This is a genomic window from Kitasatospora sp. NPDC036993 (assembly GCF_055607525.1).
On record NZ_JBVJRP010000002.1, the window covers coordinates 56984 to 114536 of the forward strand.

General features: G+C 73.1%; 46 protein-coding genes, 1 tRNA gene and 2 riboswitches (2 of these 49 cut by a window edge). Of the genes, 20 read left to right on the forward strand and 27 right to left on the reverse strand.

The window, feature by feature from the left end; genetic code table 11:
- The 15 genes from ACZ7C5_RS03700 to ACZ7C5_RS03770 all read right to left on the reverse strand — a co-directional run.
- On the reverse strand, positions 1-1043 hold the 5' portion of the coding sequence (locus ACZ7C5_RS03700) for an aspartate aminotransferase family protein (RefSeq protein WP_401087838.1). The gene continues 358 nt to the left of window position 1, outside the view; 1043 of the gene's 1401 nt are visible here — the first part of the coding sequence; it begins with the start codon at positions 1041-1043; the stop codon falls past the left edge of the window.
- Positions 1033-2943, reverse strand: coding sequence for a 1-deoxy-D-xylulose-5-phosphate synthase (gene dxs / locus ACZ7C5_RS03705; protein WP_401087839.1), 1911 nt, complete (start codon positions 2941-2943; stop codon positions 1033-1035). The genes ACZ7C5_RS03700 and dxs overlap by 11 nt, the downstream gene beginning before the upstream one ends.
- Positions 2944-3091: 148 nt before the next feature.
- Positions 3092-4120: an adenosyl-hopene transferase HpnH gene (gene hpnH / locus ACZ7C5_RS03710; RefSeq protein ID WP_401087841.1), complete on the reverse strand. Its 1029-nt coding sequence runs from the start codon at positions 4118-4120 to the stop codon at positions 3092-3094.
- Between the two features lie 2 nt (positions 4121-4122).
- Positions 4123-4803, reverse strand: a complete 681-nt coding sequence (locus ACZ7C5_RS03715) for a 5'-methylthioadenosine/S-adenosylhomocysteine nucleosidase family protein (RefSeq protein ID WP_401087843.1) — start codon at positions 4801-4803, stop codon at positions 4123-4125.
- Complete coding sequence (gene shc / locus ACZ7C5_RS03720; protein ID WP_470321893.1) at positions 4800-6881, reverse strand: squalene--hopene cyclase; 2082 nt, start codon at positions 6879-6881, stop codon at positions 4800-4802. Before shc ends, ACZ7C5_RS03715 begins: the two co-directional genes overlap by 4 nt.
- 7 nt (positions 6882-6888) lie before the next feature.
- The gene (locus tag ACZ7C5_RS03725; RefSeq protein WP_188297522.1) at positions 6889-7977 is read right to left on the reverse strand and encodes a polyprenyl synthetase family protein; all 1089 of its coding nucleotides are present in this window, start codon (positions 7975-7977) and stop codon (positions 6889-6891) included.
- 194 nt (positions 7978-8171) lie between these two features.
- On the reverse strand, positions 8172-9605 hold the full coding sequence (hpnE, locus tag ACZ7C5_RS03730; RefSeq protein WP_401087848.1) for a hydroxysqualene dehydroxylase HpnE: 1434 nt from the start codon (positions 9603-9605) through the stop codon (positions 8172-8174).
- A gap of 127 nt (positions 9606-9732) precedes the next feature.
- Entirely contained in the window at positions 9733-10590 is an 858-nt protein-coding gene (hpnD, locus tag ACZ7C5_RS03735; RefSeq protein ID WP_470322092.1) for a presqualene diphosphate synthase HpnD, read from the reverse strand.
- A gap of 41 nt (positions 10591-10631) precedes the next feature.
- Positions 10632-11594: a squalene synthase HpnC gene (gene hpnC, locus ACZ7C5_RS03740; protein ID WP_470321894.1), complete on the reverse strand. Its 963-nt coding sequence runs from the start codon at positions 11592-11594 to the stop codon at positions 10632-10634.
- A gap of 281 nt (positions 11595-11875) precedes the next feature.
- Positions 11876-12685 (reverse strand): ABC transporter ATP-binding protein, encoded by an 810-nt coding sequence (locus ACZ7C5_RS03745; RefSeq protein WP_401087851.1) that lies wholly within the window; start codon positions 12683-12685, stop codon positions 11876-11878.
- On the reverse strand, positions 12678-13619 hold the full coding sequence (locus ACZ7C5_RS03750; RefSeq protein WP_401087852.1) for an ABC transporter permease: 942 nt from the start codon (positions 13617-13619) through the stop codon (positions 12678-12680). The genes ACZ7C5_RS03745 and ACZ7C5_RS03750 overlap by 8 nt, the downstream gene beginning before the upstream one ends.
- Before the next feature lie 145 nt (positions 13620-13764).
- Positions 13765-14664 (reverse strand): glycosyltransferase family 2 protein, encoded by a 900-nt coding sequence (locus ACZ7C5_RS03755; RefSeq protein WP_401087854.1) that lies wholly within the window; start codon positions 14662-14664, stop codon positions 13765-13767.
- Positions 14665-14737: 73 nt separating this feature from the next.
- Complete coding sequence (locus ACZ7C5_RS03760) at positions 14738-15475, reverse strand: CDP-alcohol phosphatidyltransferase family protein (RefSeq protein ID WP_401088180.1); 738 nt, start codon at positions 15473-15475, stop codon at positions 14738-14740.
- A gap of 91 nt (positions 15476-15566) precedes the next feature.
- On the reverse strand, positions 15567-16628 hold the full coding sequence (locus ACZ7C5_RS03765; protein ID WP_401087856.1) for an iron-containing alcohol dehydrogenase family protein: 1062 nt from the start codon (positions 16626-16628) through the stop codon (positions 15567-15569).
- Complete coding sequence (locus ACZ7C5_RS03770; protein ID WP_401087858.1) at positions 16616-17371, reverse strand: phosphocholine cytidylyltransferase family protein; 756 nt, start codon at positions 17369-17371, stop codon at positions 16616-16618. Before ACZ7C5_RS03770 ends, ACZ7C5_RS03765 begins: the two co-directional genes overlap by 13 nt.
- 576 nt (positions 17372-17947) lie before the next feature.
- On the opposite strand from ACZ7C5_RS03770, the gene idi reads away from it, so the two are divergent.
- Positions 17948-18601, forward strand: coding sequence for an isopentenyl-diphosphate Delta-isomerase (gene idi / locus ACZ7C5_RS03775; RefSeq protein WP_401087860.1), 654 nt, complete (start codon positions 17948-17950; stop codon positions 18599-18601).
- 69 nt (positions 18602-18670) lie between these two features.
- Here the strand turns inward: idi and ACZ7C5_RS03780 are convergent, their stop codons facing one another.
- A complete protein-coding gene (locus ACZ7C5_RS03780; protein ID WP_401088181.1) occupies positions 18671-19180 on the reverse strand; it encodes an ATP-binding protein in 510 nt (169 codons plus the stop codon).
- A 413-nt stretch (positions 19181-19593) separates the two neighbouring features.
- On the opposite strand from ACZ7C5_RS03780, the gene ACZ7C5_RS03785 reads away from it, so the two are divergent.
- From ACZ7C5_RS03785 to ACZ7C5_RS03800, 4 genes are all read left to right on the forward strand, one after another.
- Positions 19594-19678, forward strand: a tRNA-Leu gene (locus ACZ7C5_RS03785).
- Positions 19679-20026: 348 nt separating this feature from the next.
- Positions 20027-21670, forward strand: a complete 1644-nt coding sequence (locus ACZ7C5_RS03790) for an APC family permease (RefSeq protein WP_401087862.1) — start codon at positions 20027-20029, stop codon at positions 21668-21670.
- A 228-nt stretch (positions 21671-21898) separates the two neighbouring features.
- The gene (locus ACZ7C5_RS03795) at positions 21899-22429 is read left to right on the forward strand and encodes a DUF6624 domain-containing protein (protein ID WP_401087864.1); all 531 of its coding nucleotides are present in this window, start codon (positions 21899-21901) and stop codon (positions 22427-22429) included.
- Between the two features lie 99 nt (positions 22430-22528).
- On the forward strand, positions 22529-23971 hold the full coding sequence (locus ACZ7C5_RS03800; protein ID WP_401087866.1) for an aldehyde dehydrogenase family protein: 1443 nt from the start codon (positions 22529-22531) through the stop codon (positions 23969-23971).
- Positions 23972-24155: 184 nt separating this feature from the next.
- On the opposite strand, the gene ACZ7C5_RS03805 is transcribed toward ACZ7C5_RS03800, so the two are convergent.
- Positions 24156-25616, reverse strand: a complete 1461-nt coding sequence (locus ACZ7C5_RS03805; RefSeq protein WP_470321895.1) for a glycine hydroxymethyltransferase — start codon at positions 25614-25616, stop codon at positions 24156-24158.
- Positions 25617-25635: 19 nt separating this feature from the next.
- Positions 25636-25733, reverse strand: a riboswitch (ZMP/ZTP riboswitch).
- Positions 25734-26037: 304 nt separating this feature from the next.
- Here ACZ7C5_RS03805 and ACZ7C5_RS03810 point away from each other — a divergent pair.
- From ACZ7C5_RS03810 to ACZ7C5_RS03830, 5 genes are all read left to right on the forward strand, one after another.
- Positions 26038-27012, forward strand: coding sequence for an ABC transporter permease (locus tag ACZ7C5_RS03810; protein WP_401087870.1), 975 nt, complete (start codon positions 26038-26040; stop codon positions 27010-27012).
- A 155-nt stretch (positions 27013-27167) separates the two neighbouring features.
- Positions 27168-28925, forward strand: coding sequence for an ABC transporter substrate-binding protein (locus ACZ7C5_RS03815; RefSeq protein ID WP_401087872.1), 1758 nt, complete (start codon positions 27168-27170; stop codon positions 28923-28925).
- Positions 28926-29042: 117 nt separating this feature from the next.
- Positions 29043-30035: an ABC transporter permease gene (locus tag ACZ7C5_RS03820; RefSeq protein WP_401087873.1), complete on the forward strand. Its 993-nt coding sequence runs from the start codon at positions 29043-29045 to the stop codon at positions 30033-30035.
- A 14-nt stretch (positions 30036-30049) separates the two neighbouring features.
- On the forward strand, positions 30050-31759 hold the full coding sequence (locus ACZ7C5_RS03825; protein WP_401087874.1) for a dipeptide ABC transporter ATP-binding protein: 1710 nt from the start codon (positions 30050-30052) through the stop codon (positions 31757-31759).
- A gap of 161 nt (positions 31760-31920) precedes the next feature.
- On the forward strand, positions 31921-32484 hold the full coding sequence (locus ACZ7C5_RS03830; protein WP_401087876.1) for an EF-hand domain-containing protein: 564 nt from the start codon (positions 31921-31923) through the stop codon (positions 32482-32484).
- A gap of 310 nt (positions 32485-32794) precedes the next feature.
- On the opposite strand, the gene ACZ7C5_RS03835 is transcribed toward ACZ7C5_RS03830, so the two are convergent.
- A complete protein-coding gene (locus tag ACZ7C5_RS03835) occupies positions 32795-33370 on the reverse strand; it encodes a TetR/AcrR family transcriptional regulator (RefSeq protein ID WP_401087877.1) in 576 nt (191 codons plus the stop codon).
- 146 nt (positions 33371-33516) lie between these two features.
- On the opposite strand from ACZ7C5_RS03835, the gene ACZ7C5_RS03840 reads away from it, so the two are divergent.
- Complete coding sequence (locus ACZ7C5_RS03840) at positions 33517-34122, forward strand: dihydrofolate reductase family protein (protein ID WP_401087879.1); 606 nt, start codon at positions 33517-33519, stop codon at positions 34120-34122.
- On the opposite strand, the gene ACZ7C5_RS03845 is transcribed toward ACZ7C5_RS03840, so the two are convergent.
- Positions 34076-35230 (reverse strand): EamA family transporter, encoded by a 1155-nt coding sequence (locus ACZ7C5_RS03845; protein ID WP_470321896.1) that lies wholly within the window; start codon positions 35228-35230, stop codon positions 34076-34078. The genes ACZ7C5_RS03840 and ACZ7C5_RS03845 overlap by 47 nt on opposite strands.
- A gap of 132 nt (positions 35231-35362) precedes the next feature.
- Here ACZ7C5_RS03845 and ACZ7C5_RS03850 point away from each other — a divergent pair, with 132 nt between their 5' ends.
- The 5 genes from ACZ7C5_RS03850 (at position 35363) to ACZ7C5_RS03870 (ending at position 39426) form a co-directional block, all read left to right on the forward strand.
- Positions 35363-35788, forward strand: a complete 426-nt coding sequence (locus ACZ7C5_RS03850) for a gamma-glutamylcyclotransferase family protein (protein WP_470321897.1) — start codon at positions 35363-35365, stop codon at positions 35786-35788.
- 276 nt (positions 35789-36064) lie between these two features.
- Positions 36065-37348 (forward strand): precorrin-6y C5,15-methyltransferase (decarboxylating) subunit CbiE, encoded by a 1284-nt coding sequence (gene cbiE / locus ACZ7C5_RS03855; RefSeq protein WP_470321898.1) that lies wholly within the window; start codon positions 36065-36067, stop codon positions 37346-37348.
- On the forward strand, positions 37345-38106 hold the full coding sequence (gene cobM / locus ACZ7C5_RS03860; protein ID WP_380692874.1) for a precorrin-4 C(11)-methyltransferase: 762 nt from the start codon (positions 37345-37347) through the stop codon (positions 38104-38106). Before cbiE ends, cobM begins: the two co-directional genes overlap by 4 nt.
- Positions 38106-38843 carry a cobalt-precorrin-6A reductase gene (locus ACZ7C5_RS03865; RefSeq protein ID WP_401087888.1) on the forward strand — a complete coding sequence of 246 codons (738 nt, stop codon included), beginning with the start codon at positions 38106-38108 and terminating at the stop codon, positions 38841-38843. Before cobM ends, ACZ7C5_RS03865 begins: the two co-directional genes overlap by 1 nt.
- Before the next feature lie 79 nt (positions 38844-38922).
- On the forward strand, positions 38923-39426 hold the full coding sequence (locus ACZ7C5_RS03870) for a DinB family protein (RefSeq protein WP_401087890.1): 504 nt from the start codon (positions 38923-38925) through the stop codon (positions 39424-39426).
- Between the two features lie 161 nt (positions 39427-39587).
- Here the strand turns inward: ACZ7C5_RS03870 and ACZ7C5_RS03875 are convergent, their stop codons facing one another.
- Positions 39588-41117 carry a UDP-N-acetylglucosamine 1-carboxyvinyltransferase gene (locus ACZ7C5_RS03875; protein WP_188297505.1) on the reverse strand — a complete coding sequence of 510 codons (1530 nt, stop codon included), beginning with the start codon at positions 41115-41117 and terminating at the stop codon, positions 39588-39590.
- 146 nt (positions 41118-41263) lie between these two features.
- Positions 41264-42523 carry a cobalt-precorrin-5B (C(1))-methyltransferase gene (locus ACZ7C5_RS03880; protein WP_470321899.1) on the reverse strand — a complete coding sequence of 420 codons (1260 nt, stop codon included), beginning with the start codon at positions 42521-42523 and terminating at the stop codon, positions 41264-41266.
- Positions 42524-42909: 386 nt separating this feature from the next.
- Between ACZ7C5_RS03880 and ACZ7C5_RS03885 the strand changes: the two genes are divergently transcribed.
- Positions 42910-44649 carry a TIGR03767 family metallophosphoesterase gene (locus ACZ7C5_RS03885; protein ID WP_470321900.1) on the forward strand — a complete coding sequence of 580 codons (1740 nt, stop codon included), beginning with the start codon at positions 42910-42912 and terminating at the stop codon, positions 44647-44649.
- Between the two features lie 135 nt (positions 44650-44784).
- Here ACZ7C5_RS03885 and ACZ7C5_RS03890 read toward each other — a convergent pair whose 3' ends face one another.
- Genes ACZ7C5_RS03890 through ACZ7C5_RS03900 form a run of 3 tightly spaced genes read right to left on the reverse strand, consistent with a single transcriptional unit; the run spans position 44785 to position 48376 of the window.
- Complete coding sequence (locus ACZ7C5_RS03890) at positions 44785-46302, reverse strand: precorrin-2 C(20)-methyltransferase (RefSeq protein WP_470321901.1); 1518 nt, start codon at positions 46300-46302, stop codon at positions 44785-44787.
- Positions 46299-46925: a precorrin-8X methylmutase gene (locus ACZ7C5_RS03895; protein WP_470321902.1), complete on the reverse strand. Its 627-nt coding sequence runs from the start codon at positions 46923-46925 to the stop codon at positions 46299-46301. The genes ACZ7C5_RS03890 and ACZ7C5_RS03895 overlap by 4 nt, the downstream gene beginning before the upstream one ends.
- Positions 46922-48376 (reverse strand): hypothetical protein, encoded by a 1455-nt coding sequence (locus tag ACZ7C5_RS03900; protein ID WP_470321903.1) that lies wholly within the window; start codon positions 48374-48376, stop codon positions 46922-46924. The genes ACZ7C5_RS03895 and ACZ7C5_RS03900 overlap by 4 nt, the downstream gene beginning before the upstream one ends.
- Before the next feature lie 179 nt (positions 48377-48555).
- Positions 48556-48642: riboswitch (cobalamin riboswitch) on the forward strand.
- Between the two features lie 48 nt (positions 48643-48690).
- On the opposite strand from ACZ7C5_RS03900, the gene ACZ7C5_RS03905 reads away from it, so the two are divergent.
- The 3 genes from ACZ7C5_RS03905 (at position 48691) to lnt (ending at position 54335) form a co-directional block, all read left to right on the forward strand.
- Positions 48691-48867 (forward strand): hypothetical protein, encoded by a 177-nt coding sequence (locus tag ACZ7C5_RS03905; protein WP_401087902.1) that lies wholly within the window; start codon positions 48691-48693, stop codon positions 48865-48867.
- On the forward strand, positions 48864-52496 hold the full coding sequence (cobN, locus tag ACZ7C5_RS03910) for a cobaltochelatase subunit CobN (protein WP_470321904.1): 3633 nt from the start codon (positions 48864-48866) through the stop codon (positions 52494-52496). Before ACZ7C5_RS03905 ends, cobN begins: the two co-directional genes overlap by 4 nt.
- 222 nt (positions 52497-52718) lie before the next feature.
- On the forward strand, positions 52719-54335 hold the full coding sequence (lnt, locus tag ACZ7C5_RS03915) for an apolipoprotein N-acyltransferase (protein WP_470321905.1): 1617 nt from the start codon (positions 52719-52721) through the stop codon (positions 54333-54335).
- A 17-nt stretch (positions 54336-54352) separates the two neighbouring features.
- On the opposite strand, the gene ACZ7C5_RS03920 is transcribed toward lnt, so the two are convergent.
- The 3 genes from ACZ7C5_RS03920 to gdhA all read right to left on the reverse strand — a co-directional run.
- Entirely contained in the window at positions 54353-55117 is a 765-nt protein-coding gene (locus tag ACZ7C5_RS03920; protein WP_470321906.1) for a VOC family protein, read from the reverse strand.
- A gap of 297 nt (positions 55118-55414) precedes the next feature.
- Complete coding sequence (locus ACZ7C5_RS03925) at positions 55415-56290, reverse strand: AraC family transcriptional regulator (RefSeq protein ID WP_401087909.1); 876 nt, start codon at positions 56288-56290, stop codon at positions 55415-55417.
- A 117-nt stretch (positions 56291-56407) separates the two neighbouring features.
- Positions 56408-57553 carry the 3' portion of an NADP-specific glutamate dehydrogenase gene (gene gdhA, locus ACZ7C5_RS03930; RefSeq protein WP_401087911.1) on the reverse strand. It continues 246 nt past the right edge of the window, so the window shows 1146 of its 1392 coding nt (coding positions 247-1392); its start codon lies beyond the right edge, outside the window; its stop codon occupies positions 56408-56410.

A 57553-nucleotide genomic window follows, 5' to 3' on the forward strand; every position in this document is an offset into this window, starting at 1 on the left:
ACCAGCGCGGCCAGCCGCTCGCGGAGGTGATCGCCCACCTTGCGCGCGTTCTCCACCACCTGCTCGTCGTGCATCACCTCCAGGGTCGCCAGCCCGGCCGCCATGGCCTGGGCGTTGGACCCGAAGCTGGCCGAGTGCACCAGCACCCGGTCCATCGAGGAGTACACCTTCTCGAAGATCCAGCTCTTGCCGAGCGTGGCCCCGACCGGCACGTACCCGCCGGACAGCGCCTTGGCCGCACAGACCAGGTCGGGCAGCACTCCGTCCTCGTGCTGGTAGGCGAAGAACTCGCCGGTGCGGCCGAGACCGGTCTGCACCTCGTCGCAGATCAGCAGCGCCCGGTGCTCGTGCAGCAGGGCCTGGGCGGCGCGCAGCCAGCCGGGCGGCGGCGCCTGGACGCCCTTGCCCTGGATCGGCTCGACGATCAGCCCGGCGACGTCGCCGCGCTTCAACTCCTTGGCCAGCGCGCCGATGTCGCCGAGCGGGATGGCGGTGTCCGGCAGCAGCGGGTCGAAGCCCTTGCGGAAGCCGCTCTCCCCGTTGACCGAGAGCGAGCCGGTGGTCAGGCCGTGGAAGGCGTGGTCGGCGTAGAGGATCCGCCGGCGCCCGGTGGCGTACCGGGCGAACTTCAGCGCGGTCTCCACCGCCTCGGTGCCGCTGTTGCCGAAGAACACCCGGTCCAGCCCGGGGGTGCGGGAGAGCAGCCGCTCGGCCAGCAGCCCGGGCAGCGGCGAACAGTCGAAGCGGACCAGGTCCGGCAGGTCGAGGTCCATCACCTGCCGGACCGCCGAGCGCACCACCGGGTGGTGGCGGCCGAGCGCGAAGATCCCGAAGCCGGCCAGCATGTCGAGGTACTCGTTGCCCTCGGCGTCGTAGAAGTACTGGCCCCGGGCGCGCTCGTAGTACTTGTCGAAGCCGATCGTGTGCAGCATCCGCGGCAGCTGCGGGTTGAGGTAGCGACTGTGCAACTCGTAGCGCTCGCCGCCTCGTTCGGCGATCAGCGCGGCGAGGTCGAAGGCGGGGCGGTCTGGGTCAGCCGGCATGGCGCGGGTTCGCTCCTCGGGTCGGTAGCAGGTTCTTGGCGACGACGGCGGTCTGCGCGGCGACCCCGGTCCCGGTCAGCCCGGCCTCCTCCAGGATCTCCCCGCGCGAGGCGTGGCCGAGGAACTCCTGCGGCAGGCCGAGCACCCGCACCGGCACGTCCACGTCGGCGTCGCGCAGCGCCTGGGCGACGGCCGAACCGACGCCTCCGGTACGGCCGTTGTCCTCGACGGTGACCACCAGCCGGTGAGCGGCGGCCAGTTCGGACAGCACCGGGTCGACCGGCTTGACCCAGCGCGGGTCGACCACGGTCGCGGTGAAGCCCTCGGCGAGCAGCAGCCGGGCCGCGTCCAGACAGGCGGAGGCGGTGGTACCGACCGCGACCAGCAGGATCTCCGGTTCCCGCCCGGTGCGCAGCAGCACGTCCACCCCGCCGATCCGCTCGACGGCCGGCACCGCGGGCCCGACGTTGCCCTTCGGGAAGCGCACGACGGTCGGCGCGTCCCCGACCTCGACGGCCTCCCGCAGCTGGGCCCGCAGCTGCTCGGCGTCGCGCGGCGCGGCGAGCCGCAGGCCTGGCACGACCTGGAGGATCGACATGTCCCACATGCCGTTGTGCGAGGCCCCGTCCGGCCCGGTCACCCCGGAGCGGTCGAGCACGAAGGTGACGCCCAGCCGGTGCAGGGCGACGTCCATCAGCACCTGGTCGAAGGCCCGGTTGAGGAAGGTCGCGTACACCGCGACCACCGGGTGCAGCCCGGCGGTGGCCAGGCCCGCCGCGCTGGTGACGGCGTGCTGCTCGGCGATGCCGACGTCGAAGGTGCGGTCCGGGAAGGCCTTGGCGAACGGGGCCAGGCCCACCGGCTGGAGCATCGCCGCGGTGATCGCCACCAGGTCGGGCCGCTCGGCCCCGAGCGTGACCAGCTCGTCCCCGAACACCGACGTCCAGGAGACCCCGCCGCTGGGCGAGATCGGCAGACAGGTGTACGGGTCGATCGGGTTGACGGCGTGGAAGCGGTCGGCCTCGTCCTGCTCGGCCGGGCGGTAGCCGCGCCCCTTGACGGTGAGGCAGTGCACGATCACCGGACCGCCGAAGTTGCGGGCCTGGCGAAGGGCCTGCTCGACCGCGCCCAGGTCGTGGCCGTCGATCGGCCCGAGGTACTTGAGGCCGAGGTCCTCGAACATGCCCTGCGGGGCGAAGGCGTCCTTGAACCCCTTCTTGGCGCCGTGCAGCGCGTCGAAGATCGGCTGGCCGACCAGCGGGGTCCGCTGCAGGGCCTCCTTGCCGAGCGCGAGGAAGCGCTCGTAGCCCTGGGTGGTGCGCAGGGTGGCCAGGTGGTTGGCGAGGCCGCCGACGGTCCTGGCGTAGGAGCGCTCGTTGTCGTTGACGACGATGACCAGCGGCCGGTCGCGGGCCTCGGCGATGTTGTTGAGCGCCTCCCAGGCGAGCCCGCCGGTGAGCGCGCCGTCGCCGATCACCGCGACGGTGTGCCGGTCGTGCTGGCCGAGCAGCCGGGCGGCCTTGGCCAGGCCGTCGGCGTAGGAGAGCGCGGTGGAGGCGTGCGAGTTCTCCACCAGGTCGTGTTCGGACTCGCCCCGCGAGGGGTACCCGGAAAGGCCGCCGCGCATCCGCAGCCGGGTGAAGTCCTGCCGGCCGGTGAGCAGTTTGTGGACGTAGCTCTGGTGGCCGGTGTCGAAGACGATCCGGTCGTACGGCGAGTCGAAGACCCGGTGCAGCGCGATGGTCAGCTCCACCACGCCGAGGTTGGGCCCGAGGTGGCCGCCGGTGCGGGTGACGGCGTCGATCAGGAAGTCGCGGATCTCGTCGGCGAGCAACGGGAGTTCGACCGCCGGGAGCTTGCGCAGCTCGGCCGGGGACGTGACGCGGGAGAGCAGTGACATGGGTACACCTCACGACTCGAAGCGGTGCGGTGATGCCTCCGCCCCGGGGGGGGAGAGACGGGCTTGGTGCCCATCCCCCTCGGGGGCGGAGCCGGCCCGGGCGCGTGGGGCCCGGGCCGGGGTGCCGACCTGGAGGTCAACTCCCGTTTCAGCGGCCGCGGTTGCCGCTTACGGTCTCGGTGATCGCGCGCAGCGACTGCTGCAACGACCCCATGGTCGCGAGGACGGCGGTCGGCTCGTAGCCGCAGTGCGCCATGCAGTTCTCGCAGCGCGGGTCCCTGCCGCGGCCGTACTTGCTCCAGTCGGTCTGTTCGACCAGCTCGCGGTAGGTCGGCACGTAGCCGTCCGCCATCAGGTAGCAGGGCCGCTGCCAGCCGAACAGCGAGTAGTTGGGGATGCCCCAGGGAGTGCACTCGAAGTCGGCCTTGCCCTCCAGGAAGTCCAGGAAGAGCGGGCTGTGGTTGAGCCGCCAGCGCCGGCGGTTGCCGTCGGCGAAGGCCTTGCGGAAGAGCTCCCTGGTCTGCTCCACACCGAGGAAGTGCTCCTGGTCGGGGGCCTTCTCGTAGGCGTAGGCGGGCGAGATCATCATCTCGTCCACCTTGAGCTCGTCGTTGAGGTAGTCCAGGACGTCGATGACGGTCTGCGCGGTGTCGGTGTTGAAGAAGGTGCTGTTGGTGGTGACCCGGAAGCCGCGCCGCTTGGCCTCCTTGATCGCCGCCACCGCCTCGTCGAAGGTGCCCTCCTTGGCCACCGACTCGTCGTGCCGCTCGCGCAGGCCGTCGATGTGCACCGCGAAGGTGAAGTACGGCGAGGGCGTGAACTTGTCCATCTTCTTGCGCATCAGCAGCGCGTTGGTGCAGAGGAACACGTACTTGCGGCGCTCGACCAGCTGCCGGACGATCTCGTCGATCTGCGGGTGCATCAGCGGCTCGCCACCGGCGATCGAGACCATCGGCGCACCCGACTCCAGGACCGCGCCGACCGCCTGGGCCACGGGCATCCGCTGCTTCAGCACGCCCGCCGGGTGCTGGATCTTGCCGCAGCCCTCGCAGGCGAGGTTGCACGCGAAGAGCGGTTCCAGCTCCACGATCAGCGGGAACTTGTCCCGTCGCTTGAGCAGCTTCTGCTGCATGAGGTAGGTGCCGACCCGCAACGTCTGGCGCAACGGCATGGCCATGGCTAGCTCGCCTCCTGAGGGAGCGTCGAGGATGTGGGGTGGTTCAGGTCTGCGGAGCCCGGCGCGCGCTCCTGCCGGTACCAGTCGACCAGGGCGGGCACCGTCGCCCGCAGGGTCCGCCAGGCGCGCACCCCGGCGGGGAGGGTGCCGGGCCGCAGCAGCTCGTGCTCGGGAGTGTCCACCACCACCCGCAGGACGGCCACCGGCAGCGCGGGCCGCACCTCGCGCAGCGCGGCCAGGACGGCGGCGGCCTCCATGTCGACGGCGAGCGCGCCCTGGAGGTGCAGGGCCCGCCGTTCGATGCCGCGCACCACGTGGTCGGCGGTGTGGTGCGCCCCGGTGTGGACGCTCAGGCCGCGCGCCTTCAGCGCCCCGGTCAGCGCCTCCCCGGAGTCCAGCGGATAAAGGTGGCCCTCGGCGTTGCGCACGCCGTCGGCGGCGACCACGTCGCCCGGCAGCACACCGGGGCCGAGCGCGGCGCCGAACCCGGCCACCACCACGGCGCCGTAGCCGTCGGGCGCGGAGCCGAGCAGCCGCCGCACGGCCAGCCCGGCGCGCCGCCGGCCGACCCCGGTGCGCACCAGCACCGGGGACCCTCCGGCGGAGCCGCGCCAGTCACCGCCGCGCAGGGCCCACACCTCGGGGCCCAGGGCGCAGAGCACCAGCAGGGGGGCGGTGGTCACCGCGCCGCCCCGATCTGCGGAGTGCCGTCGGTCCGGATCGTGCCCGGCTCGCCGTTGAGGTAGCGGCCGAGCGCGGTGATCGGGAAGACCAGCCGGTACAGGTGGTAGTTGATGGAGAAGTCCCACGGGAACCCGGTGCCGGTGAACTGCGGTTCGTCCCAGGTGCCCTCGGGTAGCTGGGTGCGCACCAGCCACTCCACGCCGCCTTCCACCGCCGGGTTGGCCCGGCCCCTCGGCCCCTCGCCGGCCGCGAGCAGCGCCATCAGCGCCCACGCGGTCTGCGAGGCGGTGGAGTCGCCGCGCCCGGCCCAGCGCGCCGGGTCGTCGTAGGAGCGCATGTCCTCGCCCCAGCCGCCGTCGGCGTTCTGCCGGTCCTCCAGCCAGCGCACCGCCCGGCGGATCGCCGGGTGCTCGTCCGGGACCCCGGCCGCCACCAGGGCGGGCAGCACCGAGCCGGTGCCGTAGATGTAGTTGGTGCCCCAGCGGCCGAACCAGGAGCCGTCCGCCTCCTGGTTGCGCAGCAGCCACTCGATGCCGCGCCGGGTCCTGGGGTCGCGGGAGCGGCCGGTCTCCGCGAGCATCTCCACCACGTGCGCGGTGACGTCGGCGGACGGCGGGTCGACCACCTCGCCGAAGTCGCAGAACGGCAGCTTGTTGGGCAGCGTGCTGGTGTTGTCCACGTCGAAGGCACCCCAGGCGCCGTTCTTGGACTGCATGCCGAGGTTCCACAGCACGCCCCGGTCCATCGCCGCGTCCACCTTGGCCTGGTCGGGGTGGGCGACCCTGCCTAGCGCCAGCACCACCTCGGCGGTGTCGTCGATGTCGGGGTAGGTCTCGTTCTCGAACTCGAAGGCCCAGCCGCCGGCGGGGAGCCCGGGCCGCTGGACGGCCCAGTCGCCGCGCTTGCGGATCTCCTCGCCGAGCATCCAGTCGACGGAGGAGACCAGGGCCGGGTGGTCGGCCGGCACCCCGCCGTCGACCAGCGCGATGGTGGCCAGGCAGGTGTCCCAGACGGGCGACTGGCAGGCCTCCAGCCAGCGCTTGCCGTCCTCGGTGTGCACGGTGAAGCGGTCGAAGGAGGAGAGGCCGGCCTTCATCACCGGGTGCTCCAGCTCGTAGCCCTCCAGGTGCAGGGCGATCAGCGAGTAGACGGCCGGGGGCTGGATGCCGCCCCAGCAGCCGTCGGCCTCCTGCCGTTCGACGATCCAGCGGCAGGCCTGCGCCACGGCGAGCCGGCGCAGCGGGCGGAAGGCCCGGCGGTGGTAGGCGTGCAGCGCCTTGTCGAGGCGCTCGAAGAGGCCGTCCCAGGTGTTGGCGGGGGCGAGCGGCCGGCGGGGGTACGGGTCGTCCGGGTCGGTGTGCAGCTCGGTGAGCGCGAAGGGGGCCGGACGGACCGGGCGGTGCGCCGAGACGACGGTCAGCGGGACGATGGTCTGGCGGGCCCAGCAGCCGAAGGCGTAGATGTTCAGCGGCAGCCACCTGGGCAGGAAGATGATCTCCGGCGGCATCTCGGGCAGCCGCTCCCAGGGCCACCAGCCGAACAGGGCGAGCCAGATCCGGGTGAACACCCGAGCGGCCGCGATGCCCCCTGCGGAGCGGACGTAGCGCGCGGCGGCCAGCATGTGCGGGGCGTTCGGGTCGTCTCCGGCCAGCTTGAGCGCGACGTACGCCTCGACGGTGGTGGACAGTTCGGGCGGCCCGCCGTGGAAGGTGCCCCAGGTGCCGTCCTCGCGCTGCTGGGAGCGGATCCACTCGGCGGTGGCCCTGGTCTGCTCCTCGGTGCGGATTCCCAGGAACTGGCGGAGCAGTAAGTCCTCGGCGTCCATGGTGACGTTGGTCTCCAGGTCGCCCTTCCACCAGCCTTCGGAGGACTGCAGCGAGAGCAGGTGGGTGGTGGCGCGGGCCAGGGCCTCCCGCGCGTCGGCCGGTCTGAGGTCAGCCTCACCGGCCGGCCGCAGCTGGTCGGTGTCCTCGGGCTGCCACCGCCCCGTACCCAGCAGGGCCGGGGGGCGGTCGCCCACCGCGACCGGCTCGGAATCGTACTCAGGGTCGAGCCGGCCGTCCGCGGTTGCTGTCAACGTAACGTCACCTCTCTCGTACCACCACGAATTCGGCGAGTGCGACGAAGTGCTCGCGCACCTCGTCGGTCATGGGCACCTCGTCCAGGGCGGCGAGGGCAGTCGTGTGCCGGCGGCGGGCCTCCTCCTGGGTCCAGGCACGGCCGCCGGCCTCCTCGATCAGCGCGGCCCGGGCGGCGAGCTCGGGCTCGCTCTCCTCTCCGCGTCCCTTGGGGTCGGCCAGTTGCTCGGCGAGCCGGCGCGAGGCGGCTCCGCCCTCGGCCAGTGCGGCGGCCACCGGAAGGGACTTCTTGCGCTGGCGCAGGTCCCCCCAGTGCGGCTTGCCGGTGACCTCGGTGGCACCCCAGATGCCGAGCAGGTCGTCCACCGCCTGGAAGGCCAGGCCCAGGTGGTGGCCGTAGCGCTGGAGCGCGTCGGAGACCTTGTCGTCGGCGCCGGCCAGGACCGCGCCGATCGCCGAGGCGGCGGCCAGCAGGGCCGCCGTCTTGCCGCCCTCCATCTCCAGGCACTCCGCGACGGTGACGCTGTCGCGCTGTTCGAAGGCGACGTCCATGGCCTGGCCGTCGATCAGCCGGCGGGTCGCCGTGGTGAGCAGCCGGACGGCCCGCGCGGCGTCGGTGGCGCTCGTGCCGCCGGTCACCGCGGCGTCGAGCAGCACCTCGGTGCCGAGCGTCGCCAGGGCGTCGCCGACCAGGATCGCCTGGGCCGGCCCGAAGACCGTCCAGGCGGTGGCCCGGTGCCGTCGGGTCTCGTCACCGTCCATCAGATCATCATGGAGGAGGGAGAAGTTGTGCACCAGTTCAACCGCGACCCCGCCCGGCACCCCCACCTCGGCCGCCGCGCCGGTGGCCCGGGCGGACAGCAGCGCCAGCGCCGGGCGCACGGCCTTGCCGCCGTCGCCGGTCACCGGGGTGCCGTCCCGGTCGATCCAGCCGAAGTGGTACGCGGCGACGGTGTCCATGGGTGCGGCCAAACGGGCGACGGCGGCCCGTAGCGGCGGAGTGCACAGCGTGCGGCTGCGGGCGAGCAGCTCCGGCACCGAGACCGGTTCGGCGTGCGCCGTGCCTCCGACGGCGAAGCCGGTGCGTGACTCCACGTGCGTTCCCTCTCCCTCGTGGTGCCGGACCGCACGGGGCGGCCGGGTGCCGTCGGTGCGGCTGGTGTCGAATCCTGTGGTGCCGGTGCGAGTGGCGCCGGTGCGGCCGCTCGGGTCGCTCCCGGTGGTTGCCCCGGTGCGCACGACGGTACGCCCGTCGGCTCTGGCGGGCTCTCCGGCAGCGGGGCCCGCCGTCACCTGGGCCACCTCCCGTCGCCGCGGTCCACCGGCACCCGGGTGCCGCCCACGGCGAGCGCGGCGTCGGCCGCGGCGTGGCCACTGCGCACGGCCCCTTCCATGGTCGCGGGCCAGCCGGTGGCCGTCCACGAGCCGGCCAGCAGCAGGCCGGGGACCTCGGTGCGGGCGGACGGCCGCAGCGCCCCGTTGCCCGGGGCCGGGTCGAAGGTCGCGGTGCGCTCCCGGGTGACGAAGAAGTCCAGCACCTCGGCCCCGGCCGCGGCCGGCAGCAGCCGGCCCAGCTCGGGCAGGTAGCGGCGGCGCAGCTCGGCGACCGGCAGGTCGATCTCGTCCTGCGCGTCGGACTGCGACAGCGCCAGGTACTGGGCACCCGGATGGGCCCGGCCCAACGGGGTGGCGGCCAGCCCGGAGTGCGCGGTCCGGTCGAAGACCCACTGGACCGGGGAGCCGAGCGCGGCGAAGAACGGCCGGCGCAGCACCTTGCGGTCGTAGATCACGTGCACGTTGAGGATCGGCGCGGTGCCGAAGCCCGCCAGCCGGTCCTGTCCCGGGATCGCGTTCGGCGGCAGCAGCGCGGCCGCGCTGTCCTGGGCGCCCGCCAGGACGACGGTGTCGGCGGTGAGCAGTTCCCCGCTCTCCAGCCGGACGGCGTGCTGCGGCGCGGCCGGCTTGAGCTCGGCCACCCGGGCCCGCAGCAGCACCCGGACGCCGGCCCGCTCCAGCTCGGCGAGCGCCCGGTCGTGGTGGATGGTGCCGAGCGGGACGGCGGCGACGCCGATGTCGGAGGCGCCGGGGTCGGAGAGCAGGCCGGTCTTGAACACCATCCCGGCGAGCGCCATCGACACCTGGTCGGCCCTGGCGTTCAGAGTGGCGACGCCGACCAGGTCCCACAGCGCGGCCAGGGTGGCGGCGTTCTGCCCGTTGCGGCGCAGCCACTCGCCGAAGGAGATCCCGTCCAGCGCCGGGTCGGCGAGGTCCAGGCCCTTCAGGGCGAGCGCGCCGCGGACGACCCGGGCGCGGTCGGCCGGGGCCAGGTGCGGGTAGCGGGCCAGGCTGCCGGCCAGGTGCAGCGGGACGGGCAGGCCGGCCCGGCGCAGCCGCCCGAGGGTGCGCACCGGCGCGGCCTCGGGCCCGGTGACGGAGAGTACCGGGACGTCGAGGCGGTCCTGGAGGTGGACCAGCCGGGTGGCGCCGAGGCGCTCCAGCAGGCCGCGGTAGGCGGTGCAGCAGCGCAGGTAGACGTGCTGGCCGTTGTCGACGGTCAGCTCGCCGCGCTGGAAGGAGAAGGCCAGGCCGCCCAGCCGGGGCCGGCCCTCGGCGAGGGTGACCCGGTGGCCCGCCTCGGCGAGGCGCAACGCGGTGGTGATCCCGGCCAGACCGCCGCCGACCACGACGGCGGCCGGGCGCGCGGCATCGGCTCGCCCGGTCATCGGCCCTCCCCCTCGCAGTCGGTGGACCGCCCGCAGGCGGTCGCTGAAGCCGGTACTCGTTCGGTCAACACGGAACTACCCACACGTGATTCCCCGCTGACACAGCGTGACAGAAGTGCGGTGAGAATCAAGAACGCCCCCCGGCGAGCCCGGAAAGCGCCACGTACGCCTTCTCCCAGCCCGGCAGCGAGACCCGGCCGCGCAGCACCGACTCCGGGTCGGCGGCGATCCGGCCGAGCAGCCGGTGGTAGATCCCGGCCATCGCGGCCGTGCAGGCGCGGCTGCGGCGGTCGAGCATCGGCAGCAGCCGCAAGCCCTCCTCGAAGGCGGCCTGGGCGCGGGCGGCCTCGAAGGCCACCAGGCCGGTGAAGTCCGCGCCGAGCGGCGGTCTGGGGAGGGCGAAGCCCTGCTCGCAGCCGAACCGGGCCAGGTCCTCGGTGGGCAGGTAGGTGCGGCCGTTCAGGGCGTCCTCGCGCAGGTCGCGCAGGATGTTGGTGAGCTGCAGGGCGAGGCCCAGGGTGTCCGCGTACTCCGCCCCGCGCTCGGGGTCGTCGCAGCCGTAGACGCCCAGCGAGAGCCGGCCGATCGCGCCGGCCACGCAGCGGCAGTAGACCTTCAGTTCCTCGTAGCTCTGGTACTCGGCGCCCTTGAGGTCCATCTCGACGCCGTCGATCAGTTCGTCGAAGCCGCCGAGCGGGATCGGGAAGCGCCGGGCCGTGTCGGCCAGGGCGACCTTGATCGGGTCGGTGTCGTCCTCGGCGACCACCCCGGAGCGGACCTCGTCCACCAGTTCCCGGGTGCGCAGCAGCGCCTCGGCCTTGCGGTCGTCCGGGAGGTCGCCGTCGCCGATGTCGTCCACCCGGCGGGCCAGGGCGTACAGGGCCGACATGGCCAGCCGCTTGGGTTCGGGCAGCAGCCTGATGCCGTAGCTGAAGTTGCGCGCCTGTAGCCCGGTGACTGCCTCGCAGTACCGGTACGCCGCCATGACCTGGGCCGACGCCAGTGGTGATGCCGCCACTCGGGCGTTCACCTTCCCTTCGCGAAGATGGCCGCCGCCTTCGCTGCGAGGCGGCGTCTGTCCGGCTTCGCCTGCTGTGCGAGTACGTCGTACCCGGCGTCCTCGACGGCCGCCAGGGCCGCGTAGCCGCCTGCGGTGAATCCCGCCAGGAGCAGTCGGAGCCTCCCCCGAACCGTACCTACCAATGGTGCGCCGCGATCGAGCAGGGTGCGGGCCCGCTCGACCTCGAAGGCGATCAGCTCGCGTACGGCGCCGCTCGCGGAGGGCGCGGCGAGGTCGGCCTCGGTGACGCCGAAGCGGGCGAGGTCCTCGGCGGGCAGGTAGATCCGGCCGTGGGAGAGGTCCTCGGCCACGTCCTGGAGGTGTTCGACCACCTGGAGGCCGCTGCACACGGCGTCGGAGAGCTCGATCCGCTCGGGGGTGGAGACGCCGGCGATGGCCAGCACCAGGCGGCCGACCGGGTCGGCCGAGAGCGTGCAGTAGCCGATCAGGTCGTCGTAGGTGGCGTAGCGGGCGGTGGTCTGGTCCACCCGGTTGGCCTCGATCAGTCGGCGGAACGGCTCGGGGGTGAGGCCGTGGCGGTCGACCAGCGGGACGAGGGCGCTCAGCAGCGGGTGGCGGGGGCGGTCGGCATCGGCTCCGGAACCGCCGGCGTTGCGCAGTGCGGTCTCGAACACCCGGTCGAGGTCCCGCTCCAGCCCGTCGAGCAGCGCGAGCCGGAAGGCGGTCTCCTGCGCGGTGGGCGGCCCCGACTGGTCCGAAGGGGTGGCGGGGGGCGTCCGCTCGACCCCGAGCAGGCGGGCGGTGGTGGCCGGGTCGGCCAGGTCGCCGTCGCCGGCGTCGTCGACCAGGCGGGCGAAGCCGTACACCGCCATCAGGTCGTCGCGCCAGGCCGCGGGCAGGAAGAACGGGGCGACCGGGAAGTTCTCCGCACCCGCCTTCTCCAGGGTCTGTCCCGCGGAAGGGTTCACCGGCGTATCACTGGGCTGGGCCGAAGCCGACACTGCTCTCACTCCCCCGTTCTACACCGCTTGGCACGACCGGCCCGACTCGGACACGCGTCCGAGCGCGGGCGCGGCGCACGGCACAGCGCCCCCGCGCCCACCAGCCTGGCACCACCGGGCGCGCCGGAGAAGAGCGCCCCGCCAGGGGGCCGCGGACGCTCACCCCGGCGGCGGGGCCGGCCGGGGCCGCGGGCAGCACCAGGGGCCGGTCCCGGAGATCCGGGACCGGCCCCTGTGCGGCACCGAGGCTACGGGCGCTCGCCGCGCTCGTAACGGCCGACGACCTCGTCGGTCGGGCCGTCCATGATCAGCTCGCCGGCCTCGATCCAGATCGTCCGCTCGCAGACCTCGCGGACCGAGTTGTTGTCGTGGCTGACCAGGAAGACCGTACCGGCGGACCCGCGCAGTTCCTCGATCCGCCGCTTGCTGCGCTGCTGGAAGGCCTGGTCGCCGGTGGCGAGGGCCTCGTCGATCAGCAGCACGTCGTGGGTCTTCGCGGCCGCGATCGAGAAGCGCAGCCGGGCGCCCATGCCGGAGGAGTAGGTGCGCATCGGCAGGGAGATGAAGTCGCCCTTGTCGTTGATGCCGGAGAAGTCGACGATCTCCTGGTAGCGCGCCCGGACCTGGGCCGGGCTCATGCCCATCGCCAGGCAGCCGAGGATGACGTTGCGCTCACCGGTGAGCTCGTTCATCAGTGCGGCGTTGACGCCCAGCAGCGAGGGCTGGCCGTTGGTGTAGATGCCGCCCTTCTCGGTCGGCAGCAGGCCCGCGATGGCCGCCAGCATGGTCGACTTGCCGGAGCCGTTGGAGCCGATCAGACCGATCGCCTCACCCTTGTACGCGGTGAAGCTGATGCCCTTGACCGCGTGCACCTCGCGCACACCGGCCGAGCGCTTGCGCTTGATGATGCGGCTCAGCGCCGAGGTGGCGCTGCCCTTGCCGGAGCCGGCGCCGTGCACCCGGTAGACGATGTGCACGTCGTCGACGACGACGGTGGGCTCGCGGGCCACGTCCGCGTCCCGCGGGGTGTCGCTCTTGCTCAGATCGAGGTCAGCCACGGCCGTACTCCTCCTCGGCCTTCCAGAAGAAGACGTATCCGACGACGAACATGCCGACGCCCCAGACGAGGCCGTACGCCCACTGGTGCGGCGGGAAGTTCTGGTGCACCGGCTGGTGCGGGTTGTAGATGACCGGCGCGAAGGCGTGCCGCAGCAGGTCCATGTAGATCGTGGCCGGGTTGAGCGACATCAGCGTCTGGATGTAGTGCGGCCAGGTCTGGATCTTGTCCTGGATGCTGAACATCACACCGGAGAGGAACATCCAGGCGCGCATCACGAACGGGATCAGCTGGGAGATGTCGCTGGTCTTGGCGCCGATCCGGGCCATCACCAGGGAGACGCCGGTGTTGAAGAGCGTCTGGAGGAGCAGCGCCGGGATGATCAGCAGCCAGGTCCGGCCCGGGGCGACGCCGGCGGCGAGCACGGTGACGACCAGCACGACCATCGAGATCATCAGCTGCTGGAGCTGGATCACGGTGAAGGCGATCGGGAGGCTGGCCCGGGGGAAGTGCAGCGCCCGGATCAGCCCGAGGTTGTCGGAGATCGCCCGGGTGCCGGACTGCACGGCGTTCTGGGTGAACTGGAAGACGAAGACGCCGATGCACAGCCACGCGATGTACGTGTTGTCCGGGAAGCCCTGCTTGCTCGCCAGGATCACGCCGAAGACCAGGTAGAACACGGCGCAGTTGAGCAGCGGGGTCACGACCTGCCAGAGCTGGCCGAGCTTGGCGTCGGTGTACTGGGCCACCAGGCGGGCGGTGGCGAAGGCCCAGATGAAGTGGCGTCGGGCCCAGAGCTGCTTGGTGTAGGCGACCAGGCCGGGACGGGCACCGCTCACCGCCAGACCGTACTTCTCCGCAAGCTGCTTGGGGGTCAGGCCCGCGTCCACCCCCCTGGGGGTCGAGAGGCTGACGGGTTCACTCACTGTCGACACATTCGTCCTTCACGCGGGATCGGTCGGGGCGGCCGGTCGGCGGGGGTCCGCCGGCCGTGCGCCGATGGGGATCCACTGGGGTCTCGGGGAAGCCGGCCGGTGTGTGGTCACCGGCCGAGGCGATCGATCATTCGACCTGATGCGATCAGATGATCGGTGGTCGGCCCAGCCTGGTCAGTCGCCAGACGGTACGCCACCGCATGGGCCGCCGCGGACCGCAGGGTTCGCGCCAGCCCGCCCGGAATCCGCCCCACCAGGCCTTCAGCGCCTCGGGGGAGGGGCGTCGGGCCAGGGTCAGCAGGAACCAGGTTCCCAGATAGAGAGGCACCAACAGGGCCGGAAGGTTCCGCCTCGCGAGCCAGACCCGGTTCCGGGCCACGTTGTGGAAGTAGCTGGCGTGGCGGGCGGGCGACGTCGTGGGGTGGTGCAGCACCACGTCCGCCCGGTAGTCGATGGCCCAGCCGGCGTCCAGCGCGCGCCACGCGAGGTCGGTCTCCTCGTGGGCGTAGAAGAACTCGGCGGGCAGCTGCCCGGCCTGCTCGAACACCTTGCAGCGCACCGCGCTCGCGCCGCCCAGGAAGGTGGTCACCCTGGAGGAGTGCAGCGGGTCGCTGGCGCGCAGCCGGGGGACGTGCCGGCGCTGGGTGACCCCGGTGTCCGGGTCCGCGATCCGGAAGGAGACGATGCCCAGTTCCGGGTCGGCGGTGAAGGCCTCGCGCAGCAGCCTGGCCGAGTCGGTGCGCGGCAGGTTGCCGTCGTCGTCCAGGAAGAGGACGGCGTCGACCTCCCGGCCGTCCGGGCCGAACAGCTCGATGCCGACGTTGCGGCCGCCCGGGATGCCGAGGTTCTCCGGCAACTCGACGGCGCGCACGCCCTCCGCCAGCGGGGGCAGCGGGGCTCCGTTGCCGACCACGGCCAGCTCGACCGCGGGGCCCTCCTGGGCGCGGACGGCCTCGATCAGGGCGTTGAGCTCGGCGGGCCGGTTGCCCATGGTGATGATCACGGCGCCGAGGCGGAAGTCCTCCGCAGTGCCCGCCGCGTTCATGCGCCCACCTCGCTCCGCTCGGCGGGGGCGTTCACCCACGCGTGCCTGTCGGTCATTCGCTCGCTCCGCCCACTCATCGCAGCCTGCTGGAGAGGACGATGCTCAGCAGGTGCAGCACGGTCTGGAGCATCGCGATCGCCGCCAGGACGACCACCGCGAGCCGGGTGAAGAGCAGCCCGCCGTGCACGGCGTCGGCGACCCCGGCGGCCAGGATGAACAGCGAGGCCTCGACCGCGCCGACCAGGCGGTGGAACTTCAGGAGGGAGGCCGCCTTGCGGGCCTTGGCGACGGAGGAGGACCGGGGCACCGAGGCGCTGTCCTCGACGGCCGTCAGGCCGCTGCGGGCCCTGGCCACGTCCACCAGGTCGGTCTCGGACTTGATCAGGATGGCGCCGAGCGCGGCCAGCGTGCCGAGGAAGGCCCACTCCCAGTGCGAGCCGCTGCCCTCGCGGTGCGGCAGGTCGGTGGCGCGCAGGCCGAGACCGGTCAGCAGGGCCGCCTCGGACATGTAGTGGCCGACCCGGTCCAGGTAGACGCCGGTGAGCGAGGTCTGCCGGCGCCAGCGGGCCACCTCGCCGTCCACGCAGTCCAGCAGCAGGTAGACCTGGATCAGCACGGCGCCCAGGACCGCGCCCGCGATGCCCGGCACGACCAGCGCGGCACCGGCCAGGATGCCGGTGAACATCATCAGGTACGTCAGGCCGTTGGGCGTGATCGCCGTCATGGTGGAGAGCACGCGGGTGATCCGCAGCGAGATCTTCCGCATGTACAGGCGTCCGGCCCAGTGCTCGGCGCTGCGGCGCTGGAGCATCCCCTCCGGGTGGATCACCGCGCGCAGCTCCTCTGTCGAGGGCCGGCGGGTCAGGTCCACCGGGGGCCGTTGGGCGCCCGCGGTGGAGGGGTCAGCTGTTGACGGCTTGGACATAGTCGGCGTACGCGTCCCTGATTGCGGAAGGGGAGAGGTCGAGGTGTTCGAGGATGGTGAAGCGCCCCGGTCGGGTGTTCGGAGCGTAGTGCACCGCTTCGGTGAACTCCGCCTCCGTGAAGCCGATCTGAGCCGCGGTCACCGGCAGTCCGTGGCTCGCCAGGCGCTCCACGATCAGACCGGTCAGCTCACGCTCGCCCCGCAGGAAGCTGGCGAAGGCGGCGCCGAGGCCGACCTGTTCGCCGTGCTGGGCGGACCGCTTGGGGTACAGCACGTCCAGGGCATGCGAGATCTCGTGGCAGGCGCCCGACGAGGGCCGGGTGCTGCCGGCGATGTTCATCGCGATGCCGGACAGTACCAGGGCCTCCGCCAGCGCCGTCAGGAGGTCCTGGTCCTGCGTGCTTCCCGGGTGCCGCAGCAGGTTCTCGCCCGCCGAGCGGGCCATCGCGACGGCCAGCCCGTCCACCGGCTCACCGGTCACCGCGTGCGACAACTCCCAGTCCGCGCAGGCGGAGATGTTGGAGACGACGTCGCCCACGCCGGCCGCCACGAAGCGCTGCGGGGCCTGCCGGATCACGTCCAGGTCGACCACGATGCCGATCGGGCTGGGCACCCCGTACGAGCCGCGGCCGGCGTCGTTGTCCAGGGTGGAGACCGGGGAGCAGATGCCGTCGTGGGCCAGGTTGGTGGCGACCGCGACCAGCGGCAGGCCGACCCGGGCCGCGGCGTACTTGGCGGCGTCGATGATCTTGCCGCCGCCGAGGCCGACGATCGCGTCGTAGTGCCCGCCGCGCATCGCCTCGGCCAGCCGCACCGCGCTGTCCAGGCTGCCGTCGTCCACGTTGTACCAGTCGGCGCCGGGCAGGGCCGGCTCCAGGCGGAGGCGCATGGCCGCGCCGGAGCCGTTGCTGATCGCCACCGCGATCCGGCCCGAGGCCGACAGCCGCTGGTCCGCGAGGATGCCGCCGAGCGCGTCCAGCGCGCCCGGGCGGATCTCGACGAACAGCGGCGACGGGACCAGTCGGGTCAGTACCGGCACGCGATCTCCCGCGCCTTCTCCAGGTCGTCGTGGTTGTCGACCTCGACCCAGGAGACCTCGCCGATCGGCTGCACGTCGATCCGCAGGCCCCGGTTCACCATCTCCTGGTAGCCGTCCTCGTAGTACAGCTGCGGGTCGCGCTCGTAGGTGGCGCGCAGCGCGTCCGTCAGGTCGGCGGCCGCGGACGGGTTGATCACGGTGACGCCGATGTACTCGCCGCTCGCCTCGGCCGGGTCCATCAGCTTGGTGATGCGGCGCATGCCGGCGGCCGGGTCGACGACGACCTTCATCTCCTCGTCGGCGAGCTTCTTCACCGTGTCGAGGGCGAGCAGGATGCCGGGGGCGGTGCCGTTCTCGGTCAGGCGCCGGTTGCCCTCCAGCATGGTGCGCTGCACGGAGGCCGGGTGGACGGTGTCGCCGTTGGCGAGCAGCAGGCCCTCGGTGAACAGCTCACGGGCGCACCAGAGCGAGTAGGCGTTGTTCCACTCCTCGGCCTTGTCGTTCTCGACCAGGTGGAGCTTGACGCCGTACTTGCTCTCCAGGGCGTCCTTGCGGTCGTACACCGCCTCCTTGCGGTAGCCGACAACTATCGCGGCGTCGCGCAGTCCGACCTCGGCGAAGTTGCCGAGGGTGAGGTCCAGGACGGTCCGCTCCCCGTCGACCGGCACCAGCGCCTTGGGCAGGGTGTCGGTGTACGGGCGCAGCCGGCGGCCGGCGCCGGCTGCCAGAACGAGGCCGATCATGCGGGTCTCCTGATCCGTCGTGCTGTGCGCGGCGACCGTGCCGATGGCGGCGCCGCGGTTAGTCCGGAACGGTGTTCGACCGGGCCGGGCGGCGACGCGCCGGTGCCGGCACGGATCCGGGCACCGTGTCGTATGTGATGGTAGGCGACCGGGACGACCGGCCAGAACGCACCCGGAGCACCCGGGCCGACGACGGGCGGGCCCGGAGCCCGCCCACGGCCCGCCGGGGAGCCGTCCGGAGGGCGGACCCGGGGCGGGCTCGGGGCGGTCCGTGCGCGGACCCGGACTCCGTGGGGAGGGGGCGCCGAGTCGATCGAACAGAATTCGAACGCACCCCGAACGATTCTGCGAATCCGGTGACCCTTACGAAGGCTTTCCGGACCTTTCCCTGCCCGGTTTCCGACTTCTCCAGGTCATGATCCGCCCGGTTGTGCGTGGGACCCCTGCCGAGTGCCACCCATACGGCAGACTGGAGCCCGACGCCGGCGCCGGTGCCCCAGCTGTGTCCGCCGCACTCCACCCGGTGTGTCGGAGACGCCCGATGCTCCCGTTGCTCCCGCTCCCGAAAGAGGCCCCATGCCCCAGAGTCTGCCGACCGACCCGACGCACTTCGCCGCCGAGATCGACACCGGTCTCGACGTGGAGACCGATGTGTCGGTCGACCCCCGGGCCACCGGGTCCGCCCAGGCCGGGGCCGAGATCCTGCTGGAACTGGTCGACGACGAGGGCGTCACCATCGGCACCGCGGAGAAGCTCTGGGCCCACCAGCAGCCGGGCCGGCTGCACCGGGCGTTCTCGGTCTTCCTGTTCGACCGCCAGGGCCGGCTGCTGCTCCAGCGCCGGGCCCTCGGGAAGTACCACTCCCCCGGCGTCTGGTCGAACACCTGCTGCGGCCACCCGTACCCGGACGAGCCGCCGTTCGTCGCCGCCGCCCGGCGCACCGCCGAGGAGTTGGGCGTCGCACCGGCGTTGCTGTGCGAGGCGGGAACCGTCCGCTACGACCTGCCGGACGAGGCCTCCGGGCTGATCGAGCGGGAGTGGAACCACCTGTTCGTGGGCCTGGTCACCGCACCGGTCGAGCCGGACCCCGAGGAGGTCGACGACTTCGCCTTCGTGACCTCGCAGGAGCTGCGGGAGCTGCGGGCGGAGCGGCCGTTCTCGGTCTGGTTCGAGACGGTCTTCGAGGCCGCGCTGCCGGGCATCCGGGAGATCGCCGGGCGGGACTGGTAGTCCGGCCGCTCCGGCTGCCGACCGGCCGCTCCCTACCGCTCCGGCCGCTCCCGGGCCCGGCCCGGCCGGTCAGCGGCCGGGCTCCGGGGGGACGGGCAATGAGGCCCAGATGACCTTGCCGCCCTCCCCCGTGCGTTCGACGTCGCACACCCCGCCGGCCTGCAGGGTGACGCTCTTCACCAGCAGCAGCCCTCGCCCGCCGGTGCTCCCGGTGTCGTTCTCCAGCGCCTTCGGCCGGTACGGGTCCCCGTCCTCGACCGACACCCGCACCCAGGACCGGCCCACCGACAGCTCGGTGACCACCTGGGGCGACAGCTCGGCGGCGTGCGTCACCGCGTTGCTCACCAGCTCCGAGACGATCAGCAGCAGGTCGTCCACCAGCTCCTGGAAGCGCTCCCCGGTCATGCCCTGCTCCAGCAGGCGGTCGCGCACCGCGTGCCGGGTGAGCGGCACCGACGCCTCGGTGGCGGGCACCGGGAAGCGCCACGCGCCCTCGGCCGGGCCTGCGGGGGCCACGGCGTCGCCCGGCCCCCCGCCCCGCCTGCCGCGTCTCGGTTCGGCCTTCGCCGCACCGCTGATCTGCTCCACGTCCAGCCGCCCTTCGTCCGCGACCCGGGAATCAGGCGATCCGCTTCATGGCGCCCTCGGTCCACAGAGGCTAGGAGAGCCGTCGCGACGGCCGTGGCACCGTCGACAAGTTGCCCGTGTCGGACCGGTTCCGGCCGGAACCGACCGCGGGCGGCGCCGGAGTCGACCGGTTCCTTCGCGGACACCACCGCTTGGGGCGGGATTCGAGCGCGTTCCCAGGCCGTACCAACCTGTACGGACGGGGCGCGGCTGCCCCTGCGGGCGCGGTGGTCCCGTCGGCCCCGGACACAGGATGTCCGGTCGCGCGGCCCCGTGGAAGCGCAGGTGAGAAGCACTCGAGAACCCTGGTAATGTTCTCTCTGTCGCCGAGGGGGCGAGCAAAAAACCCCCGAAGCACACACCCGGTCCGGGTGGCGGAATGGCAGACGCGCTAGCTTGAGGTGCTAGTGCCCTTTATCGGGCGTGGGGGTTCAAGTCCCCCCTCGGACACAGCCGAATTCCCCGTGGAAGCCGAAAGGCGACCACGGGGAATTTGCTTTTCCGGGCCACCCCTTTTCCCCGGGCCGAACCCGGCCGCCATCCCCGGGCACCGCCCCGCGCGGGCACCGCTCCGTCCGGACACTGCCCCGTCCGGACACTGTGCCGTCCGTCTCAACATCGGGCCGAATCCACCCGAATGGCGGACACGAGATGGCAACAATCGGACGGTTTGAGCTTCCCCTGAGGTTTTCGCCCGTTTTCGGACCATAGGCTGCTCTCCGTTTGTCCGAAATACCGACCCAAAATCGCAAAAACACCGACACCACCCGATGAACCACGAGCGAGAGGACCGATACGTTGAGTGAGCCCGAATCGTCGACGGCATCACACCAGAACTACCGGCGATCGCTCGGCACCATCAGCCTGACCGCGGTCGGGCTGGGGTCGATCATCGGTTCCGGCTGGTTGTTCGGTGCCGAGCGGGCCGCCAAGCTCGCCGGCCCCGCCTCGATCCTCGCCTGGGTGATCGGTGCCGCGGTGGCGCTGACCATCGCCCTCACCTACAGCGAGCTGGGCTCGATGTTCCCCAAGGCCGGCGGCATGGTCCGGTACGGCCAGTACTCGCACGGCTCGCTGGCCGGCTACCTGGCCGCCTGGGCCAACTGGATCGCCATCGTCTCGGTCATCCCGGGTGAGGCCACCGCCTCCGTCCAGTACATGAGCTCCTGGCACTTCGGCTGGGCACAGGGGCTGTACGACGGCAAGGAGCTGACCCTCAGCGGCGTGGCGCTCGCCAGTGTGCTGCTGCTCGTCTACTTCGCCCTCAACTGGTTCGCGATCACGCTGTTCGCCAAGACCAACACGGCGATCACCGTCTTCAAGGTCGTCGTCCCGACGCTGACGGCCGGTGCGCTGCTCTTCGCGCACTTCGACACCGCCCACTTCACCGACCACGGCGGCTTCGCGCCGAACGGCTGGAGCGCGGTGTTCACCGCCGTCGCGGTCTCCGGGATCGTCTGGGCCTTCAACGGCTTCCAGTCCCCGCTCAACCTGGCCGGCGAGGCCAGGAACCCCGGCAAGTCGCTGCCGAAGGCCGTCATCGGCTCGATCCTGATCGCCCTGGTGATCTACGTCGCGCTGCAGATCGCGTTCCTCGGCGCCATCCCCGCCGGCGACCTGGCGAACGGCTGGAGCAACCTCTCCTACACCTCGCCGCTGGCCGACCTGGCCATCGCCTGGGGCCTCAACTGGCTGGCGATCACGCTGTACGCGGACGCCTTCATCTCGCCGTCCGGCACCGGCATGATCTACGCCGCCACCACCTCGCGCATGATCCACGGCGTGCAGGAGAACGGCCACCTGCCGAAGATCTTCGGCAGGGTCGACGCCAAGACCGGCATCCCGCGCCCGGCGCTGGTGCTCAACCTGGTCGTCGCCTTCCTGTTCCTCGCGGTCTTCCGCGGCTGGGGCTCGCTGGCCGAGATCGTCTCGGTGGCCACCGTGATCTCGTACGTCACAGGACCGGTCGCCGTGATGGCGCTGCGCCGCCTGGCCCCGGACCTCCCCCGGCCGGTCCGGCTGCGCGCCATGCCGGTGATCGCCCCGGTCGCGATGGTCTTCGGCTCGCTGGTGCTCTACTGGGCCCGCTGGCCGCTCACCGGCAAGGTCATCCTGCTGATGGCCGCCGGTCTGCCGATCTGGGCCTGGTACGAGCTGCGCAAGTCGTTCGCCGAGCTCAAGCCGCACCTGAAGGCGGGCGCCTGGATGGTCGCCTACCTGTTCGTGATGGCCGGGGTCTCCTGGGCGGGCAGTTCCGACTTCGGCGGGCACGGGTACCTGCCGGGGGGCTGGGACCTGCTGATCGTCGCCGCGATCGGGCTCGCGTTCTACCGCTGGGGCGTCGCCAGCGCCTGGGCCAACCCCTCGCTGGCCGCGGTCCGCGAGGAGCTGGAGGCCGAGGCCGCCACGACGGCCTCCGCCACGGAGCCCTCGCGGGTCTGAGCGTCGCGCCGCACTGCATGGTGAAGGGCCGGTCGGAATCCTCCGACCGGCCCTTCGGCGTCCGCGGCGGGCACGAACCTCGCTCCGTTCCCGCCGTGCGTCCATTCTGCCGTGGAGGTCGCCCCCTGGTCACCGTCCCCGGGGATGATCTTCGTCGTGGGCTCCGCGCCTACCGTGGTGGCGGGCGGTCCTCGGCAGGGAGGGCCCGGACGCGAGGAGTGGCTCGGCATGGCGCGAGGAGCGGATCGGCAGGACGGCGGGCCCGGGTCGGCGTTGGCCGAGGAGCTGGTCGGGATGATGGCCGAGGACGGCGCGGCCGCCCTGCTGGCGAACAGCCCCGACCTGGCCGAACAGGCGGCCTGGCGGCGGCTCACCGCCCGGCACGGAGACCGGCTCGCGGAGATCATGGCGGAGCACGGCTGGCCGACCGAGCGCACGCTCGGCGCCGAGGCCGCCCGGGCGGCGTGGCTGGTCGCGCAGCACGCGGACCGGCAGCTCGACGTCCAGCGGCGAGCGGCGGCGCTGCTGGGCGAGGCGGTCGCCCGGGGTGAGGCGAGCGCCCGTGACCTGGCGTTCCTCCGGGACCGGCTGGCGGTCAACGAGGGCCGGGAGCAGCGCTACGGGACGCAGATCGGCGCGGTGGCGGACGGCCGCCCGGTGCCGTGGCCGTGCGAGGACCCGGAGCGGCTGGACGAGCGGCGCGCGGAGGTGGGCATCGAGCCGTTCGACGAGTACACCGCGCGGTTCGCTCCGAAGTAACCGTCAGGTCCGCCGGTCGGGATTGACTCTTGCGCGCGGCCGCCCGCGCCGCATTGACTGACCTTCGACTAGCGCTGCTAGTTAAAGGCGGCTGAGCGGATGAGAGGACGATCGGTGCGGCAGTACGCGGAGTACAGCGACCAGTACATCGACGGCGAATGGCGGCCTTCCGGGGACACCGGGTCGGTACCCGTGCTGAACCCGGCGACCGAGCAGGTGCTGGCCACGGTGCCGGCCGGCGGCCCGGCCGACGTCGACGCCGCGGTGACGGCGGCCCGCCGGGCGGCCCGCGACTGGGGCGCGACCACCCGCGAGGAGCGGCTCGCGCTGCTGACCCGGCTCCGGGACGGGATCGCCGCCGCCCAGGGCGAGATCATCGAGACGGTCGTCGCCGAGCTGGGCGCTCCGGTCGGCTTCGCCGGGGCCGTGCACGCCGGGCTGCCGCTCGCCGTGGCGACCTCCTGCCTGGCCCTGCTCGCCGACCACCCGTTCGAGGAGCGGATCGGCAACTCGGTGGTGCACGCCGAGCCGGCCGGCGTGGTCGCGGCGGTCACACCGTGGAACTACCCGCTGCACCAGATCGTGGCCAAGGCCGTCCCCGCGCTGGCGGCCGGCTGCCCGGTGGTCCTCAAGCCGGCCGAGGACACCCCGCTGGTGGCCCGGCTGTTCGCCCGGCTGGTGCACGAGGCCGGGTTCCCCGCGGGCGTGTTCAACCTGGTGACCGGCACCGGAGCGGTGGCGGGCGCGGCGCTCGTCGGGCACCCGGAGGTGGACGTGGTCTCGTTCACCGGCTCCACCGCCGTCGGGCGGCAGGTCGCCGAGACGGCGGGCCGGGGGCTGAAGCGGGTCTCCCTGGAACTCGGCGGCAAGTCGGCCAACGTGGTGCTGCCGGGCGCCGACCTGGCCCGCGCGGTCAAGGTGAACGTCGCCAACGTCTTCGCCAACTCGGGCCAGACCTGTAGCGCGCTGACCCGGCTGCTGGTGCACGAGGACCAGTACGAGGAGGCGGTCGCCAGGGCCGAGGAGGCGGCCGCCCGGTACCGCCCCGGCGACCCGGCCGACCCGCAGACCCGGATCGGCCCGCTGGTCAACGCCAGGCAGCTGGCCCGGGTGCGCGGCTACATCGACGGCGCGCTGGCCGAGGGCGCCCGGCTGGTCGTCGGCGGCTCGGAGCCGGTCGCCGAGCTGCCCACCGGCTACTACGTCCGCCCGACCGTGCTCGCCGACGTGACCCCGGAGATGACGGTCGCCCAGGAGGAGGTGTTCGGCCCGGTCCTGGCGATCCTCCGCTACCGGGACGAGGACCACGCCGCCGAGCTGGCCAACGGCACCCCGTACGGCCTGTCCGGTGGCGTCTGGGCCCGTGACACCGACACCGCCGCCGCCTTCGCGCGCCGCCTCGACACCGGCCAGGTCGACCTCAACGGCGGCCGCTTCAACCCGCTCGCGCCCTTCGGCGGCTACAAGAGCTCGGGGCTCGGCCGGGAGCTGGGCCGCCACGGGCTGGAGGAGTTCCTCCAGTACAAGTCCCTGCAGTACTAGCGGAATCGGGCCGGGTGAGGGGGCGGCGGGAAGGACCGCCGGCCCGGCACCCGGGGCCGTCGAGCGGAGGTTCGACGGCCCCGGGCGGCCTGTGCGCCGCCGTGCCGGCCGCGGGCGGCGGTGGCCGGGCCCCGGCGGTCCGCGTGCCGCCTGCGTGCGGGCCCCGGCGGCTTCCGGCGGGCCGTCAGACCAGGTCGACGCCCGGGTAGAGCGGGTACGGGGCGAGCAGGTCGGCGGCCCGCTTGGCGGTGGCGTCACGGAGGGCCGCGTCCAGGGAGTAGGCCGCCTTGGAGGGGGCGCCCTTCCCGGTGGTGGCGGGGGTGGTGGCGCGCAGGACGGTGTGGATCAGGTCGGCGATCTCGTCCATCTCGGCGGTGCCGAGGCCGCGGGTGGTGAGGGCCGGGGTGCCGAGACGGACGCCCGAGGTGTACCAGGCGCCGTTCGGGTCCTGCGGGACGGAGTTGCGGTTGGTGACGATGCCCGAGTCGAGCAGCGCCGCCTCGGCCTGGCGGCCGGTCAGGCCGTAGCCGGAGACGTCGGCGAGGACCAGGTGGTTGTCGGTGCCGCCGGTGACCAGCTTGCCGCCGCGGCGCAGCAGTCCCTCGGCGAGCGCCCTGGCGTTGTCGACGACGGCGCGGGCGTAGACCTGGAACTCGGGGCGGCGGGCCTCCGCGAGGGCGACCGCCTTGGCGGCCATGACGTGCGAGAGCGGGCCGCCGAGCACCAGCGGGCAGCCGCGGTCGACGTGCTCGGCCAGCTCGGAACGGCACAGCACCATGCCGCCGCGCGGGCCGCGCAGGGACTTGTGGGTGGTGGTGGTGACGATGTGGGCGTGCGGGACCGGGTCGTGGTCACCGGTGAGCACCTTGCCCGCGACCAGGCCGGCGAAGTGCGCCATGTCGACCATGAGGGTGGCGCCGACCTCGTCCGCGATCTCGCGCATCCGGCGGAAGTCGACGAGCCGCGGGTAGGCGGAGTAGCCGGCCACGATGATCAGCGGGCGGAACTCGCGGGCGGTCTCGCGCAGCGCGTCGTAGTCGATCAGGCCGGTGGCCGGGTCGGTGCCGTAGCTGCGCTGCTCGAACATCTTGCCCGAGATGTTGGGCCGGAAGCCGTGGGTGAGGTGGCCGCCGGTGTCCAGGGACATGCCGAGCATGCGCTGGTTGCCGAGCTCCTGGCGCAGCCGCGCCCAGTCCTGCTCGGTGAGGTCGTTGACGTTGCGCACCGCGGCGCGCTCCAGGGCCGGGCTCTCGACCCGCTGGGAGAGGACGGCCCAGAAGGCGGTGAGGTTGGCGTCGATGCCGGAGTGCGGCTGGACGTAGGCGTGGTCGGCGCCGAACAGCTCGCGGGCGTGCTCGGCGGCGATGCCCTCGACGGTGTCGACGTTGCGGCAGCCCGCGTAGAAGCGGCGTCCGACGGTGCCCTCGGCGTACTTGTCGCTGAGCCAGTTGCCCATGGTGAGCAGGACTGCCGGGGAGGCGTAGTTCTCGCTGGCGATCAGCTTGAGCGAGGCGCGCTGGTCGGTCAGTTCGCGGCCGATGGCGGCGGCGATCCGCGGTTCTACGCCGGCGACCACGTCGAGGGCGCTGCGGAAGGCGGTGTCGGCGGCGACGGAGGCGGCGGTGTGGGGCTGCTGCTGGGCCAAGGCGGTCTCCTGGTGGGGATACGGGGGCCCAGGCGCTCGGCAACGTGCACGTGAGGATTCACGGGGCCGCTTCCCGATGGTTGATTCCATCCCTGCGCGCCAGTTGCGGCCCACCCGGATCGTACCAACCCGGGACGGACTGTGGCGGAGGTCTCAGAATGCGGAACACCCCGTCCGGTTTGCTCTGGTATGCCCGTTGTTTTGCAACGCCAGTGTTTCAGCGAAATGAAGCCGCCACATTTCCCGAAACGATTCGGCGGGAAATACCCGAACGTCCTCCGCGGGTGATTTGCGGAACCTCGGACGCATCCGATCCAATGTCGCTCGAACGGCCGCCGGGAAACCCCCGGAGGCCGTACCGGAAATGCACACCAGCGCACCCTCACCCATGGGGCGGCGGAGAATTCGGGGGTTACGCCTCATGGCAGTGGTCGACACGGTCCCAGCACCCGCGGCCGGGCCCGCGCCCGCCGCCCACGGCCTGCTCCGCCGGATCCTGCGGGACCGGGTCGGCGCCACCGCCCTGGCCGTGGTGGTGCTGTTCCTGCTGCTCGCCCTCGGCGCCCCGCTGGTCGCCGCGCTGTACGGGAAGAACCCGGTCGACCACTACGGCCAGGACGTCCCCGGCCTGCTCAGCGACGGCGGCCTGCCGATGCTGCCGAACGGCGGGATCTCCGGCGACTTCTGGTTCGGCCTGGAGCCCGGCCTCGGCCGGGACGTGTTCACCCAGCTGCTGTACGGCATCCGCACCTCGCTGCTGATCGCCTTCGCGTCCGCCGCGGTGACCACCACGCTGGGCGTGCTGGCCGGCGTGGCGGTCGGCTACCTCGGCGGGATCACGGACCGGCTGTTCGGATTCCTCGCCAATGTGCTGCTGGCCTTTCCGACCCTGCTCCTGCTGCTCGCGCTCAGCCCGGTGATCCAGTCCCGGCTGGTCGACCCGGGCACCGCGGAACCGGAGTGGATGCAGTTCCTGGTGCTGATCCTGGTTTTCTCGGCGTTCGGCTGGATTCCGCTCGCACTTTCCCTGCGGGCCACCGTCCGATCGCTCCGGGAAAGGGATTTCGTGCAGTCCGCCCGGGCCCAGGGTGCGAGCCGGTTCCATGTCGTCGTCCACGAACTCCTGCCGAATGTTCGCTCGCAGCTGCTGGTGCACGCCACCATGGCGGTGCCGACCTTCGTCGCCTCCGAGGCCGCGCTGTCCTTCCTCGGCGTCGGCATCACCGAACCCGTCCCCGACTGGGGGCGGATGATCGCGCGCGGCTCCGAGGTCTTCCAGGCCGACCCCACCTACATGGTGTTCCCCGGGGTGGCACTGCTGCTGTTCGTCGTCGCCTTCAACCTGCTCGGCGACGCCGTCCGGGACGCGCTCGACCCGCGCACCGGAGCGCGCTGAGCCCGCTCGGCGCCCGCTGAGCCGACGCGGCCCGCGCACCGGAGCACCGGTGCCTGCCGGGCCCCATCGACCACCCCCTCACATCCGTCAACCCGAGACATCCGTCAACCCGAGCCCGTCCCGGCATGATCCGCCGGGGCAAGGAGAGATTCGCCATGCGCTGGACCAGACCGTCCCTCGCCGTCATCGCCACCGCCCTGCTGGCGACCTCCTGCTCGGCCGGCGCGGGCAGCACCACCGGCTCCGGCACCGCCGGGGCCTCCGCCAAGGAGACCTCCCCGCTGACCGCCGTGCTCGGCAGCGAGCAGGAGAGCGCCGGACCGGCCCCGGCCGTGCCCGGCGCCCGGGCGGGCGGCACCGTGAACGTGTACAACAGCGTCGAGTTCCGCCACCTGGACCCGCAGAAGGTCTACGCGGGCGCCACCTACAACGCCTCGCTGCTCTGGGGCCGCCAGCTGACCCAGTACCAGGTCGTGGACGGCAAGGCCAGGCTGGTCGGCGACCTGGCCACCGACACCGGCACCCCCGCCGACGGCGGACGCACCTGGACGTACCGGCTCAAGCAGGGCGTCGCCTGGGAGGACGGGCAGCCGATCACCTCCCAGGACGTCAAGTACGGCATCGAGCGCACCTTCGGCAAGGGCTACGAGGTCGGCCCGCCGTACTGGCCGCAGTGGCTCACCGGCGAGGCCGGCTACGAGGCGGCGCGCGCCAAGTACGCGGGCCCGCAGGCCGGCGACCTGGACGCGATCGAGACGCCGGACGAGCGCACCATCGTCTTCCACTTCCCGCAGCCGCAGGCCGACGTCCCGTACATGGCCGCGCAGTCCTCCTCCTCGCCGGTGCGCCGGGACAAGGACACCGGGACGGACTACGACCGGCTGCCGTTCGCGACCGGCCCGTACCGGATCGCCGAGCACGTCCAGAACACCCGGATGGTGCTGGAGCGCAATCCGGCCTGGAAGCCCGAGACCGACCCGATCCGCAGCCAGTACCCGGAGAAGTTCGTCTTCACGTACGGCAAGGAGGCGCTCAACCTCAACCAGGAGATCCTCTCCGGCCGGGACGGCGGCGCCAACGCCACCACCGCCTCCGACACCCTCTCCGCCGAGCTGTACCAGACCGCCGACACCGACCCGAAGGCCAGGGAGCTGGTGGTCTCCGGCCGGCAGGGCGCCTTCGTCACCCAGCTGATGATCAACAACGAGCGGGTGCCGGACGTCGAGGTCCGCAGGGCGCTCCACCTGGCCTACCCGCGCCAGCAGGCCCGCCAGGTCCAGGGCGGCGCCAGGACCGGCGAGCTGGCGACCACGCTCAGCTCGCCCGCGCTGATCGACTGGCAGAAGTACGACCTCGACCCGGTCAGGCCCGAGGGCGACCCGGAGGCCGCCAAGGCCGCGCTCGGCAAGGCCAAGCAGGCGCCCGGGAGCCTGACCTACGCGTACCGGAACACCCCGACCGGGCAGCGCGTCGCCCAGGTGCTGGTCGAGGGCTTCGGCAAGGCCGGCATCACCGTCGTGCCCAAGCCGGTCGACCCCAAGGCCTTCCTGGACGAGGTGCACCGCCCCGACTCCCCGTACGACCTGTTCGAGGAGACCAGCTCGGTCGACTGGCCGACCCCGTCCACGCTGATCCCGTTCTCCTTCGACGGCCGGGCCGGCAGCGACATCAACTCCGCCCGCTACCGCAACCCCGCGGTCGACAAGGAGATCGACCGGATCAACCAGATCGGCGAACCGCGCGCCAAGGCCAAGGAGCTGTACGCGCTGGAGCAGACCGTGATGAAGGACCTGCCGGTGCTGCCGTACGCCTACCCGACGGTCAACCAGCTGCGCGGCGGCAACGTCGGCGGGGCGTTCATCCACCCGATCTACGGGACCGTCTCGCTGGCCTGGCTGTACCTGAAGTCCTGAGGCCGGGTGGCCCGCCTCGCCGCACCGGCGGGGCGGGCCGTCCCCGCCTCCCGTCCCCTCCCTCCCCGTCCTCTCCCCGTCCCTTCCCTCCCCCGTCACGTCGACCCCGGATCGGCCATGCTCTCCTTCGTCCTGCGGCGGACCGCCCAGGCCCTCGCGGTCCTGGTCGCGGTCTCCGCCGCCGCCTTCGCCCTCTTCTACGCCGCGCCCGCCGACCCGGCCCGCGCCGCCTGCGGCCCGCGCTGCGACAGCGGGCAGGTCGCGGCGGTGCGCCAGAGCATGGGCCTGGACCAACCGCTGCTCACCCAGTACACCGACTACCTGGCCGGGGTGGTCGCCGGGCGGGACATCGGCGACGTGGACGGCTCGACCATCCACTGCGACGCCCCCTGCCTCGGCTACTCCTACCGGCTGCACCAGCCGGTCAGCGAGGCGCTGGCCGACCACCTGCCGGTCACCCTCTCGCTGACCGCGGGGGCGCTCGCCGTCCTGCTGGTGTTCGGCCTCGGCACCGGGTTCGTCTCCGCGTTGCGGCACGGACGGCGGACCGACCGGCTGCTGTCCGGCTTCACCCTGGTCGGCGCCAGCGTGCAGATCTACTTCCTCGGGTACGTCGCGCAGTGGCTGCTGGTGTACTCCACCGGGCTGCTGCCGCTGCCCTCCTACACCCCGCCGGCCGATGACCCGCTCGCCTGGGCCGGCGGGATGCTGCTCCCCTGGGTCGTCCTCGGCTTCGTCAACTCGGCGGTGTTCGCCCGGCTTTCGCGCTCGCAGCTGCTGGAGACGATGAACGAGGAGTACGTCCGCACGGCTCGCGGCAAGGGCCTCGGGCGGCTGCGCGCCCACCTCAAGTACACCTCGCGCGGCGCCGCCGGGCCGCTGGTGCAGCTGATCGGGCTGGAGGCCGGGGTGCTGCTCGGCGGGGCCGTGATCACCGAGTCGGTGTTCGGGCTGAACGGGGTCGGGCGCTTCGCCGTGGAGGCCGTCGCCGGGCAGGACCTGCCCGCGGTGGTCGGCGCGGTGCTGCTGGCCGCCTGCTTCATGGTGCTGTTCGTCGCGCTGGCCGACCTCGCGGTGGCCTGGCTCGACCCGCGTGTCCGGCTGAGCTGATGGGGAGCCCTTCGATGAATTCCACTGTTCCGGGGACCCTCAAGGCCACCGACGCCGGCGCCGTCCGGCGGGGCACCGAGCCGGTGCTGAGCGTCCGCGACCTCACCGTCACCTTCGCCGACCCGCGCGGCGGCGCTCCGGTGACCGCCGTCCGCGGCCTCTCCTTCGACCTCGCCCCCGGTGAAGTCCTGGGCCTGGTCGGCGAGTCGGGCTCCGGCAAGTCCACCGTCGGACTCGCCGTCCTCGGCCTGCACGACCCGCGCACCACCACCGTGACCGGCTCGATCCGACTGGACGGACAGGAGTTGGCCGGCGCCGAGGAGTCCGCGCTGCGCGGGGTGCGGGGCGGAAAGGCCGCGCTGGTCTTCCAGGACGCGCTCACCTCGCTCAGCCCCTTCCACGGCGTGGGCTCCCAACTCGCCGAGATGTACCGGCTGCACCACCCGGGGGCGGGCCGTGCCGAGGCGGGCCGGCGGGCGGGCGAGATGCTCGACCGGGTCGGCATCCCTGCGGCCAGGACGCGCGACTACCCGCACCAGTTCTCCGGCGGCATGCGCCAGCGGGTGATGATCGCGATGGCCCTGATGAACGACCCTCAGGTGCTGATCGCGGACGAGCCGACCACCGCCCTGGACGCCCGCGTCCAGCGGCAGGTCCTCGACCTGCTCGGCGAGTTGCAGCGCGAGCACGGGACCGCGGTGCTGCTGGTCAGCCACGACCTGGGCGTGGTCGCCGGGACGACGGACCGCACGCTGGTGCTGCGCGGCGGAGTCGGGATCGAGTCCGCGCCGACGGCCGAACTGCTGTCCGCCCCGCGCGAGCCGTACACCCGGGCCCTGGTGGGAGCGGCGCTCCGGCTGGACTCGGCACCCGGCACCGCCCTGCCGACGGTGGACGACCCGTCGCCGTCGCGGACGTTCCGGCCCCGGGCCGTCGACCGTCCCGAGCGGTGGCTGGTCGAGGTGGACGACCTCTCCGTGCACTTCCCCGGGCGCCGGCGCTTCCCCGGCCCGCGCGCCGAGCCGCTCCGGGCGGTCGAGGGCCTCGGCCTGCGGATCGCCCCCGGCGAGACGCTCGGGCTGGTCGGCGAGTCCGGCTCCGGCAAGTCCACCACCGCGCGGGTCCTGGCCGGGCTGCAACAGCCCACCGGCGGACGGGTGCTGTACGACGGGCAGGACGTCACCCGGCCGGACCGGGAACTGCGGAAGCGGCTCAGCCGGGAGATCCAGCTGGTCTTCCAGGACCCGTACGCCTCGCTCAACCCGCGCCGCACCATCGCCAGGACCCTGGACACCCCGCTGCGCCTGCACACCGGGCTGGACCCGGCCGAACGGCGGGAGCGCTCCGCGGAGTTGCTGGAGCAGGTCGGGCTGGAGGCCGGGCACCTGGACCGCTACCCGCACGAGTTCTCCGGCGGGCAGCGCCAGCGGATCGGCATCGCCAGGGCGCTGGCCCCGCAGCCGCGTCTGATCATCGCGGACGAGCCGGTCTCCGCGCTCGACGTGTCGGTGCAGGCCCAGGTGCTCAACCTGCTGATGGAGCTGCGCGAACGGCTCGGCGTCGCCTTCCTGTTCGTCTCGCACGACCTGGCGGTGGTGCGGCACTTCTGCGACCGGGTGGCGGTGATGCACCGGGGCCGGCTGGTCGAGTCCACCGACCGGGACCGGCTGTTCGAGGCGCCGCACACCGATTACACCAGGGAACTGCTGGCGGCGGTCCACTGAGGCACGGGCGGTGCGTCGGGCCCGCCGGACGGACGGTGGTGGCAGGGAACAAGCAGGTCGTTCGCCGTTCGTTCGGCTGCGCCGGTCCGGCTCAAGGCGCTAGCGTGCTGGCGAAGTGACGTAGGAGACCGGGCAAGGAATCACCAGCCGAGGGGGCGCATGTGTCGGACGACCTGCTCATCGCAAAGATCAACCACGGGTTCGATCACCTCGACGCCGACGGCGACGGCCTGCTCACCGAACGGGACCACGTCCTGATGGGCCTGTCGGTGGCCCGCTCGCTCGGCCACCAGGAGGGCTCGGAGGCCGAGGCCCTGATAGTCCGCGCCTACCTGACGGTCTGGCACGACCTGCATCTCGCCCGGCTGCCCGCCGGTACCGAGGCGATCACCCGCGAGCAGTTCCGGTCCTCGACCGGACCGCTCGCCGACGCCCCGGAGGAGGCGCGGGAGATCTACGGCGCGCTCGCCGGAGCCTTCCTCGCCGTCGCCGACGCCGACCGCAGCGGAACGGTGGACGCCGGGGAGTTCTTCGTCTTCCAGCGCGGCCACTTCGCCGGCCTCTCCCGCGACGACGCCGACGAGGCCTTCCGTCACCTCGACACCGACGGCGACGGTGTGCTCTCGGCGGCCGAGTTCACCAGCGCGATCATCGAGTACTGGACCAGCCGCGACCCGGAGGCACCAGGCAACTGGTGGACGGGGAAGCCGCCGTACTCGCTCTGAACCCGTGGGTGCCCGACGGGCCGGGTGAGCCTGACGGGCCGAGCGCGTTTCGTGGTTCGAGTGAGCCTGACGGGCCGAGCGAGCCCGGCCGGCGGAGTGAGCCCGGCCGGCCCGATGCCGTCCCCGCGAGCCGGAAGCGTGGGGACGGCCCGCCCAGGAGGCGGCGGGGAGGGACCTGACGGGCTGAGCGATCCGGTGGGCGACGTCGGCGACCGGTTCGGACCGGCGGAGGCCTTCGTGTTCGCCTCCGCCTGACCGGCCGACCGGCCGACCGGCCGACCGAGCGGCACTCCCCCGCGGCTCGCCGCGGTCAGGCGGCCGGGACGATCCGCTCGACGACGGTGTCGACCAGCGCCGCGAGGCCGTCGACGCCCAACACCTCGGGCAGGGTGAGGTGTTCGAGGATCAGGCCGGTCATGGCGAGGTAGAGCACGACGACGGTATCCCGGCCGCCGGGGAAGCCCTCGTCCAGGTGGTAGGCGATGTTGGCCTCCAGCTGCTCCCGGACGGTGGCGGTGAGCTGGGCCCGCAGTTCGGGGCGGCGGGTGGCCTCCAGGCGCAGTTCGAGCAGCGCGAGGTAACCGGCCCGGTCGGCGGTGATGCGGCGGAGCAGGTCGTGCATCAGGGCGGTGACCAGCGCGCGGTCACGGGGGGCGCGCAGCAGCTCGGCGAGGACCGCCGGGTCCGGGGTGAGCCGGTGGTGGATGTGCCGGGCGGTCTGGTGCAGCAGGTGGTCCCGGTTGGCGAAGTAGTTGGAGGCCGTGCCGTTGGGGACGCCGGCCTGGACGTCGACCGCGCGGAAGGTGAGGCCACGGGCGCCCTCGCGGGCGAGGACCTCGATGACGGCGTCGGCGAGCGCGGTGCGGCGAGCGGGGTTCTGGACCATGGATCGATTCTCTCCTTCGCCATCACCCTGCCAACCACTACGACTGAAGTACTATGATTAGAGTTGTTCGCGGGGGGGTGCCGAACCGGCCCTCCCCGTCACCCGGACCTGCCGTCCGGCCCCCGTTCCCGACCCCGAGGACCTGCATGCGCAAGCTCAGCTACTTCGTCGGCGCCAGCATCGACGGCTTCATCGCGGCGCCGGACGGCGACCCCGACTTCCTGATGCCGTTCGTCACCGAGGACTACGCCCCGACGCTCTTCACCGAGTACCCCGAGACCATCCCCACCCCCGGCCGCGCGGCGGTCGGCATCGCGGAGGCCCCGAACAAGCGGTTCGACACCGCGCTGATGGGCCGCCGCACCTACGAACCGGGGCTGGCGATCGGTCTCACCAGCCCCTACGCTCACCTGCGGCAGATCGTCTTCTCCCGCACGCTCGGCACCAGCCCGGACCCGGCGGTCGAGGTCACCGCCGAGGACCCGCTGGGCGTCGTCCGGCGCCTGAAGCAGGAGGACGGGCTCGGCCTCTGGCTCTGCGGCGGCGCCGACCTGGCCGGCCGGCTGCTGCCCGAGATCGACGAGCTGATCGTCAAGCAGTACCCGGTGGTGGCCGGGTCGGGCGTTCCACTGTTCTCCGCGGACTTCGCGCCCCACTCCTTCACCCTCACCGACAGCCGGATCTTCGAGCGCGGGAACGTCGTGCTCACCTACGAGCGGACTGCCCCTTCGCCGGCCGGGTCGGCTTCGTAGTCCGGGGCGGCTTCGTGGTCCGAGTCGGCTTCGCAGTCCGGGACGGGCGGCTCCGGCTCCGGCTGCCGCTCACCACCAGGCAGACGCCCACCACCACGATCGCGCCGCCGGCGAGGGTCGGACCGGTCAGCGGCTCGGACAGGATCAGCCAGCCCAGCAGCACCGCCACCACCGGGTTCACGTACGCGTAGGTGCCCACCAGGGTCAGCGGGGCGTCGCGCAGCAGCCGGGAGTACGCGGTGAAGGCGAGCAGCGAGCCGAACAGCACCAGGTAGGCGAGGGCCAGCCAGGACCGGCCGGAGATCGCCCCGAGATCGAGCCCCCGCTGCTCGCCGCGGACCAGGCCGATCAGCAGGTCGCAGAAGCCGCCGGCCAGCATCTGGTAGACGCTCGCGGCGAGCACGTTGCCCGGCATCGGGATCTTCTTGCTCGCGAAGGAACCGGTCGCCCAGAGCATCGCGGCGCAGAGGATCAGGACCACGCCGACCGGCTTGACCGACCCACCGATCGCGGGGGCCGACAGGACGCCGAGGCCGACCAAGCCGAGCAGCACTCCGGCGAGTTCGGCGGGCCTCGGGCGGTCACCGCCGAGCGCCGTCAGCACGACCATCCAGAGCGGGACGGCGGCCACCAGCAGGGCGGCCAGGCCGGACGGGACGGAGGTCTCGCCGAGGACCACCAGCCCGTTGCCGCCGGTCAGCAGGAGCACGCCGACCAGCGCGGAGGAGGCGAGCTGACGCGGACCCACCTTCAGGCCCGCCGGGCCCTGCCGCACCAGGAGGTAGCCGGCCAGCAGCAGGCCGGCGGTGATGAACCGGGCGGCGGCGGAGAGGAAGGAGGGCATCGTCTCCACGGTGATCCGGATCGCCAGGTAGGTGGAGCCCCAGACGATGTAGACCACCAGGAGGGCCAGCCAGACCGCGCCGCCGAGCCGGGGGGTGGGGTGGGTGTCGGCGGGCGGGAGCGGGGCGGGGGCGCCGGGGGCGCCGGGGTCGGCCGGGTCGGCGGGGTCCGCCGAGGCCGGGCCGGGGTCGGCGGTGGCCGGGCCGGGGGTGGCCGAGGCGGGGCCGGGAGTCGCGGCCGGTTGGGAGGAAGCGGAGGGTGTCATGTGTGTCCCCCTTGGACGGTGCTGGCTGAACAGTCGCCATGACAGCGCATGGAGGGCCCGGAGCGCCAGCCGGTATCAGGAATCGGACCACAGGACGTACCGTGGGCGCTCCCCGGCGAGGAGGCCGAACCCGTGTCCGCATCCGAGGAGGCCCTGCCGTTCTTCGTGTACGGCACTCTGCGCAGCGACGGCCGCAACCACGCCGTCCATCTCGCCGGGCGCTGCGCCGACGTCCGGTCGGCGGTGCTGGAGGGCGCCGCGCTGCACGACGGCCCCGGCTTCCCGTACGCGGTGCCGGACCCGGCGCCCGGGCGCCGGATCACGGGCGAGCTGGTCACCGTGCGCCCGGGCGCGTACGCCGGGGCCCTGGAGAGCCTGGACCGGCTGGAGGAGTGCCGGGCGGACGGGACCGGGCTGTACGTGCGACGGCGGATGACGGTGCGGACGGCGGCAGGTGAGCTTCGGGAGGCCTGGGTCTACCTCGCCGGGCCGGCCGCGGCGGCTCGGCTGCGGGCACGTCCGGCGCTGATCGAGTCGGGGGACTGGGCGGAGCGGTGAGCGGGTGGCGGCGAACACGGAACAGAGTTTGAAATCTGTTATCTGTTATCTGTTATCTGAAATCTGTCGGCTGTCGGCTGTCGGCTGTCGGCTGTCGGCTGTCGGCTGTCGGCTGTCGGCTGTCGGCTGTCGGCTGTCGGCTGAAATCTGTCAGCCGTTTTCCATCGCCCGCGTGATCCCGGCACCGAAGCGCCCGCATACCGCCAGGTAGGCTGCCCCGGCCGGCAGGATCGCCGGCCCGCACCATCGCAGGACCGAACGACGAGGAGCCATCCGGTGCCCGAGCTGCCACCCCCGATCACCGTCGTCGGGATCGGGGCCGACGGCTGGCCCGGCCTCGCCGCCGGTTCCCGGGCCGCGCTGCGGGAGGCCGAAGCCGTCATCGGCGGCCCCCGCCAGCTGGACCTGCTCCCCCGCGACGAGGTCACCGCCGAGCGCGTCCCGTGGCCGTCCCCGCTGCGCCCGGCCGTCCCCGGGCTGCTCGCCGCCCACGCCGACCGCCGCGTCGCCGTCCTGGCCAGCGGCGATCCGATGTTCTACGGCATCGGCCGCACTCTCGCCGAGACCGTCGGCGCCGAGCGCCTGCGCGTCCTGCCGCACCCCTCCTCCGTCTCCTACGCCTGTTCCCGGCTCGGCTGGCCGCTGGAGGCCACCGAGGTGGTCAGCCTGGTCGGCCGCCCGCTGGACACCCTCTCGCTCGTCCTCCACCCCGGCCGCCGCCTGCTGGTGCTCAGCGCCGACGCCGCCACCCCGGCCGCCGTCGCCGAGCTGCTCACCGCCCGCGGCTACGGCACCGCCCGCCTGCGGGTGCTCGAACAGCTCGGCGCCCCCGCCGAACGCCACCTGGACGGTCCCGCCGACGGCTGGCCGCACCCGCCCGGCGACCCGCTGAACGTCATCGCCGTCGACCTCGGCGACGGCCCCCGCACCTCACTCGTCCCCGGCCTGCCCGACGCCGCGTACGAGAGCGACGGGCAGCTCACCAAGCGCCACGTCCGCGCCGCGACCCTCGCCACCCTGGCCCCCTCCCCCGGCGAACTGCTCTGGGACGTCGGCGGCGGCTCCGGCTCGATCGCCATCGAGTGGCTGCGCGCCCACCGCGACTGCCGTGCCGTCAGCATCGAGCGCGACCCGGCACGGGCCGAGCGGATCGCCCGCAACGCCGCCGCCCTCGGCGTGCCCCGGCTCCGGGTGGTGACCGGGCCTGCCCCCGCGGCGCTCGCCGAACTCCCCGCCCCGGACGCCGTGTTCATCGGCGGCGGCCTCACCGCGCCCGGCCTGCTGGACGGTTGCTGGGCCGCGCTGCGCCCGGGCGGCCGGATCGTCGCCAACACCGTGACGCTGGAGTCCGAGGCGCTGCTCACCGAGTGGTACCGGCGCCACGGCGGGGAGCTCGTCAAACTCTCCGTCGCCCACGCCGTCCCGGTGGGCGGCTTCACCGGGTGGCGCCAGGCCATGCCGGTGACCCAGTGGTCCGCCGTCAAGCCCGACGCCCGCGAGCCCGACGCCCACAAGCCCGACCCCGTCAGGCCCGACACCCCTCAGGAGAACGCCTCGTGACCGTCCACTTCATCGGAGCAGGCCCGGGCGCCGCCGACCTGATCACCCTGCGCGGCCAGCGCATCCTGGCCCGCGCCGAGGTCTGCCTGTACGCCGGCAGCCTCGTCCCGCGCGAGCTGCTGGACGAGTGCCCGCCCGGCGCCCGGCTGATCGACACCGCGCAGCTCAACCTGGACCAGATCACCGCCGAGCTGGTCGCCGCCCACGAGGCCGGCCAGGACGTGGCCCGGCTGCACTCCGGGGACCCGTCCGTCTTCTCCGCCGTCGCCGAGCAGATGCGCCGCCTGGACGCGGCCGGCGTGCCGTACGAGGTGGTCCCCGGCGTGCCCGCCTTCGCCGCCGCCGCGGCCGCGCTGAAGCGGGAGTTGACCGTCCCGACCGTCGGCCAGACCGTCATCCTCACCCGGATCGCCAAGCGCGCCACCCCGATGCCCGAGGGCGAGGACCTCGCCACCCTCGGCCGCAGCGGCGCCCTGCTGGTGCTGCACCTGGCCGCCGGCTACGTGGACGACGTGGTCGAGCAGTTGCTCCCGCACTACGGCGCCGACTGCCCGGCCGCCGTGGTCGCGATGGCCAGCCGCCCCGACGAACTGGTGCTGCGCGGCACCGTCGGCGACATCGCCGAGCAGGTCAAGGCGGCGGGCGTGGTCCGCACCGCCGTCATCATCGTCGGCCGCACCCTGGCCGCCGGGCAGTTCCGCGACAGCCACCTCTACTCGGCGGACCGCGAGCGCCCGCACGAGCCCTGCGGGGCGTGATGCGCCACCTGCTCATCCTCGGCGGGACCACCGAAGGGCGGACGCTGGCCGCCGAACTCGCCCCGATCGCACACCGGGTCACCAGCTCGCTGGCCGGCCGGGTCGCCCAACCCCGGCTGCCCGTCGGGGAGGTGCGGATCGGCGGCTTCGGCGGGCCCGAGGGCCTGGCCGACTGGCTGCGCGCGGAGCACGTGGACGCGGTGGTCGACGCCACCCACCCGTTCGCCGCCGGCATCTCGCGGAACGCCGCCCTCGCGGCCGCCGCCACCGGCGTCCCCCTGCTGGTGCTGCGCCGTCCCGGCTTCACCAGGGCGGACGGGGACCGCTGGCTCCCCGCCCCCTCGCTCGCCGCGGCGGCCGACCTGCTGCCCCGTCGCGGGGAGCGGGTCTTCCTGACCATCGGCCGGCAGGGCGTCGCCGCCTTCTCCCATCTCGACGGGCTCCACTTCCTCGCCCGCTCGGTGGACCCACCCGAGCCCCCGGTGCCGCCCTCGTTCGAAGTCCTGCTGGACCGCGGGCCGTTCACGCTGGAGGGCGAACTGTCGCTGCTGCGCGAACACCGGATCGACCTGCTGGTCACCAAGGACAGCGGCGGCGCCGCGACCGCCCCCAAGCTCACCGCCGCCCGCCGGCTCCGGCTGCCCGTCGTCATCGTGGAGCGCCCGCCGGTCCCCGCCGGCGTACCGGTCGTCCCGGACGTCCCGGGCGCGGTCCGCTGGCTGGAGCAACTGCGGTAGAACCAGCACGACCACGGCCCCCGCCGTGGTCGCCGTGAAATTCCGGGCGGGCTCGTCGCGCGCGGGGCAGGATGGCCCGATGACCGATGATCAGCGCACCCGGACTCCCCGCACCGCCGACGAACGCGCCACGCTGGCAGGCTTCCTGGACTACCAGCGCGACACCCTCGCGATGAAGTGCGCGGGCCTCACCACGGAACAGCTCCGCGCCCGCGCACTGGAACCCTCGGGGCTCTCCCTGCTCGGCCTGGTCCGCCACCTCGCCGAGGTGGAGCGCAGCTGGTTCCGCAACGTCCTCAACGACGAAGGCCAGCCCGGCTTCTGGAAGCATCCGGACGGGTCCTTCGCCGAGTTCGACACCGACACCGCCGACCCGGACGAGGCCTTCGCCGTCTGGCGCCGCGAGTGCGACCACGCCAGGGAACTCGTCGCCGCCGCGGAGTCGTTGGACGTCCTGGGCCACTACGGCGAGGAGGTCTTCTCGCTCCGCTGGATCCTCACCCACATGATCGAGGAGTACGCCCGCCACAACGGCCACGCCGACCTCCTCCGCGAACACCTCGACGGCACCACCGGCGAGTAGCGCCGGACGGCCGGCACCGGGAATTGGGCTGGTCCGGGAGCGGCGCTCGGTCCGGGCGTTGAACAACCCGGTGTTCGTGGAGTACCTGAACACCGGGCTGGAGGTTGCCTTGTTGCTGACCGGCCTCGAAGGGTGAGGCCGGTCAGCGACATGACGGACTGTCAGATGTCGCGGAAGGTCTCGATCTGGGCGCCGATGGAGTTGAGGCGCTCGGCGAGGTCCTCGTAGCCGCGGTTGATGACGTAGACGTTGCGCAGGACGGAGGTGCCCTGGGCGGCGAGCATCGCGAGCAGGATCACCACGGCGGGGCGCAGGGCCGGCGGGCACATCATCTCGGCGGCGCGCCAGCGGGTCGGGCCCTGGACCAGCACGCGGTGCGGGTCGAGGAGCTTGACATCCGCGCCCAGGCGGGTCAGCTCGGTCAGGTAGATCGCGCGGTTGTCGTACACCCAGTCGTGGATCATCGTGGTGCCGTGCGCGGCCGCGGCGATGGCGGCGAAGAACGGCACGTTGTCGATGTTGATGCCGGGGAACGGCATCGGGTGGATGGTGTCGATCGGCGCGGTCAGCTTGGAGGGGCGCACGGTGAGGTCGACCAGGCGGGTGTGGCCGTTGTGGGCCCGGTACTCGGGGGTGCGGTCGTAGTCGAGCCCCATGCCCTCCAGCACCGCGAGCTCGATCTCCAGGAACTCGATCGGCACCCGTCGGATGGTCAGCTCGGAGGAGGTGACGACGGCGGCGGCGAGCAGGCTCATCGCCTCCACCGGGTCCTCGGCCGGGGTGTAGTCGACGTCGCAGGTGATCTCGGGGACGCCGTGCACGGTGAGGGTGGTGGTGCCGATGCCCTCGATCTTCACGCCCAGCTTCTCCAGGAAGAAGCAGAGGTCCTGGACCATGTAGTTGGGCGAGGCGTTGCGGATGACGCTGACGCCGTCGTGCCGCGCGGCGGCCAGCAGGGCGTTCTCGGTGACGGTGTCCCCGCGCTCGGTCAGCACGATCGGGCGGTCCATCGGGGCACCCGGCTCGACCGAGGCGTGGTAGGCGCCGCCGGTGGTGGCGACCTCCAGGCCGAAGCGGCGCAGCGCCGTCAGGTGCGGCTGCACGGTGCGGGTGCCGAGGTCGCAGCCGCCCGCGTACGGGATGGCGAAGGACTGGGCGCGGTGCATCAGCGGGCCGAGGAACATCAGCACGCTGCGGGTGCGGCGGGCCGCCTCGACGTCCATCGCCGCGAGGTCCAGCTCGGCGGGCGGGGTGAGTTCGAGGTCGCGGCCGTCGTTGATCCAGCGGCTCCTGACGCCGATGCTGGTGAGCACCTCGAGGATGCGGTAGACCTCCTCGATCCTCGCGACGCTGCGGATCGTGGTGCGGCCGGTGGTCAGCAGCGAGGCGCAGAGGATCGCCACGCAGGCGTTCTTGCTGCTGCGGACGTCGATCGCGCCGGAGAGCCGGGTGCCGCCTGCGACGCGCAGGTGCATCGGGCCGGAGTAGCCGAGGGAGACGATCTCGCTGTCGAGGGCTTCGCCGATGCGGGCGATCATCTCAAGGCTGACGTTCTGCTTGCCCTGTTCGATGCGGTTGACCGCGCTCTGGCTGGTTCCGAGCGCCTCGCCGAGCTGCGCCTGAGACCAGCCACGGTGCTGGCGCGCGGTGCGGATGAGGGTGCCGATACGGGTGAGGTAGTCGCCTGTCACTCGCCAGACGATATCTCATGGTTGAGATGACGACAGAATCGGGGCTCGGCGCGCTGCTCCATTTGCCCGATTCTCGCCCCGTATGGACGTCAGTTCTTCACATCACCAGGTGATGTTGTCGCGCCATCGTGACACTCGTGACATTGTCACGCCCCGAGCGGCTCCGCCCGGCCGACGACGGTGCCCGCCCGGTCGATGCAGATGACGTCCACCGCGACCGGCGAGCCCAGCAGCACGCCGAGCGCCGTCGCCCGGGCCGCCTCGGCGACCAGATCCCCGAGCGGCACCCCCGCCGCACCGCACAACTGCACCGCCTCCAGTGCGGTGTTGGCGCCCGCGACCGCTGCGGCCAGCGCCTCGTCCGCCCCGCCCCGACGGGCCAGTTCGGCCAGGTACCCCTTGTCCACCTGGGAGCGCGCCGAGTGCAGGTCGAGGTGGCCGGCCGCGAGCTTGGACAGCTTGGCGAAGCCGCCCGCGATGGTCAGCCGGGGCACCGGGTGGCGCTTGAGGTACTTGAGCACGGCACCCGCGAAGTCGCCCATGTCCAGCAGCGCGTCCTCGGGCAGCCCGTGCTCCGCGACCGCGACCTTCTCCGAGGTCGAACCGGTGCAACCCGCCACGTGGGTGCGCCCGGCCGCCCGGGCCACGTCCACGCCGCGGCGGATGGAGTCGATCCAGGCCGAGCAGGAGTAGGGGACGACCACCCCGGTCGTCCCGAGGATGGACAGGCCGCCGAGGATGCCGAGCCGGGGGTTCCAGGTGGAGCGGGCGATCTCCGCACCGTGGTCGACGGAGATCTCGACCACCACGTCCCCGCTGCCGCCGTGCACGGCTGCCACCTGGGCGACGGCGTCCCGGATCATCTGCCGGGGCACCGGGTTGATCGCGGGCTCGCCGACGGGCAGCGGAAGACCGGCCTTGGTGACCGTCCCCACCCCTGGACCGGCCCGGAACACCACCCCGGTGCCGGGCTCGCCGGACCGTACGGTCGAACGGACCAGTGCGCCGTGGGTGACGTCGGGGTCGTCGCCCGCGTCCTTGACCACTCCGGCCATGGCGGCGGTCCGCTTCTCGACGCCCGGCTCTTCGGTTGCGGCCGGCTCCCCGGCGACGGTTCGCTCATTGTCGACGGGCCGCTCATCGTCGACGGCTGACGGCTTGCCGCCCGTCAACGGCTCGCGGACGGTCAGCTCCTCGGCGGCGAGGGCGAAGGCGGGCTGCTGTCCCTTGGGCAGGGTGATGACCACCGGGTCCGGGAACTCGCCGGTGAGCAGCGCGGTGTAGGCGGCCTTGGTGGCGGCGGTGGCGCAGGCGCCCGTCGTCCAGCCGGGCCGCAGGCCGCTGCTCTTCAGCTGGCCTGCCCGGCCGCCCGCTCCGGATTCCGCCCCGGCTCCCGCTGCGGCCACCTGCGCCCCGTTTCCGACGGCGCCCGCGCCGTCCTGCTCCGTCCCGGCGTCCGCACCGGCCGCCGTCGCCGATTTTCCCCCACCCGGCCGGGCCGGACCCGACCGGGGTGGCGGTCGCCGGGTCGGGCGCGAGCTGCGGGGATGCCGCTCCGCACCCCGGCGGGCGAGCCCCGAGCAGCCGGGCGAGCCGGGGCTGCACCCGTGCGCGAGACGCGGAGGAGGCGCCGCTCCGCGTTCCCCAAGAGTTCGCTGCACGACTCTCGCCGCCACGCCTACCAGTGAGTAATCTGGCGGTCCGCCAGAAGCGGGTTCATGACAGACGTGGGCCCGGACGAGGGCTCACCTCCTCGCCGGGCCATCAGCATGTGGGGGTTTTTGTGGCAGGGATGAGTCGGCGCACGTTCCTCACCGGTACGTCGGTGGCCGCCGCCTGGTCGGCCTTGTCGCTGGGCGGCGCGCAGTTCGCCTCGGCCGCGGCGCGCGACCGGGCGCTGGCGACGACCGCCGCACGGGCGGTCAAGGTCACCGGGACGACGCTGGAGCAGGTGGCCACGCCGGTCGGCACCGGCGGCTACAAGCGGCTGACGGCGGGACCGGGCTGGCCGCTGGTGGTGCGCGGAGACCTCGCGGCGGCGGCCACCGGACGGGACGACCGCAGAACCGGCCTGGCCAGCTTCGTCCAGTTCAGCGACCTGCACCTGGTGGACACCGAGTCCCCGGTGCGCTTCGAGTACCTGGCCAAGCTCAACGGCAGCGCGTACCGGCCGCAGGAGGCCCTGAACGCCCGCGGTGTCTCGGCGCTCGTCGAGCGCGTCAACTCGCTCGCCGGCGGCCCGTACACCGGGATGCCGTTCAGCATGGTGATGACCACCGGTGACAACACCGACAACCACGAGGTCGCCGAACTCGACTGGTACCTCAAGGTCATGGGCGGCGGCCGGCTGGCTCAGAGCACCGGCGACCCCGGCCGCTACGAGGGCGTCCAGAACTCCGGCAACGCCGCCTACTGGAACCCCGAACTCGCCTACAGCGACGGCTACAAGGCGAAGGGCTTCCCGCAGATACCCGACTTCCTGTCCGCCGCCGGCCGGCCCTTCGACGCGCCGGGACTGCGCACACCCTGGTACACCACGGTCGGCAACCACGACGACAGCATCGAGGGCTCGCTGCCCGACCTCGGGCTGCTGAACGACCTCTACACCGGCCAGTACAAGCTGGAGGGCTGCGACGACGCCACGGCCGCCCAGCTGATGGACTCGCTGCGCCGCGACCCGGCGGGCGCCGTGCTGCTGCTGGCGAAGCTGATCGCCAACGGCGAGGCGGTGCGCCGGATCACCCCGGACGAGCGCCGGAAGCCGTTCACGCTCAAGGAGTTCGCCAAGGCCCACCTGAACCCGGCGGTCACCGGCGCCGGTCCGTACGGGCACGGCTTCACCTCGGACATGGCGAACAGCGGCAAGCTCTACTACACCTTCCGCATCTCGGAGAAGGTGGTCGGCATCAGCCTGGACACCACCAACCAGGCCGGGTTCGCCGACGGTTCGCTGGGCACCGCGCAACTGCGCTGGCTGGAGCAGCAGTTGCAGGCGCACAGCGGGCACTGGTACGACGCCGACGGGCGCAAGGTGACCGGTGGGAGCACGGACGAGCTGGTCCTCGTCTTCAGCCACCACACCAGCGGCACGATGGGCAACCTGCTGCCGGACCCGCGCAACGTCTTCGAGAAGCGGCACGACGGCAACGAACTGGTGGCGCTGCTCCAGCGCTACCCGAACGTGGTCGCGTGGGTGAACGGGCACACCCACATGAACAAGATCACGCCGCACGGCCACGCGGTGCCGGAGCGGGCGTTCTGGGAGGTCAACACCGCCTCGCACATCGACTACCCGCAGCACGGACGGATCATCGAGATCGCGGACAACGGGGACGGCACGCTCTCGCTGTTCACCACGCTGATCGAGTCCTCCGCGCCGTACGGGACGGACTTCGGCGGCACCTCGGACGCCAACCTCGCCGCGCTCTACCGCGAGCTGTCGTACAACGACCCGAACGGCCGCCCGACGGCGCTGCTCGGCGCGGGCCAGGACCACAACACCGAGCTGCTGATCGCCAAGCCGACCCGATAGCGGTCGGGGGGCGGGGTTCGGGGCGCGGGACGTGGGCGGGGCCGACCGGCTGAGGACAGCTGACAGCTGACAGAAAACGGATGACAGATGACAGCGAACAGATTTCATCATCTGTTCGCTGTCATCTGTCGCCCGTCACTCCTCCGGGTAGCGCCGAGGGGTCCAGACGACCTCCACGCCGCCGCCCCGTTCGACCGCCCGGGTCTGCGAGGAGCCGATCAGCAGGATGGTCCGCATGTCGACCAGCGCCGGGTCCAGCTCGCCCAGCCGGACGATCCGCACCCGCTCGGTCGGGCCGCCGACGTCGCGGGCCATCACCACCGGCGTCTCCGGCGCCCGGTACTCCAGCAGGAGGTCCCTGGCGAGCCCGACCTGGGTGGTCCTGGACTTCGACCCCGGGTTGTACAGCGCGAGCACCAGGTCCGCCTCGGCGGCGGCGCGCAGCCGCTTCGCCACCACGTCCCACGGCTTGAGCCGGTCCGAGAGCGACACCGTCGCGTAGTCGTGCCCGAGCGGGGCGCCCGCCCGGGAGGCGGCCGCGTGGGCGGCGGTCATGCCGGGGAGCACCCGTACCGGGATGTCCCGGTACGCCTCCTCACAGGCGACCTCCAGTACCGCGGTGGCCATCGCGAACACCCCGGGGTCCCCCGAGGAGACCACCGCGACGCGGTGCCCGCGCCGGGCCAGGTCGAGGGCGAACTCGGCGCGCTCCGACTCCACCTTGTTGTCCGAGCCGTGCCGCTGCTGCCCCGGCCGCTCCGGCACCCGGTCCAGATAGGTGGTGTAGCCGACCAGGTCGGTCGCCTGGGCCAGCGCCCCGCGCGCCTCGGCGGTCAGCCAGAGCGGACCGGCCGGCCCGGTGCCGACCACGGTCACACTGCCGACGCCGTCCGACAGCCGGACCTCCGGCTCCAGCGGCGCGACCCTGCTCGGCAGCACCGCGACCGAGAAGTACGGCACCGTCTCGTCGTCGACCTCCGTGAGCGGCAGGACCCGCTCCCCCGCCATGAAGGCCCGTTCCACGTACTGCGCATCGGCCAGTCGCCCGGCCCGCTCCAGGGCCCGGCGGACGGTCGGGAAGGTGCGTCCCAGCTTCATGATCACGGCCGAGTCGGCGGCCGCGATCCGCGCCGTCAGCTCCTCCTCGGGCAGCGTGCCCGGGATGACGGTGAGCGTCTCCTCGGCCTCGGTCAGCGGCTGCCCGAGCCGGGCGGCTGCCGCGCTGAGCGAGGTCACGCCGGGCACCACCTCGGTCGGGTAGCGGTGCGCGAGCCGCTTGTGCATGTGCTGGTAGGAGCCGTAGAAGAGCGGATCGCCCTCGGCGAGGACCACCACGTCGCGCCCGGCGTCCAGGTGGGCGGCCAGCCGGGCGGCGGCCTCCTCGTAGAAGTCGTCCAGCGCGCCCCGGTAGCCGCCCGGGTGGTCGGTGCTCTCGACGGTGAGTGGGTAGACCAGCTTCTCCTCGATCTGGCCGCCCGCCAGGTACCGTTCGGCGATCGAGCGCGCGATGGACCGGCCGTGCCGGGCGCTGTGGTAGGCCACCACGTCGGCCTTGCCGATGAGTTCGGCGGCGCGGACGGTCACCAGCGACGGATCGCCCGGGCCGAGCCCGACGCCGTACAGCCGACCCGTGGGATTCTGACGCTCCGTCATTCTTCTTCGCTCGCAATCGCGTTGACGGCGGCGGCGGCCATCGCGCTGCCGCCGCGCCGACCGCGCACCACCAGGTGCTCCAGGCCGGAGGGGTGCTCGGCCAGGGCCTGCTTGGACTCGGCGGCACCGATGAAGCCGACCGGGACGCCGATCACCGCGGCCGGTCGCGGCGCGCCCGCCTCGATCATCTCCAGCAACCGGAACAGCGAGGTCGGCGCGTTGCCGACGGCCACCACCGCGCCCTCCAGCCGGGGCAGCCACAGCTCCATGGCCGCGGCGCTGCGGGTGTTGCCCATCGCCCGGGCGAGATCGGGCACCGACGGGTCGGCGAGGGTGCAGATCACCTCGTTGTCGGCGGGCAGCCGCTTGCGGGTGACACCGCTCGCGACCATGTTGACGTCGCAGAGGATCGGCGCACCGGCGCGCAGCGCGGCGCGCGCGGAGGCGACCACGCCGGGCGAGTACACCAGGTCCCCGACCAGGTCGACCATCCCGCAGGCGTGGATCATCCGCACCGCGACCTGGGAGACGTCCGCCGGGAGGGCGGCCAGATCGGCCTCCGCGCGGATGGTGGCAAAGGACTGGCGGTAGATGGACGCGCCGTCCTTCTCGTACTCGATCACTTCGTGGTCCTCCTGGCCCCGGCAACAGCCTCGGCCATCTCCTCGTTCGTCACATCGACGCCCGTCACGTGGACGTTCGTCGCATCGGTGCTCGTCACATCAATGCTCATCGGATCAGTGCTCGTCGGATCGGCGCTCACCGGATCAGCGCTCGTCGGATCGGCGCTCACCGGATCAGCGCTCGTCGGATCGGCGACGGTCGCGGTCGCCGTCGCGCCCACGCGCGCCCCGTTCACCGTCACCCGGTAGCCGCGCCCGGTCGCGAGCACGTCCACCCACCGCCCGGCCGGGTGGCCGCAGCGCCGTTCACAGCCCGACCAGTGGACGGGCAGCCCCGCACCGGCCCGCACGGCAGTACCGGCGTCCAGCGCCCGGGCCGCGTCCGTGCGGACGTCGGCCAGCGACTTGGCGCAGCCAGGCAGCCCGGTGCACGCGGTGGCCCGTTCCCAGGCCGAGCCCGGCTCGGTACGGAACCCGGCCGCGGCGAGCGCGGGCAGCCGGTCGGCCGTCGCGCCGGGCAGCACCGCCCCGCGCCAGGGCGTCAGCCGCAGTTCGCCCGCCGAGGCGGCGACCAGCGCCCGCCACTGCCCGGCGCTCGCCCGGCCGAAGCGCAGCCCCACCGAGAGCCCGCCGGGCAGCGCGCCGACGGCGGGCACCGAGCCGGCGAAGGCCGGCAGCGGCACCGAGCCGGCCGGCCGCAGTTCGGGCACCTCGCGCAGGTGCCAGGCCTTGCGTCCGTTCGTCCGCAGCGCCTCCAGGAAGGAGCGGGCCGCGTCCAGCACGGCCGTGACCTCCCGCCCGGCCTCGACCGGGTGCCCGTGACCGTCGCGTCCGAGGCGCAGCAGCCGGGCGCCGTCCGGGCCTGCGATCAATGTCACATCGGCGTCGAGCGCGGCGACGTCGCCCCGCCCGTCGTCCAGCGCGAACAGGAACTTGCCGGAGAGCCCGGCCGCCCAGCCGCTCGCGCACAGTCGCGCGTCCAGTTCCCGCACCCAGGCCTGCACATCGGCGCCTCCCGAGGCGCCTGCGGAAGCGGTGCCCGAGGCGGTTCCCGAGGCGATCCCGGCGGCGTCCTCGACCGCGCCCAGTCCGGCCAGCGGCGAGGCGACGATGTTGCGGACCCGCTCGTGGGTGTCCGAGGGCAGCAGGGCGACGGCGCGCAGCCGCTCGGCGAGTTCGGCCGCACAGTGCGAAGCCAGGCCGCGCAGCTGGACGTTGCCGCGCGAGGTGGTCTCCAGTTCGCCGTCGCCGAGGACCTCGGACGCCTCGGCCAGCGCGAGCGCCTGACGGTCCGTCAACAGGCCGCCGGGCAGGCGGATCCGGGCCAGGGCGCCGTCGTCGGCCGCATGCAGACGAAGCGCCCCGGGGCAGGCGTCCGCACGCCCCCGGTCGGGCACCTCCCGGTCGGGTCCTGCGGCGCCCGGCGCGGTGGCGTCGGGTGTCGGTGGCATGGCGGCGAGCATACAGATGATCCGATCGCTTGCCTCCGTCCGCTGCATCACACCCCGGCCTCGCGACCCGCCCCGCGCGTCGGCGTCCGAAAGCTCACCCTCCCCCAGGTCAGCCGCACCCCGTACGATGCTGGCGGGCGGCCCCCGCGGGCCGTCCGTACGCCAGCGACGGCGCAGGGGAGGAAACCGGTGCGAACCCGGTGCGGTCCCGCCACTGTGACCGCGGTTCACCGGTAGACCGGTCGGCCCGCGGAAGCCAGGAACTCCTGCCGTCCTCTCACCGGCCCGGGGCGCGGACCCCGAGGAAGGCAGAAATGTCCCAGCGCTGTCGCATGCCCGCGCTCGCGTCCCCGGCCGCCACCACGGCCGTTCCGGCCACCGTCACGACCGCTCCGGTCGACGCCCCGGCCGTCCAGGCCGCCACCGCGGCCGACCCGGCCCAGATCCCGGCCACCCTGGCCACCGAAGAGGCCGGGAGGGCCTTCGCATGATCCTGCTGCTGTCGACGTCCGACACCGACCTGCTCAGCGCCCGCGCGTCCGAGGGCCCGGTGCGCTACCGGCTCGGCAACCCGGCCCGGCTCACCCCGGACGACCTGCCCGCACTGCTGGAGGGCACCGAACTCGTCGTGGTCCGCCTGCTCGGCGGGCGCCGCGCCTGGCAGGAGGGCCTGGACGCGCTGCTGGCCGGCCCCCGCCCGGTGGTGGTGCTGACGGGTGAGCAGGCCCCCGACGCCCAGCTGATGGAGCTGTCCACCGTCCCGGCCGGCATCGCCGCCGAGGCGCACGCCTACCTCGCCCACGGCGGCGCGGCCAACCTGGCCGAGCTGGGCGCGTTCCTCTCCGACACCGTGCTGCTGACCGGCCACGGCTTCGCCCCGCCCGCCTCCGCCCCGGCCTGGGGCCCGCTGGAGCGCGAAACCCGTACGAGCGAGGGCCCGACCGTCGCGGTGCTCTACTACCGCGCCCACCACATGAGCGGCAACACCGCCTTCGTGGAGACCCTCTGCCGGGCCGTCGAGGACCGGGGTGCCCGGGCCAGGGCCTACTACTGCGCCTCGCTGCGCGGCGCCGAGCCCGAGCTGCTCGCCGCGCTCGGCGAGGCGGACGCGATCGTCACCACCGTGCTCGCGGCCGGCGGCACCCGCCCGGCCGACGCCCAGGCCGGCGGCGACGAGGAGGCCTGGGACGCGGGCGCGCTGGCCGCCCTCGACCGCCCGATCCTCCAGGCGCTCTGCCTCACCTGGTCGCGCGCCCAGTGGGAGGCCAGCGACGACGGCCTGTCCCCTTTGGACACCACCACCCAGATCGCGGTGCCGGAGTTCGACGGCCGGCTGATCACCGTCCCGTTCTCCTTCAAGGAGCTGGACGAGGACGGCCTCACCGTCTACGCCGCCGACCCGGAGCGCGCCGCCCGGGTGGCCGGCACCGCCGTCAAGCACGCCCGGCTGCGGTACGTCCCGGCCGCCGAGCGCCGGCTCGCCCTGGTGTTGTCCGCGTACCCGACCAAGCACTCCCGGGTCGGCAACGCCGTCGGCCTGGACACCCCGGCCAGCGCGGTGCGGCTGCTGGAGCGGCTGCGCGCGGAGGGCATGGACCTCGGCGACGACCTGCCCGGCTTCCACACCCGCGCCGACGACGAGGGGCACGAGGGCGACGCGCTGATCCACGCCCTGATCGCGGCCGGCGGCTACGACCAGGACTGGCTCACCGAGGACCAGCTGGCCCGCAACCCGGTGCGCATCCCGGCCGCCGACTACCGCCGCTGGTACGCCACCCTCCCGCAGGGCCTGCGCGAGCACGTCGAGGAGCACTGGGGCCCGGCCCCCGGCGAGCTGTACGTCGACCGTTCGCAGAACCCGGACGGCGACATCGTGCTGGCCGCGATCCGCTCCGGGAACCTGCTGGTGCTCATCCAGCCGCCGCGCGGCTTCGGTGAGAACCCGGTCGCCATCTACCACGACCCCGACCTGCCGCCCAGCCACCACTACCTGGCCGCCTACCGCTGGATCGAGGCGGCCCGGGAGGACGGCGGCTTCGGCGCCGACGCCGTGATCCACCTCGGCAAGCACGGCAACCTGGAGTGGCTGCCCGGCAAGACCGCCGCGCTGTCCGCCGAGTGCGGCCCCGACGCCGTCCTCGGCGACCTGCCGCTGGTCTACCCGTTCCTGGTCAACGACCCGGGCGAGGGCACCCAGGCCAAGCGCCGCGCCCACGCCACGCTCGTCGACCACCTCGTCCCGCCGATGGCCCGCGCCGACTCCTACGGCGACATCGCCCGCCTGGAGCAGCTGCTGGACGAGCACTCCAACATCGCCGCGATGGACCCGGCCAAGCTGCCCGCGATCCGCGCCCAGATCTGGACGCTGATCCAGGCCGCCAAGCTCGACCACGACCTCGGCCTGGCCGAGCGGCCCGAGGACGACGGCTTCGACGACTTCCTGCTGCACGTCGACGGCTGGCTCTGCGAGGTCAAGGACGCCCAGATCCGCGACGGCCTGCATGTCCTGGGCCAGGCCCCGGCCGGCACCGACCGGGTCAACATCGTGCTCGCCATCCTGCGCGCCCGGCAGATCTGGGGCGGCGTCAGCGCGCTGCCCGGCCTGCGCGAGGCGCTCGGCCTGGACGAGTCGGCCCCGACCCTGGGCGCCACCGACGCGGCCGAGGCCGAGGCCCGCGCCCTGGTCGAGGCGATGGAGGCGGAGGACTGGGCGCCCGAGGCGGTGGAGAAGGTCATCGTCGCACTGCCGGAGGCCGTCCGGGACGCCGTCCGCGAGGTGCTGGCCTTCGCCGCCACCCAGGTGGTGCCTCGACTGGCCGCCACCACCGACGAGCTGGACGCCGTGCTGCACGCGCTCCAGGGCGGCTTCGTCCCGGCCGGCCCGTCCGGCTCGCCGCTGCGCGGCCTGGTCAACGTGCTGCCGACCGGCCGCAACTTCTACTCGGTCGACCCGAAGGCCGTCCCCAGCAAGCTCGCCTGGGAGACCGGCCAGGCGCTCGCCGCCTCGCTGGTCGAGCGCTACCGCGCGGACAACGACGGCGCCTACCCGCCCTCGGTCGGGCTCTCGCTCTGGGGCACCAGCGCGATGCGCACCGCCGGCGACGACATCGCCGAGGCCTTCGCGCTGCTCGGCGTCCGCCCGGTCTGGGACGACGCCTCCCGCCGGGTCACCGGTCTGGAGCCGATCCCGCAGGCCGAGCTGGGGCGCCCGCGCATCGACGTCACGCTGCGCATCTCCGGCTTCTTCCGGGACGCCTTCCCGCACGTGGTCGCCCTGCTGGACGACGCGGTGCGCCTGGCCGCCGCCCAGGAGGAGGACGACGCGGACAACTTCGTCCGGGCCCACGTCCAGGCCGACCTCGCGGTCCACGGCGACGAGCGCAAGGCCACCGTCCGCGTGTTCGGCTCCCGCCCCGGCACGTACGGGGCCGGGCTGCTCCAGCTGATCGACAGCCGGGACTGGCGCACCGACGCCGACCTGGCCGAGGTGTACACGGTCTGGGGCGGCTACGCGTACGGCCGCGGGCTGGACGGGCGCCCGGCCCGCGAGGAGATGGAGACCGCGTACAAGCGGATCACCGTCGCCGCGAAGAACACCGACACCCGCGAGCACGACATCGCCGACTCGGACGACTACTTCCAGTACCACGGCGGCATGGTGGCCACCGTGCGCGCCCTCACCGGCAAGGCGCCGACCGCCTACATCGGCGACTCGACCCGCCCGGAGACCGTCCGCACCCGCACTCTGACCGAGGAGGCCGCCCGCGTCTTCCGAGCCCGGGTGGTCAACCCGCGCTGGATCGAGGCGATGCGGCGCCACGGGTACAAGGGCGCCTTCGAGATGGCCGCGACGGTGGACTACCTGTTCGGCTACGACGCCACCACGGGCGTGGTCGCGGACTGGATGTACGAGAAGCTGACCCAGGAGTACGTGCTCGACCCGGTCAACCGGGAGTTCCTCGCGGGCGCCAACCCGTGGGCGCTGCACGGGATCAGCGAGCGACTGCTGGAGGCGGCGAGCCGCGGGCTGTGGGAGCAGCCGGACCCGGAGCTGATCGCGCAGTTGCAGGCCGCGTTCCTGGAGACCGAGGGTGACCTGGAGGGCGGCAGCGAGGACTGAGGCCGGGTGAGGCGACCCGGGGCGTGCCCACGGCAGGCCGCCCCGGGTCGATCGCTGCACGACTCGTCGTTTCTGACAGACCGCTCGTTCGACCGGTGCCATGGGTGCCATCAGTTCCATCGGTGCCAGGGGTTCCATCAGTTCCGGAGATGGCGTTCTCTTCACCCGTTCGGCCGATCGGCGTACTGGTGGTACACGCCGTCCAAGCGGACAATACGGGTCATGTCGCGTCGCTCCGCTCCCACCAGCCCGGCCCTGAGCACGCCTGCCGCCGGGGAACGGGAGCCGCACCCGCCGCATCCGTACCGCGCGCGGATCGGCGCGCTGGCCGCCGGGGCGGTGCCGGTGCTCGCCTTCCCCGCCCCCGGGCAGGCCTGGCTGGCCTGGGTCGCGCTCGTCCCCGGACTGCTGCTGATGCAGCGGGCGCCCTCGGGGCGGGAGGCGGCGGTGCGCGGCTGGTGGTTCGGCGCGGGGTTCATCCTGACCGCGATGTACTGGCTGGTCCCGTCCATCGGGCCTGGGCTGCCAGTGCTCGCGGTGCTGTTCGGGGCGCTCCAGGGCGCCGTCGGGTACGCCGTGCACCGGCTGCTGCACCCGCGGCTGACCGCCCGTCGGGCGCTGCTCGCACTGGCGGTCGTGCCGGCGGTCTGGGTGACCACCGAGTACGCGCGTTCCTGGCCAGCGCTCGGCGGGCCGTGGGCGCTGCTCGGAGCGACCCAGTGGCAGCATCCGGCGGTCCTCGCGCTGGCCTCGGCCGGCGGGATCTGGCTGGTCAGCGCGGCGGTGGCGGCCGTGAACACCGGGGTGCTGATCGCGCTGACCGCGGTGCACTGGCGGCCGCGGGCCGTCGCCGCCGGGGCGGCCGTGCTGGTGCTCGCTTCCGGCCCGCTGCTGTTCGCGCTGCGCGAGGCGCCCGCCGGGGACGGGGCGGTGAGCGTGGCGCTGGTCCAGCCCGGCATCGTCGAGGACCCCCGGGCCAGGTTCGAGGCGAGCGCGCGGATCACGGCCGGGCTGGTCGGACAGCCGGTGGACCTGGTCGTGTGGGGCGAGAGCAGCAGCGCCGCCGACCTGGACCGCGACCCGGCCGCGCTGGACGCGCTGCGCGGGCTCGCCGCGACCACCGGCGCCCAGGTGATCGCCGGGGAGGACGCGCGCAAGGCGGACGGACGGATCTCCAAGGACGCGGTGCTGGTCTCCCCCGGCGGTGTGGTGGACCGCTACCGCAAGATCCGGCTGGTGCCGTTCGGCGAGTACATCCCGCTGCGGCCGGTGCTCGGCTGGATCGCCGGGGTCAGCCGGGCGGCGGGCGAGAACCGGGCGCCGGGCACCGCGTTCCACGTGCTGCCGGCCACCGACCGGACGGGCGCGCCGCTGCCGGTCGGGGCGCTGATCTGCTTCGAGTCGGCCTTCCCCGACATGGCCCGCACCGCGGCCCGGGACGGCGCCAGGGTGCTGGTCTACCAGTCGTCGACCTCGACCTTCCAGCGCACCTGGGCACCCGAGCAGCACGTCTCGCTGGCGGCGATCCGGGCCGCCGAGACCGGCCGGCCGGCCGTGCAGGCCTCGCTGACCGGCGTCTCGGCCGCCTTCGACGCCCAGGGCAGGGAACTCGCCCGGCTCGGTACGGACGGCACCGGCGTGCTGACCGTCCGGCTGCCGCTCACCGCACCCGGCACGGTGACCTGGTACGACCGGATCGGCGACGTGGTGCCGCTGGGGGCGCTGCTGGTCACGGCGGCGGTGGCGGCGCGGGCGGGGTGGGCGGGGCGCCGGCCGGGCGGGTCGGTGGGGTCGAACCCGCCAGTAGGGCCGGCCCCGCCAGTCCAGCACCGCCGGTAGGGTCGGCCCGGTTCCGGTCAGCCCTCGGTGCCTGCGGTGTAGACGCCGAACGCGGCGCCCTGGGGATCGCGCAGCACCGCGATCCGCCGGCCTCCGGGCACACCGGTGGCGGGCATCAGCACGTCCCCGCCGAGCACCAGGGCCCGGCTGACGGTGTTGTCGACGTCGGCGACCGCGAAGTACGGCAGCCAGTGCGGCGGCACCTGGGGCGGGAAGCGGTCGTCCATCGTCAGCATGCCGCCGAAGTCCCGGCCGTCCAGGCCCCACTGGGGGTAGTGCTCGGACGGGGCGACGGACCAGCCGAAGACCGCCGGGTAGAAGGCGAGGGCGCCGGCCGGGTCGCGGGTGAGCAGTTCCACCCAGCCGAGCGAGACCGGCTCGTTGAACACCCCGGCGCCGCCGAAGGTGCGGGCCTGCCAGAGGATGAGCACCGCGCCGGACCGGTCGGCGGCCACCGAGAAGCGGCCGAAGTCGGACGCGTCGGTGGGGTCCTTCAGGATCCGGCCGCCGGCCTCCACGACCCTCGCCGCGGTGGCGTCGGTGTCGGCCACCGCGATGCAGACCGTCCAGGCGATCGGCTGCTGCGGCGCGTAGCGCGGGGTGATGGCGGCGGCCGGGGCGTCCCCGACCAGCATCTGGGTGTAGTCGCCGTCCCCGGGGCGTGCCGTGTCGTCCACCCGCCAGCCGAACAGCTCGGTGTAGAAGGCCCGGGCGGCGGCCGGATCGGAGGTGCCCAGCTCGGTCCAGCAGGGGGCGTTGGTGGTCACGGAGGTCTGCTTCATGACGTCTGTCCTCGCAGCTTGCTCGGGAACTCCCGGGTTTTCCCCGCGGTTCTCCCCGCCCCGGCCCCCGCACCGCTGGCCCCAGCATGCGGGGCGGAGACGGAGGGTGGCGGGCGGTGGTGGGCCGAACGGGGGCGGGTGGGGACGGACGGGGACAGGCAGGGGCGAACGGACGAACAGATGACAGCTGACAGATTTCGAAATCTGTCAGCTGTCATCTGTTATCCGTCATCTGTCAGCTGTCATCTGTCAGCCGTCGCCCGCCGGTCCCCGACGGCCGGTCACCGGCGACCGCCGTCAGCCCCGCGCGGCCCTCGCCACCGGGATCCACAGCTCCGCCTCGGCATCGCTCGTCCCCGGGACGGGCCGGGTCCGGAGGATCTCCGGGCCGGGCCGCGCCTCGTACGGGTTGGACGGGAACCACTGGGCGGCCACGTCCCCCCACATCTCCTGCAGGGCCTGCGGGAACGGTCCGGTGTTGGTGAACACCGCCCAGGTTCCGGCCGGCACGTCGAGAACGTCCAGGCCCGCCGGGACGACGACGTCCTCGCGCGCCACCACCGCGTGCCAGTAGTCGAGTTCGGACCCCTCTTCGCGGTTCGGCGAGAAGTCGTCGCTCACCGACACGATGCCGTCCGGCTCGTCCCCGGACAGGGCGGCGATCCGCTGGACCGTCTCCGCTTCGAGCCCCTTGATGAACTCGGCGATCCCCGGGTTGATCCCCAGGTAGATCAGGGTGACCCGGGCCTTCCTGCCGACGATCCGGAAGTCCGGCTTCTCGACGATCCGGTATTCCATGCTGCTGCTTCCCTCCACGATGAGTCGGAAGGACATCCGGGGCTGCGAGACGAGCACCGCACCGTCGCGCCGGGCCTCCCCGGGTCCGACGCCGTGCATGGCCCGGAACGCCCGGGCGAAGGCCTCACCCGAGGAGTAGCCGTACCGGACCGCGATGTCGAGCAACGTCCGCCGGTCGTCCAGGACTTCCGCCCCGGCGACGGTCAGCCTCCGGCGCCGGACGTACTCCGACAACGGCATCCCGGCGAGCATCGAGAACAGCCGCCGGAAGTGGTACTCCGACGTCATCGCGATCCGCGCCAGCCCGGCCACGTCGACCTCACGGTCCAGGTCCTGCTCGATCCGGTCCATCGCCCGGTTCAGGTGCTCCAGCACGTCGACCCCGTCCTTCCCTTACCGACATCCACCGTAGGAAGGACTCACCCTGCCGCACCCGACAATCGGTGCCCGCTCCGGTCGGGCACCGATCGCCGGGTGGCGGCGGTCAACGGCTCAGATCACGCCCTGGGCCAGCATCGCGTCCGCGACCAGCTCGAAGCCGGCGATGTTCGCGCCGACCACGTAGTTGCCCGGGTGGCCGTAGCGCTCGGCGGTGGTGAAGCAGGAGTCGTGGACGTGCTTCATGATCCCGGCCAGCCGCTCCTCGGTGTGCTCGAAGGTCCAGGAGTCGCGCGAGGCGTTCTGCTGCATCTCCAGCGCGCTGGTCGCGACGCCGCCCGCGTTCGCCGCCTTGCCCGGGCCGAAGGCCACACCGGCCTCCTGCAACACCCGCACCGCCTCCGGGGTGGTGGGCATGTTGGCGCCTTCGGCGACCGCCAGCACCCCGTTGCGCACCAGGGCGAGCGCGTCGGCCTCGGTCAGCTCGTTCTGGGTGGCACAGGGCAGCGCGACGTCACAGGGCACGCTCCACACCCCCGGGCCCTCGACGAACCGGACGTGGCTGCCGCGCAGTTCGGCGTACTCGGAGACCCGGCCGCGCCGGACCTCCTTGACCTCCTTGAGCAGCGCGAGGTCGATGCCCTTCTCGTCCACCACGTAGCCGGAGGAGTCGGAGGCGGTCAGCACCGTCGCACCGAACTGCTGCGCCTTCTCGATCGCGTAGATCGCGACGTTGCCGGAGCCGGAGACGACCACCCGGCGCCCGTCCAGGCTCTCGCCGCGGCTGTGCAGCATCTCGGCGGTGAACATGACGCAGCCGTAGCCGGTGGCCTCGGTGCGGACCTGCGCGCCGCCCCAGCCGAGGCCCTTTCCGGTGAGCACGCCGCTCTCGTACCGGTTGGTGATCCGCTTGTACTGGCCGAAGAGGTAGCCGATCTCCCGGCCGCCGACGCCGATGTCACCGGCCGGAACGTCGGTGTACTCGCCGAGGTGGCGGTACAGCTCGGTCATGAAGGACTGGCAGAACCGCATGATCTCGGCGTTCGAACGACCCTTGGGGTCGAAGTCGGAGCCGCCCTTGCCGCCACCGATGGGCAGACCGGTGAGCGCGTTCTTGAAGATCTGCTCGAACCCGAGGAACTTGACGATCCCGAGGTTCACCGACGGGTGGAAGCGCAGCCCACCCTTGTACGGGCCGAGGGCACTGCTGAACTCCACCCGGAAGCCGCGGTTGACGTGGATGTCGCCGGAGTCGTCGGT

What these genes read in the sequence shown, in the direction of transcription:
- ACZ7C5_RS03870 (WP_401087890.1), top strand. Translation starts at nt 38,923, where the DNA reads ATGACCGATGATCAGCGCACCCGGACTCCCCGCACCGCCGACGAACGC.
- ACZ7C5_RS03885 (WP_470321900.1), top strand. Translation starts at nt 42,910, where the DNA reads ATGAGTCGGCGCACGTTCCTCACCGGTACGTCGGTGGCCGCCGCCTGG.
- ACZ7C5_RS03800 (WP_401087866.1), top strand. Translation starts at nt 22,529, where the DNA reads ATGAGAGGACGATCGGTGCGGCAGTACGCGGAGTACAGCGACCAGTAC.
- lnt (WP_470321905.1), top strand. Translation starts at nt 52,719, where the DNA reads ATGTCGCGTCGCTCCGCTCCCACCAGCCCGGCCCTGAGCACGCCTGCC.
- ACZ7C5_RS03920 (WP_470321906.1), bottom strand. Translation starts at nt 55,117, where the DNA reads ATGAAGCAGACCTCCGTGACCACCAACGCCCCCTGCTGGACCGAGCTG.
- ACZ7C5_RS03820 (WP_401087873.1), top strand. Translation starts at nt 29,043, where the DNA reads ATGCTCTCCTTCGTCCTGCGGCGGACCGCCCAGGCCCTCGCGGTCCTG.
- ACZ7C5_RS03825 (WP_401087874.1), top strand. Translation starts at nt 30,050, where the DNA reads ATGAATTCCACTGTTCCGGGGACCCTCAAGGCCACCGACGCCGGCGCC.
- cobN (WP_470321904.1), top strand. Translation starts at nt 48,864, where the DNA reads ATGATCCTGCTGCTGTCGACGTCCGACACCGACCTGCTCAGCGCCCGC.
- hpnH (WP_401087841.1), bottom strand. Translation starts at nt 4,120, where the DNA reads ATGGCCATGCCGTTGCGCCAGACGTTGCGGGTCGGCACCTACCTCATG.
- ACZ7C5_RS03755 (WP_401087854.1), bottom strand. Translation starts at nt 14,664, where the DNA reads ATGAACGCGGCGGGCACTGCGGAGGACTTCCGCCTCGGCGCCGTGATC.
- ACZ7C5_RS03845 (WP_470321896.1), bottom strand. Translation starts at nt 35,230, where the DNA reads ATGACACCCTCCGCTTCCTCCCAACCGGCCGCGACTCCCGGCCCCGCC.
- ACZ7C5_RS03890 (WP_470321901.1), bottom strand. Translation starts at nt 46,302, where the DNA reads ATGACGGAGCGTCAGAATCCCACGGGTCGGCTGTACGGCGTCGGGCTC.
- ACZ7C5_RS03770 (WP_401087858.1), bottom strand. Translation starts at nt 17,371, where the DNA reads ATGATCGGCCTCGTTCTGGCAGCCGGCGCCGGCCGCCGGCTGCGCCCG.
- hpnE (WP_401087848.1), bottom strand. Translation starts at nt 9,605, where the DNA reads ATGACCGGGCGAGCCGATGCCGCGCGCCCGGCCGCCGTCGTGGTCGGC.
- ACZ7C5_RS03795 (WP_401087864.1), top strand. Translation starts at nt 21,899, where the DNA reads ATGGCGCGAGGAGCGGATCGGCAGGACGGCGGGCCCGGGTCGGCGTTG.
- ACZ7C5_RS03835 (WP_401087877.1), bottom strand. Translation starts at nt 33,370, where the DNA reads ATGGTCCAGAACCCCGCTCGCCGCACCGCGCTCGCCGACGCCGTCATC.
- ACZ7C5_RS03900 (WP_470321903.1), bottom strand. Translation starts at nt 48,376, where the DNA reads ATGCCACCGACACCCGACGCCACCGCGCCGGGCGCCGCAGGACCCGAC.
- idi (WP_401087860.1), top strand. Translation starts at nt 17,948, where the DNA reads ATGCCCCAGAGTCTGCCGACCGACCCGACGCACTTCGCCGCCGAGATC.
- ACZ7C5_RS03840 (WP_401087879.1), top strand. Translation starts at nt 33,517, where the DNA reads ATGCGCAAGCTCAGCTACTTCGTCGGCGCCAGCATCGACGGCTTCATC.
- ACZ7C5_RS03905 (WP_401087902.1), top strand. Translation starts at nt 48,691, where the DNA reads ATGTCCCAGCGCTGTCGCATGCCCGCGCTCGCGTCCCCGGCCGCCACC.
- hpnD (WP_470322092.1), bottom strand. Translation starts at nt 10,590, where the DNA reads ATGGCGGCGTACCGGTACTGCGAGGCAGTCACCGGGCTACAGGCGCGC.
- ACZ7C5_RS03865 (WP_401087888.1), top strand. Translation starts at nt 38,106, where the DNA reads ATGCGCCACCTGCTCATCCTCGGCGGGACCACCGAAGGGCGGACGCTG.
- ACZ7C5_RS03760 (WP_401088180.1), bottom strand. Translation starts at nt 15,475, where the DNA reads ATGCTCCAGCGCCGCAGCGCCGAGCACTGGGCCGGACGCCTGTACATG.
- ACZ7C5_RS03810 (WP_401087870.1), top strand. Translation starts at nt 26,038, where the DNA reads ATGGCAGTGGTCGACACGGTCCCAGCACCCGCGGCCGGGCCCGCGCCC.
- ACZ7C5_RS03815 (WP_401087872.1), top strand. Translation starts at nt 27,168, where the DNA reads ATGCGCTGGACCAGACCGTCCCTCGCCGTCATCGCCACCGCCCTGCTG.
- dxs (WP_401087839.1), bottom strand. Translation starts at nt 2,943, where the DNA reads ATGTCACTGCTCTCCCGCGTCACGTCCCCGGCCGAGCTGCGCAAGCTC.